The sequence below is a fragment of the Haloarcula sp. Atlit-7R genome, assembly GCF_003666065.1.
In the GTDB taxonomy this organism is placed as follows: domain Archaea; phylum Halobacteriota; class Halobacteria; order Halobacteriales; family Haloarculaceae; genus Haloarcula; species Haloarcula taiwanensis.
Window position 1 is genome coordinate 226170 of the sequence record NZ_QXIK01000004.1, and the last position, 56550, is coordinate 282719.

Sequence of the window (56550 nt, forward strand, 5' to 3'; positions counted from 1 at the left end):
ACGCCCAGCAGACCGTCGACAACGCCATCGCGCTCGGCGACCGACTCAAAGAGCACGGCCTCTCGCTGGTCTCGGGCGGCACGGACAACCATCTCGTACTCATTGACCTCCGACCGTCTCATCCCGACACCACTGGCAAGGAAGTCGAGGAAGCGCTGGAGGAAGCCGGCATTGTCCTCAACGCCAACACCGTTCCGGGCGAGACCCGCTCGGCGTTCAACCCCTCGGGCATCCGCGCCGGCACGCCCGGGCTCACCACCCGCGGCTTCGACGAGGACGCCTGCCGCGAAGTCGCGGACCTCATCTACAAGGTCGTCGACGCTCCCCACGACGACGATGTCGTCGCGGAAGTCAGCGACCGTGTGGACGAGATGACCGACGAGTACACGCTGTACGACTGAGCGGTCCCGACCGTCGTTTTACCGGCGGTACCGGCTTTCGTCACTGACGTCCCTGAACAGCATCGTGAGCGGGACCAGAACCGCCATCGCGACGGCGATAAGCGCGAGGATGGGTAGCGGCGGCAGGAACGCCAGTGCCATCCCGACCGCGTCCCCCTCCACGGCGTTGACGGCGGCGACCGCTCCGCTGTCGTAGAATATCGTGTAGAGAACGCCAAACAGGACCGTCATGAACACGATAGAGTAGAGCATCCGAAACGGACGGGTGACGATTTCGACGGCATTGTGCCGGATTCGTCCGATTTTTCGGCTCGATCCTCTGTTCGTTTCGCTGACGAGCAGGCCCAAGAGGCGTCGGACAACCATGAGACACAATGGATGGCTGACAGCATGAACGTATACCCTGATTACCGACGACGCGCTCGTCCGAGCACTCCGGCGTGCCCGCTGTTTTTTCACCACACTCACCGTTGCGTTCAGCGTGACCGAGACCGACAGGACGCGTCGCGCGGTCCTGACTGCGGGCGTGGCGGCAGTTACCGCGCTCGCCGGCTGTGACAGCGGCTCTGGCCCAGACTCGCAGCCGTCCGAAACCGGGACGACGCCGCCCACGGAACCGACGACGACCGCTCTGACCCCGACGGAGGGAACCGAGCATTCTGACCTAGACCTGCGTGAAGCGAACGTGACCGACGTGGCCGTGACGAACAGCGGGGGGCAGGACTATCGGTTCGACGTGACGCTGTATCACGACGACGACGGCGAGGACGGCTACGCGGACTGGTGGCAGGTCGAGACGCTGGCCGGAGACCGACTCGGCCGCCGGGACCTCCTGCACGCTCACTCGACGACTCCGTTCACCCGTTCGGAGACGATTGCGGTTCCCGGCGATGTCGCATGCGTGGTGGTCCGGGGCCACGACCAGACCCACGGGTACGGCGGGCAGGCGATGACGGTGGCTGTCCCGGACGGCGCGACACGGGCCATCCGGCAGGGGGCCGAGCGGAAGTCGGTCGCCGAGTCGGACTGTCCCTGAGCAGGGTCGCTGTGGCGGCTGGCCGAAATCCGGGACGTTCATACCGCCCCGTGCCGCCGTTGTACCTAATGACAGAGATTATCGACGGCAACGCCGTCGCACAGTCGATTCGGGACGACCTGGTCGCGTCCATCGACCGCCTCGCCGACGCCGGCCACCGTCCGTCGCTAGCGACGGTGCTGATGTCCGAGGACCCGGCCAGTGAGACGTACGTCTCGATGAAACAGGACGACTGCGAAGAGGTCGGTATCGAGGCCATCGACATTGACATCGACCCCGACGCGGACGCCGCCGAACTGTACGACACAATCGAGGACCTCAACGCCGACGACGATGTCAACGGCATTCTGGTCCAGATGCCCGTCCCCGACCACGTCGAGGATAGGGAGGTCCTCCGGGCTATCGACCCGATGAAAGACGTCGACGGCTTCCACCCGGAGAACGTTGGCCGACTTGTCGCCGGCGACGCCCGCTACAAGCCCTGCACGCCCCACGGCGTCCAGAAGCTCATCGAGAGCGCCGGCGTCGACACCGAGGGCAAGGACGCCGTCGTCGTCGGCCGGTCGGACATCGTCGGCAAGCCGATGGCGAACCTGTTCATCCAGAAAGCCCCGGGTGGCAACGCGACGACGACGGTGTGTCACTCCCGGACCGACGACCTCGCCGAGCGGACGCGAAACGCGGACATCCTCGTCGCCGCGGCCGGCGTCCCGGAGATGATAGACGGCGAGATGATTCAGGAGGGCGCGACGGTCATCGACGTGGGCATCAACCGCGTCGACGCCGACACAGAGAAGGGGTACGAACTCGTCGGCGATGTCGAGTACGAGAGCGCGAAGGAGGTCGCTGGCGCAATCACGCCGGTCCCCGGCGGCGTCGGCCCGATGACCCGCGCGATGTTGCTGTACAACACGGTCAAAGCGACGGGCCTGCAACACGACATCGACGTCGACCTCCCCTGAATGCCGGCGCTCGCGGCCTTCCGGAACCGTGACGTGCTCACCCGGCGTGTGACCCGCGAGACCGACGCGGCGGGCGTCGATGCGGTCCGGGCCCGCGCCGAGCGCGGCTGCCACTGGGCAGTGGGTGCGCTCGTCACCGACCCCGACGACCGCGTGCTGTTCGTCTACGAGGACGACACGTGGAAGCTCCCGGGCGGCGGCGTCGAGGCCGGCGAGACCCGCCGAGCGGCCGTGCGCCGCGAGGTGCGCGAGGAGACCGGGGTGGACATCGCCGTCGACGGACTGGCCGCCGTCACCGAGGTCACAGTAACCGACGGCGGGCGCGAGGCGACGTTCTTCTTCGGGACCTACCGCGGCACGCCCGCGTCGACGGCGCTCGCGTCGGACCCCGGCCTCGACGGCGAAGCGATAGAGACCGTCACGTGGCGGGACTCGGTTCCCGAAAACTGTCTGGACGAGTCGCTTGTACGGCGACTCCGGTGACGGTTACACCGTGTCGTCCTCGATTCCGGTGAGCCAGTTTTCAGCTCTGACGAAGGCGCTCTCGTCGCCGGTGATGTACGACCCCAGGTCCCGCGCTGCATGGACGAGGCGGTTCGCGTCCGCGGGGTCGACGTCGCCGTCCAGCGCCTCGACCCGCTTTCGATGGTCGCGGATCCGCCCGGAGAGCTGTCGCGCGGTTGGTTCCGGATCGGTGTCCAGATACGTCCGTACGTCCCGCTGATAGCTGTCGACAGCGGCCGCCATCGCTAAACCGTACGGCACGCGAAGCGCCGACGGGACGTCTTCGACGGACGGACGATTACCGTCGTCAGCCCCACCGAGCAGTTCGTAGAAGTACCGCTCGGCCGGGTCGCCGCTGCGCAACTCTCGGGTGAGGTGTGCGCCGACGTGCTGGAGTTCGACCGCGGCGACAAATGTCGGGTCGAGCGGGCGAAGCTCGCCCGCGTCGATGAACCCCCGCTTGCGCGTGTACTCTCGGCACCGCTCCGCTGCCGCATCAGCGAGTTCCCGCGTCGTCTCCGCGTCGATTCGGCTCCGTACCGGCGTCAGGTCGAGCGTGGTTGGTGTATCCGTGTGCTCGGTGTGCTCGTCGATCCCGACGCTGTGGATGCTACCACAGTCCGGACAGGCGATGCTTCCGGTCTCGTAGTACCGCCACCGCGTGCCACAGTCTTGACACTCGCGCTCCCCGCGGACTTTCATACGACATAGTGAGAGGGCAGCCCTCAAGATTGTTCCGTGCGGGCTGTCTACGCCCACGTATGCGCTCGGAAGACGAGATCCGCGAGCAGTACGAGTTCCTTGTTGAACAGCTAGACGACGAGGAGATGAACCACGAGCGGGTCCGGATGATGTTCACTCACTACAAGCGGGCACTCGGATGGGTGCTTGAGGAGGAACATATATAGATTAGTTACAACTTACATTCATATCTACTTCGATAACTAACATCTGCTGGACGGGGCCGGTACTTTTAAGTTATTCTGCCCCATTCGACCAAGTGACGCTTCGCTTGGAGGGCCGAAGCGTCAGCGGGGACCAATTCAGGGCGGCAAGCGGTCGCGTTTTTCGCGACCGCTTTCCACTTACTTCGCTGCTAACAGTCTAGTACAAGTGGTTTCTGTGTATCTGAAACGTAACTGCTCGGCGATACGACGCGCTCGATAGACAGTTGTGTGTCCGCCGCGTGTGCCGCGCCAGTTCAACCTCGATGCTGCCCTCGGCGACGCCGCCCTTGACCACCATGCGCGACTGTCACCCCAAGTTCACCGGTAATAGTGCCGCGAGGTGCTTCCCCTGCGCTGATGTGATCGTATTGTCAGAGGTCGGTCATCGTTCTGAGATGTGACACGGTGACGGTGGGTTGACTACTCCTTCCACTACAATCAGGCGTGTTTCTGCCAACTGTAACCTGCAGTGACAAATAATACGGCTGCCATCAGTTTCCGGAGAATGATGATATACTGACTGTATTTACCGTATGGGCAAAACGATGACTGAGGGCCTACATACAGAAAATTCGACACGTAGAGGTGCCGAAACTATATCAAATTCTCTGGGCCGATATATTTAACAGTATAGATACTAAATCGTTACATAGGAGAATCGATGCACGACTTGACAGGATTCCAGCGTGACCTGCTCTACGTGATCGCTGGCAGGGAAGAGCCCCACGGGTTAGCTATCAAGGAGGAACTCGAAGCGTACTACGAGAAGGAGATCCATCACGGTCGCCTGTATCCGAACCTCGACACGCTTGTCGACAAGGGACTCGTCGAGAAGGGCCAGCGCGACCGCCGGACCAACTTCTATACCCTCACGCGCCGCGGGCGTCGCGAAATCGACGCCCGCCGTGAGTGGGAAGACCAGTACGTCGACCTGTAACGAGGTCACACCGCCGCTGGTAAGGCTGTCGTTCCCGGGTAGCGACGAGACACATCGCTGGCTTGTACCGGTGGTCGACCGCTGACTGCCGAACGAGAAACACATGCCCGGAACCAACAACTGTTAACTTATGTCACACGTATGTGCTCTATGTCGATTCTTTTGCAGCTCTCTCCGGTCCCAATTCAGACGACAGTGTTTCGAATCCTGCTCGCGGGGGCGCTTGGGATGTTTCTGGGGCTCGAACGGGAGTGGTCACAGAAGTCGGCCGGTGTTCGGACGTTCGCGCTGATTAGCCTGCTCGCTGCGGTGTTCACGCTGGTCGAGAGCCAGGCGCTGCTCGTCGTCGGTGGCGTCCTGGTCATCGTGCAGGGGATCTTGCTCGCAGTGCAGGGGCTCCTCGGCAGTGCGGAAGAAGAGGGGCTATCGCTGACCACATCTGTCTCGATGCTCGTCGCATACGGCATTGGGGCACTGGTCGCACAGGGGTTCATTCTCGAAGGCGTTTCGGTCGCCGTCTTCTCGTCGTTGCTACTGGTGCTCAAGCGGGAACTCCACTCCCTTGCGTGGGGGCTCACTCGCGAGGAACTACGCTCAGCGACGGAGTTCGCCATCATCGCCTTCGTCATTTACCCGTTGCTTCCGTCCGAACCGGTCGAACTGCCTAGCGGACTGGTCGACGTGACCGTGGAACTGCGTGTCATCTGGCTGATGGTGGTGTTCGTCGCCGGCATCGGCATCGTCAACTACGCCATCGTCCAGACGTACGGCGGCCGCGGCATCGCCGTCACCGGCTTCTTCGGCGGTCTCGCGTCGTCGACGGCGGTGGTCGGCACGATGCTCGACCACGTTCGACAGCGGCCGGACGCAACCTCGTATGCCGTTGCCGCGATTCTGCTGGCCGACGCAGCGATGGCGCTCCGGAATCTCCTTATTACCGTGTTCTTCACCGTCGAGCGCGGCGTTTTAGTCGAGGCAGTTGTTCCGCTTGGGGCCGTCATTGTCGGCAGTGTCGTTGTCGCCGCATACACCGCAGATTGGTCCGAGACGGTCGAAATGGGGCTTGAAAGCCCGTTCTCTCTACGGAATGCGCTCGCTTTTGGCGGGGTATTCCTGCTGGTCGTAGTCGCTGGCGGGTTCGCAGAGACGCAGTTCGGAACAGCAGGTCTCTACGTCACGTCGGCCCTCAGCGGGCTGGTTTCCAGTGCCGGGGCGACGACCTCAGCCGTGTTGTTGTACCGCGGCGGCGCTATCGACGGACCGACGGCGATGGTCGCCATCCTGATCGCGACGGCCGCCAGTATCATGATCAAAGCAGCGCTGACCGCCCCGGGACCGAACCGCGCCTTCGCCACCCGTGTCGCATTCTGGAGTTCGGTCGTCCTCGGTGTCGCAACAGTGCTGGCGCTGGGACTCTTGATTTAAAACTGGTAGCGCCGGTCATCCTTGTCCTGTTGCTGGGGGAAGTCGTTCCCGGTCATCTGGTCGAAGGTCATCCCTGAGAGGTACTCGTCGTACGTGCAGTCGTAACTCGACCGGAGGTGGAAATCAAGTGTCCCACGGTCGACGGTCGACTGAAACAGCATATGAACCGCGCGCCTGACGAGTTCGTCCGGATCGTCTGGGTCGAGTGCGACTGACAGCATCGCGAGTTCGTTGCGTGTCTCACGGTCGATGGACAGCTCGAACTCGTCGTCGAAGTCGCCGTACGCCGCTTCGATATCATCCTGCAGATCTTCGAGGCTCATACGAAAGGAGACGTCGAGCGCGAGGAAACCCCTTACGACTCGTCTGAGGCCGCTCCGTCAAAACACGTGTCTACGCCAGTATATCATATGATAAATTATATCATGGGTTGAACATAACGATTGGTAGCGGTCGACCACTGAAGGGTTCAGATCAGTAATGACAGGTGGTGGGGACGAGACAGCAGGGTCCGGCCAGCACGACGGACTGCGAGAGCGGCTTCGCGCAGCACTTCCGGGCGTGTACGCGCGAAACTACGCGGCAAAATTCGCTGTCGCGCTGGCAGTAATCGTCGTCGTACTCGCAGCCGTCGGCTTCGGCAGCTACCTGCAGATACAGAAACGGGTTGTCAGCGACGCAGCGACGGACCTCGAAACGTCGGCCACGCATCGCGCCGACAGCATCGAGCAGTGGCGGACAACCACCGAGACGAATGTCATCGCTATCGCGGCTGCAGGGGTGTACGACACTGGAACGCCCGCAGATATCAGACAGTACCTCACCACAGCAGCCACGGCAGAGTCGTCACGGGTTCGGTCGCTTCACTACGTCTCCACCGTCGACGACTCGGAGGTCGTTGTTGCTAGCACTGACCAGAGCACAGACAGCCGGGCTCCGTGGGCGGTCAACCCCGCGTGGAAGTCCCCAGTACTGGCGACGTTGAACGATACGACCGGTACTGAGACAGTAGTGCAATCGACGGCATACGCGGACGGTAGCGGCCACTCGATAGCGTTTGTGACTCCCGTCTCCGATGGCGACGGGGCACTAATTCTGGTTGCGCGGGTCCCGGTGGGACAGTTCAACGACGGTCGCAGCGGGTTTGAAACGCGACTGCTCACCGGGGACGGAGACCCGCTTATCGACGGTCAGGACGGTTCCGCGCCGCTCAGTCAGGACGGTCTCCGGGCCGCAACAGCGGGCCGAACGACGACTATCGAAACTGAAGACCGTGTCACAGCGTACACGCCCGTCAACGGCACGTCGTGGGTGGTCGCGACGAGCGCCGAGCGCGAGTCGCTGTACGGGACCAGCCGACTTGTCCGCCAGGGATTTCTCGCTGTCATCGGGACGGCAGTCGTCACGCTGGGCGTCGCGGGGTATCTCTTCGGACGGCACACGGTTCGACCAGTGGTACAGCTCCGCGACCGAACGCACGCGATGAAAGAGGGTGACCTCGGCGTCGATATCTCGACCACTCGGCAGGACGAGATCGGGCGGCTGTACGACGCGTTCGAGAACATGCGGGATACGCTGCGGAGCCAGATCCGACAGGCGCAGGCGGCTCGTGAGGAAGCCGAACGGTCGAGCCGCGAACTCGAACGGCAGAACGAGCGGCTGGACGAGTTCGCGTCGACGCTGAGCCACGACCTCCGCAATCCGCTGACGGTCGCTCGGGGACATGTCGAACTGCTTGCGACACGGCTGTCGGATCCGGAGACGGATGCGGCCGACCTCCAGTCCCACATCGAGAAAATCGAAGACGCACACGACCGTATCGAGTCGATAATCGACGACGTGCTGACGCTGACGAGAAAGGGAGCAAGCGTCGAGGAGACCGCTCCGGTTCCGCTGGAGGCCGTCGTCACCGATGCGTGGGACAACATCGACAACAAAAGCGCTGGCATCGAAGTCACGGGGAGTCGAACCATCGACGCCGACCGGACGCGACTCTTACGCGCCTTCGAGAATCTGTTTCGCAACGCTATCGACCACGTCGGCCCGGACGTGACTGTCACGGTCGGACTGACGGAACACGGATTCTATGTGGCCGACGACGGGCCGGGAATCCCGACTGACGCGGTCGACAACATCTTCGAGTACGGCCACACGACGAGCGAGGACGGGACCGGGCTTGGCCTTTCTATCGTCAAGACAATCGCGGAGGCCCACGGCTGGCGGCTGTACATCGATACGACCTACCCCGACGGCGCGATGTTCGTGTTCGCGGACGTGTTCAGCGAGGACGAGCCGGACTGGTACGGAACCGAGTTCGAGTGGGGCCGACCCGAAGCCGACGACTGATATCACCGGCTATTGCAGGATTCCATTCTCTGTCGAGGGGATTCTCTCCAGACGCACGGTCAGACGAGCGGTACCGACCGCCACGCACAAATCAGGACAGAGCCAAGCGGGGGTATGACCGACCAGTCGACAGCGACGGACCGCCCGGGAGACGTGCCCACGGACCCGTCGGCTGTCCGGGACGCGCTCGTGGAGTGGTACGAGGCGGATCACCGCTCGTACCCGTGGCGGGAGACGACAGACCCCTACGAGATTCTCGTTTCTGAGGTGATGAGTCAGCAAACCCAGCTGGACAGGGTCGTCGACGCATGGGAAGACTTTCTTGACCGCTGGCCGACTGCGGCGGCGCTGGCAGCGGCCGACCGTTCTGCCGTGGTGGGTTTCTGGACCAGTCACTCGCTGGGGTACAACAACCGGGCGAAGTACCTCCACGAGGCCGCGGGGCAAATCGTCGAGGACTACGACGGCGAGTGGCCCCGGGACCCGGACGGCCTCAGCGACCTGATGGGGGTCGGCCCCTACACCGCCAACGCCGTCGCCTCCTTCGCGTTCAACAACGGGAACGCAGTCGTGGATACGAACGTCAAGCGCGTCCTGTACCGCGCCTTCGACGTGCCGGACGACGACTCGGCATTCGAGGCGACCGCGAGCGCGCTCATGCCGGAGGGACAGTCACGGGTCTGGAACAACGCCATCATGGAACTGGGCGGGGTCGCCTGCGAGAAGACGCCCGACTGCGACGGCGCGGAGTGCCCCTGGCGCGAGTGGTGCGGGGCGTACGAGACGGGCGATTTCACCGCGCCGGACGTGCCCACACAGCCCGAGTTCGAGGGGAGCCGCCGACAGATGCGGGGCCGGGTCATCTCGGCGCTGAAGGAGTACGACGAACTGCGGCTGGACGACCTCGGCCCCCGCGTGCGCGTCGACTACGCTCCCGACGGGGAGTACGGCCGGGAGTGGCTCCGCGGGCTGCTGTCGGACCTCGAAGACGACGGGCTGGTTGAGTGCGAGGGGGCCGGCGATGGAGTCGTCGCTCGCCTCAAACGCTGACCGCGAGTGGCATACATCTTGAACCCCTGTGGCTAATACGTTCCCAATGGTTGGCTTGCTCGGCTCGGTCGCCCTCATCGTCATCGCAACCGTGGTCATCTGGAAAGGCAGCGGGTACTTCGAGCAGGCCGCCGAACGACTGAGCAAGTACTACGGGCTGCCGGTAGCGGTCCACGGTGCTATCGTCGTCGCCGTCGGATCGAGCTTTCCGGAGATCAGTTCGGTCGTCATCAGCACTGTCATCCACGACGAGTTCTCGCTGGGCGTCGGGGCCATCGTCGGAAGCGCAATCTTCAATCTGCTCGTGATTCCAGCCCTCGCGGCGCTGTCGAGCGAGGAACTTCGGTCGACGCGCGACATCGTCCACAAGGACGCCCAGTTCTACGTTATCAGCGTCCTCATCCTCTTTATCGTGTTCGCGCTCGGGGCGACCTACGTCCCGGGCGGGACGAACCAGGCGGCCGTCCTGACCCCCGCACTCGCCGTCGTCCCGCTGGTGACCTACGGCATCTACGTCTTCCTGCACCAGCAGGACGCGAGCGACCACGTCGCAGACGAGACCCACAGCGTCCGTCCGGGCCGGGAGTGGGGCATGCTCGGGGTCGGCCTCGTCGTCATCACCGTCGGCGTCGAGGGGATGGTCCAGGGAGCGCTCTCGCTGGGTGTTATCTTCGACACGCCGCCGTTCCTCTGGGGATTGACTGTCATCGCCGCCGGCACGAGCCTTCCCGACGCCTTCGTCAGCGTCCGGGCGGCGAAAAACGACGACAGTGTCACGAGCCTGACGAACGTTCTGGGGAGCAACACGTTCAATCTCTTAGTGGCGATTCCAGTCGGCGTCCTGCTGGCCGGGCGGGCGACAATCGACTTCCTCGTGGCCATTCCGACGATGGGATTTCTGGGCTTTGCGACGCTCGTGTTCATCGTCTTCACGCGGACGGACCTCGAACTCACCGACCGCGAAGCGTACACGCTGCTCGGCCTGTACGTGGTGTTCGTCTGCTGGATGACCCTGGAATCCGTCGGCCTCATCGAGACAGTCCGCGGTATCTGAGCGGCGCTGGGTCGCTTTTGTCCGCCGTCGAGGCCCGCGATCCCCACAGCCGCGCGGGCTACTCGTCGGCGGGCGGTAGCTCGCGAGCGTAGACCGCTTCATCGTACGGGTCGCCGCCGATAGTGAGCGTGCGCGTCTCGACCCGCTCGAAGCCGAGGTTCTCGAAGAATTCCCGACTCCGGTCGTTCGAGGCCAGGTCAAGCGCGCGGAACTGCTCAACGCCGTGTTCCCGGAACATCGATTCGAGCCGGTCGTACAGCGCCGTCCCGATGCCCTCTCCGTGGTGGTCCGGGTGGACGTACAACCGCAGCATCGTCCCCATGGTGTGCATGGTGATGCCCTGTGTGAACCCGACGATGTCCCCGTCCTGCTCGGCGACCAGCAGCACCGCCTCGATATCGTCGAGGTCGTTGGCGGGGACGCCACCGGCCCACCCGTGCAGCGCGCTCCCCAGCGGGTCGGCGTACCAGTCGGCTATCGTCTCGTCGATGACTTCGGACTCCAGGGAGTCGTAGGCGTCGTGCCATGCCGCCCGCGCGACCCGGCGGATGCCGTCGGCGTCAGCGTCGAAGGCTCGGCGGATGGTCGTCATGCGTGGCCCAACGCTGGATAGACAGATTGTTCCGAGCAGGTGCCACGCTGAGTGGACTGATGCGACAGACGGTGCAGTCCCGGTGGCTCGGTCGACCGCTGAGGCGTGTCGCGTACCATATGCTGTGTCTATCGGTTCGTTTGGGCTATCATGGCTAATATCCTCCCCCAGCGTGTGTGAACTGTTCGCATAATCTATCATGGTTTATCATTAGGTTTATGTAGTTGACACCCATTGGTGGTCTTGTATGAGGACAGTCATCCTCGGTGTCATCGGCTCCGACGCGCACGTCGTTGGGATTACCATTCTGGAACGAGCGTTCGAAGCGGCAGGGTTCAACGTAGTCAACCTCGGTGTCCAGTCGTCCCAGTCGGAGTTCATCGACGCCGCGGATGAACACGACGCCGAGGCGATACTCGTGTCGTCGCTGTACGGCCACGCCGAGCAGGACTGTCAGGGGTTCCAGCAGCAGATCAATGAGGCAGGACTTGACGTGACGACGTACATCGGCGGCAACCTCGCTGTCGGACAGGATTCCTTCGAGGAGACGCGCGAGACGTTCAAAGCGCTCGGTTTCGACCGGGTCTTCGATTCGGAGACCGACCCGGAGGAGGCCATTGAGGCGCTGAAGGCCGACCTCGGCCACCGCTCCCGCGAAGAGGCCTCGTCGGAGAAAATTCAGCTCGGCTCCTGACCCACAGACTGCTGCTTCAGACGCTTGCGCCGGCGACCCCTGTGCAATCACTCTCGGCTACTGCTACTGTCGACCACGCACAGCCCGGGACGCTGTACGACCGGTACGGATGGGCCACATAGCACCGTATCTCAGCCGTCTCTACGTGTACCACGACAACTGACGTCGGCCAACGGACCGTAGCCGTGACACTCCGGCAACGGAACCGAGACCAGCGACACACTCTGTCACCCCCATTGATATACCGGGTCCACTCCATAGCCCTGTCATGGCCGAACCACACGTCGTCGGCGTCGTCGGTAGTCTCAGAGACCAGAGCTACACCAGAGTTGCTATCAAGCGCGCGCTCGCCACTGCCGAAGAGATGGGAGCGACGACGGAACTGCTGGACCTCCGGGAGTTCGACCTGCCGGTGTTCGATGCCGACCACCGCGAGGTAGGCGACGCCGTCGAATTCACTGACCGGGTCCACGCGGCTGATTCGATTTTGCTGGGGACGCCGGTGTATCACGGGTCATACTCCGGTGCGTTGAAGAACGCACTCGACTACTGCGGCTTCGACGAGTTCGAACACAAGACTGTGGGGCTGCTTGCGGTCGCTGGCGGGGGCTTTCCGATCACCGCGCTCGAACACCTCCGCTCGGTCTGCCGGGCACTGAATTGCTGGGTCATCCCGCATCAGGCCGCGGTTCCGAACGCAGGTGATTACGTCGCTGACGGCCGGATAACTGACGCAGACATCGAAGACCGGGTGACGACGCTCGGTGAGGAAGCAGTCCAGTACGCGAACATCGAACCAGACCCGGCGTGTTTCGAGAGCGCGGAGAACGTCGGCGCAGACGATTAGCGGCGAGGACCGTGCGCGCGTCCGAGCCGTGAGCGTGTGATCCGGGGGTGCAGACGATTAGCCGCACATACCGTCGTGCGTGTCCGGCCAACGGCAGGCTGCTGACCGAGAGAAGGAAACGGTCAAACCGCCTCGCGCCCAAGTTTGCGGCGTGACTCAGTGGGTCGAGAATCCGACCGGCGGCCGGGACCGGGGGCCGACCGCGCTACTGCGCGCGTGGGTCGAGATACTCAGTCGTCCGCGGCGGTTCTTTCGCGCCGGCGTCGCACCGGGCGACCAGGCACCGGGACTGGTGTTCGCCGCGACGGTGGTCCTCTTCGAGGAGGTGAGCCGGTACGCCGTCGTCAAACTGGCCCAGCGGGGCCTCCTGTCTACGGGGCCGTTTGAGTACCCCGCTATCGGCGGCTTCTCGCCCGGCGTCGCGGTGCTGGCGCTGTTTGCTATCCTTGTGTTCGTCACGCCGGCGACGGTGCATCTGACGGCAGCGTTGCAGACCCTGCTGTTGCTCCCCGTCGCGTCGGACCGCGGTGGCGTGAGCGAAACTGTACAGGTGATGTGCTACGCGATGGCCCCCTGCCTGCTGGCTGGACTGCCCAGCGCCGAGGTCCGGGTTCTCGTCACCGCCTGGGGTGCGGGGTTATATCTGCTGGGCACTGCTGTAGTCCACAACGTCAGGCTCCCGGTGGCGGCGATCGTCGGGGCCATCCCCGCCGCCATTATTTTCGGCTACGGCTTCCGCGGCTTCCACGCCCTCTCGGTGCTGGTCGCCGACTACGGGTTTTAGGGGCTGCCCGCGTGCATCTCTCCACGATGCTCAGTATCGACATCGACCAGTTTATGCTGGAACTCAAAGATGGCGCGTTCAAGAGCGTTGGCCCGTCGAACAAAGAAGCGACGATCAAGATGTACGACGTGGAAGGCGTCGACGTTCGAGAGTACGGCGACAAGCGCGTCAAAATTGCCTTCGAAGACGAACAGGGGAGCGAAATTGAAGTCGCTCTGTTCCCGGAGCAGGCGAAAGCCGTCGCTACAGGGCTTGAGATGCTCGAAGAAGAGAGCGAGATGTTCGAATAGCGGCCCCGTTCCGTTCGTCCGGAATTCGACAACCGTTTTAGGCCCGACATGCTTGCACCGTGTAATGGGTTCGTGTATCATCTGCGGCAAATCTGTCGAAGGACGCATCTGTGACCTCCACGAGGAGGACGCCCTGTTCGAGTTCCGTGGCTCGCGTGCCGACCAGCTATCGGTCGACCGCTACTACCGCGGCAGTGTCGACGGCTTCGCCGAGTTCGGCGTGTTCGTCGACATCGGCGACAGCGTAACGGGGCTGCTCCACCGGAGCGAACTGGACCAGCGGCTCGATTCCCTCGACTGGGAGTCGGGCGACACCGTCTACGTCCAGGTCAAGAACGTACGTGACAACGGCAACGTCGACCTCGGCTGGTCGATCCGCCAGTCCGAACGCGAGTTCCGCGGCGTCCTCGTCGACGACCCGGAAATCGGTCACTCCGTCCTGCTTGAGAGCGAAGACGACGAAGACGAAGCACAGTCCGACGACGGCTCCGACGAGGTCGAGTCCGAATCGACAGCCGACGAGTCACCAAGCCAGAGCGACGACGAATCGAGTTCGGACGACGACGCCGGCACGAGCCAGTCTGAATCCGAGAGTACCGCAAGCGCCGGTGCTGTCAGCCGGGCCAACGACGCCGACCGCGTCGAGGGCACTGCGGCTGTCGGTGGCAACGACGGCGGGTCGAACACCGCTGCCGTCACCGAGTCCGGCGACGAAGCCGTCGCGGAGAGTGAGGAGCAGACGGACGGGGCGACTACCGCCGAACCGGTCGCCGCGGATATCGGCGACCTCGACGACCACGTCGGCGCGGACGTTCGACTGGAAGGTGAAGTCGTCGGTATCCGGCAGACCTCCGGGCCAACGGTATTCGAACTACAGGACGAGACCGGTACCGTCGACTGTGCGGCTTTCGTCGAGGCCGGCGTCCGTGCCTACCCCGAGGTCGAGGAAGACGACTACATCCGACTGTCAGGCGAAGTCCGCGAACGTCGCGGTGAACTGCAGGTCGAGACCGAGGAGCTCGATGTCCTCGAAGCCGAGGAGCGCGAGGAAGTCGAACAGCGACTTGCCGACGCCCTTGACGACGAAGCCCGACCTGACACGGCCGAGCCGCTCGCCGGCGATACGGCGGTCGCGAACCTCTCAGAGGAACTAGTCGAAGCGGCGACCCAGATCCGGAAAGCCGTGCTGACCGACCGACCGGTCATCGTCCGCCACGCCAACACTGCGGACGGCTATCTCGCCGGCACCGCGCTCGAACGCGCGGCACTCCCGCTGGTCACCGAGCAGCACCGCCGCGCCGACGCGAAGTATCACTACTTCGACCGGCGACCTATCGAGGGCGGCGTCTACGACATGGACGACGCGACGAAAGACACGACGACGATGCTGGACAACCGGGAGCGCCACGAGGAGAAGCTCCCGCTGTTCGTCTTCGTCGCCGCCGGTGGCACGCGTGAGAGTCTCGACGGCTTCGACCTGCTGAACGTCTACGGCGCGCCGAGCGTCGTCATCGACGACATCGACGTCGACGGCGCGGTCGTCGACACGGTCGATGCTGTCGTTTCGCCGTCCGCTGACACCGTTTCCGAGACCACGTCGACAGCGCTCGCAGCCAACGTCGCTGCACACGTCAACGAGAACGTTCGCGACGACCTGCAATACCTTCCGGCTGTGAGCTTCTGGGAGGATATCCCCGAGCCGTACGTCGACGCCGCCAGCGAGGCGGGGTACGACGAGACCGCGGTGTCGGAGCTCCGCGAAGCCGTCGCGCTGGAGGCCCACTACCAGTCCTACGAGGACAAGCGCGAACTCATCACCGACCTCGTGTTCGGTGACGACGAGGAGGATGTGGGCGGCTTGGCCGGCCACATTGCCGAGCAGTTCCGCGAGAAGGTCGACGAAGAGGTGTCCACCGCCCGTGCCAACCTCGATCACCGGACCGTCGGCGATGTCGACATCGCCGTCCTCGATACGGACGCGTTCACCCACCAGTACGAGTTCCCGCCGGAGTCGCTCCTGCTCGATGAACTCCACCGGGATGTCCGCGACGAGAGCGACGCCGTGCTCGGCATCTCGACGGACACGATGTATATCCGTGCCAACGGCGAGCTGGACCTGCACGAGCTAGTCAACGAGGTCCGCGAGCGAGTTCCCGAAGGCGGCGTCGCGACGCGGAGCGTCCGCGAGGGGACCATTCGCTATCTGGCCGGCGAACGCCCGGCCGTCCTCGACGCCACGCTGGACGTACTGGCCGACGAACTGTAGCGCAAGAGGCTTTTTCTCTCTGCTGGCAGTCTGACCGGGCATGAGCGACGGCCCCGTCAACGAAGCTGACCTCGGCTGGACCGACCACGACCACGGCGACCGGACGTTCAAGCGCAAGCAGATCGGTGACGCCGCCGGCGGTGAGCAACTCGGTGCGAGCCTCTACGCCGTGCCGCCGGGCAAGCGGCTCTGGGTGCGCCACTACCACGAGGGCAACGAGGAAGCGATATTCGTCCGTGGCGGAACGGGCACACTCCGGCTCGGTCCTGAGGCCGAAGAACACACGCTAGAACGGGGCGATTACGTTGCGCTCCCGGCTGGCGAGGAGAGTACACACGAAATCGAAGCCGGCGAGTCTGAACTCCGACTGCTGATGGTTTCGACAATGGAGGAGCCGGACATCACCGTCTACCCCGACCGGGAGATGGTCGGGCTGTACGCAGGGTCGCCCCCTGGCGGCGAGAAAGCAGACCGGACGCTGTCGACGTATCTCGATATAAACGCCAAAAAGGAGTACTGGGACGAGTGAATCTTAGCGGCTGCCGACTTCGAACTCGGACAGCATCGTCTGGAGCCGCTCGGACTGCTCTGCCAGCGATTCGATGCTGGCGCTGACCTGCGACATGGACGCGGCCTGTTCCTGTGCGGTCGCGGAGGCGGTTTCGGTCTCCGCGGCGGTCGCCTCGCTGATGTCTACGGCTTCCTCGACCATCGACACCGCTTCCTCAGTCGTGGCGGCCTGGTCGTCCGTCGTGTCGCTGATTTCCTGAATCCCGTTGTCGGTCGCCTCTGCGTTCTCGGCGACTTGCGTGAACGTATCGACGACCTCCTTGACGGCTTCCGTACTCTCCTGCATATCCTCCTTGGCACCCCGTGCCTCCGTGACCGTGGTTTCGGTCTGCGCCTGGGTCTCGGCAATGAGCTGTTCGATTTCGGTCGCCGAGGCTTGCGTCTCCTCGGCGAGCTGTTTGACCTCGTCCGCGACGACGGCGAACCCGTCGCCGCCCGACCCGTTCCCGGCCCGTGCAGCCTCGATGTTGGCGTTCAGGGCCAGCATGTTCGTCTGCTCGGCAATGTCGCCGATGAGATCGACGATCTCGCCGATTTCGGCCATCTTCTCGTCCAGCCGCTCCACGTTTTCGACGGTCGAATCGATGGCGGTCTGGACCTCCCGGGACCCCGCAATCGCCTCCTGTGCCGTCTCCTCGCCGGTGTCCGCTATTTCGGCCGTCTCGCGGGACCGCTCCGCGACGGTCTCGGCGGACGCGGCGACCTCTTCGACGGTCGCCGACAGGTCAGTCATCTCGCTGGAAACGGTTTCGAGCATCTCACGCTGGTCGACCGCCCCGCTGGCGATGCCCTGAATCGACTCGCTCATGTCCTCGCTGGCCTCCGTTGCCTCGTTGGCACCGGCCGTGGCCTGATCGCTCGTGGACGCAACCTCCTCTGAGAACGCCTGTATCTCTTCCATCGCAGACTCCGTCTCCGTCATCATCTGATTGAACGACTCAGCGATCTGTGCCATCGCTTCGTTGTCGGCCACGTCGGGGTCGACGCGAACCGTCAGGTCACCGTCGGCAGCGGCCGCCATCGCCTCGCTGAATCTGCTGGCTGTCTCCTGGAGTTCCGTGTTTTGCCGCTCGGCAGCCTGCATTTTCTCCTCCGCCTTCTCGCGGGCCTTCTTGGCTTCGGCGCGTTGCCGCTCTATCTCTTCTTGTTTGGCCTGGAGATCGTCAATCTCCGAGGCGCGCTGTTCGGCCTGTTCGAAACGCGCTCGCGATTTCTCGCGTGACCGCTCAGTCGACACCCAGTTGTTCACAAGGGCGACACACAGCATCAGGACGAACCCTCCGTGGATAAGCCCCCACACCCAGGGGTTGTTAATCGCTGCCGTGTGGTTGTAAACGCGACTCGGGTCGATCGTTCCGAAGTAGCCGTGGGTGAGAACCACGTACGCCAGTCCCCATAAGAACGGGACCCAGTCCTCGTACACGGCGACCATCGCCATCCCGACGAAGAAGTGAAAGTGGGCTTCAATATAGCCGCCGGAGAACTGGACGAGAGCGAGCGACGAAACGAACACACCCGTGACCGAGAGAATCGTCCTGACACGCCGCCTGAATCGTTTGATGAGGCTCCCCGCCGACAGGGCGAACACAACCCCACAAAGCAGGAGGACCCGAGGCAGCGCGGTAGCGGGGATCTGCGCTTCAGCTATCGGAGTCGACCCGCTGTAGACTCCGAGCCCGAACAGAAACGGTATGTGCAGCAACGTCACAAGCACCACGCTCCGGTGTCGGTTACGCCACTGTTTGTCCGGGATTGTCGACCCGTCTGGGATATAGGATACGAAGCTTTCTAGCCGCTCGACTGGGCCTGGATTGCCGTCTGTTGGCTGCCCAATATCTCCCGTTGGCTGTGCCATATGTACACATGGTACGACTATCACAAATTAACCCTTTCGCGCAGATTATCAGTCCCTGAACTGGCGAATAACCACGGAACAGACATATTGAAGAGCTTATAGCCGCCCCTGAAGTCGGCACCGTCTGCTGTTTACGTTTACAGGCGGGCGTGGTGTTCAGACCACTCACAACCTACGGATTACCGATAGCGGTTTCAGCTCGGTAAGACCGTGTATGTGCACTCACTCGGGGCACTCAAACACAGAAGGCTCGTCCAGAAGTATCAACTGAAATAATAGGAGGGGGCTCTCTGCGGTCAGGAACTGACGTTTTAGCGGCTGTCTCAAATGCTTACTTGCTGCCGGCTACCTCGGGGCCCGCTACGTATCGGTCCCCGAGACAGACCTGACTGCCTTCTTCGCACCGTAGTATGCCCACTCCGCACTGTAACAGAACACGCACCCGCGGAAGGCCGGCCGGTCAAGGCTCCCGGTGTCGTCCGTTTCGCTGCTCATACGTCTACTTGGTGTGACAGCACAATGAACCCCACGGCCACCCCCGTCGCTGACGATACCCGAGCGACACGCTTATTCGGCCGAGGAGCCGATTTCGCACAACGCCGATGAGCACGGAGACGCCGGACCCAGACGAGACAGAGACCTTCCAGCAGGTGTGTGCGGAGCTGGTCGACCGGATTCTCGCAGGCGAGGTCGAACGCGACGACGTCGAATCAGCCAAGATTGATGTCTGCCGGGAGTACTCCGCGCCGAAAGTGCCAAAAAACTCCGAACTACTCGATTACGCGCCACAGGAGCACCGCGAGGTGCTGGAGGAGGTGCTCCAGCGCAAGCCGGTTCGGACCGCCTCAGGCGTCTCCCCTATCGCCATCATGACCTCGCCCGAGCGGTGTCCCCACGGGAAGTGCCTGTACTGTCCCGGCGGCCCCGACTCGGAGTTCTCCTCCGCGCAGTCATACACTGGGCACGAACCCGCGGCCGCACGCGGGGAACAGAACGATTATGACCCGTACGGTCAGGTCACCCTTCGGCTCAACCAACTGCGGGAGATCGGCCACCCCGTCGACAAGGCCGAACTCATCGTGATGGGCGGGACGATGACGGCCCGGAGCCACGACTATCAGGAGTGGTTCGTCAAGCGGGCCTTGGAGGCGATGAACGATTTCGACGTGGACGCGGAGCCGACGCCCGCAGAGGACGTGAGCTTCGCCGAGGACGACTACGAGTTCCGCTATCTGGAGGACGTCATCGCCGAGAACGAGGCCGCCGACGTCCGAAACGTCGCCACGACCTTCGAGACAAAGCCCGACTGGTGTGACCCTGAACAGATCGACCGGATGCTGGACCTCGGGGGCACGAAAGTCGAGGTGGGCGTCCAGACGACCTTCGAGCGCATCAACCGCGAGATGCACCGCGGCCACGGCGTTCAGGCCTCCATCGACGCGAACCGCCGGCTACGTGATTCGGGGTTCAAAGTCGGTTTCCACATGATGCCGGGCCAGCCCGGGATGTCCAGGGAGATGTGTCTGGAAGACTTCCGGCGCATCTTCGAGCAGACCGACTGGCGGCCGGACTACCTCAAGATATACCCGACGCTGATCGTCGAGGGAACCGTCACCTACGACTGGTGGCGCAAGGACGAGTTCGACCCGCTTTCCAACGACGAGGCCGCTGAGCTGGTCGCCGAAATCAAAGACATGATCCCCCGCTACACTCGCCTCCAGCGCGTCCAGCGGGACATCCCGGCGGACTTCATCGAGGGCGGCGTCTGGAAGTCCAACCTCCGCCAGCTCGCCTGGCAGCGGATGGAAGAACACGACTGGACGTGTGACTGCATCCGCTGTCGCGAGGCCGGACACAGCGACGAGGCCGCCGAGAACATCGAACTCGGCGTGATGACCTACGAGGCCTGTGGCGGCACGGAACACTTCATCTCTTTCGAGGACTTCGACAACGACGTACTCGTCGGCTTCTGCCGGCTTCGGTTCCCGAACGACCCGGTCCGCCGGGAGCTACAGGACGCCGCAATCGTGCGTGAACTCCACGTTTACGGCAACGCTGTCGGCGTCGGGCAGGAAGGTGACGATGACGACCACCAGCACAAGGGGTACGGCAAGAAACTGCTGGAAAAAGCCGAGGCACTGGCCCGAGACGCCGGCTTCCCGAAGCTGGCCGTCATTTCCGGTATCGGCGTCCGGCAGTACTACCGGGAGAAACTCGGGTACAAGCAGGACGGGCCGTACGTGAGCAAGCGTCTCTGATGGCTTTCTGATCCGCTGCCCGGGCATGTGACCGAGCGTCCTGTCGACAGAGTGTGGCTGTGGAACCATGCTGTTGTGTGTTTGGCCAGCAGGAGTTGCTGCATCGCGCGGCAGGAGCCAGGCGATGAGCGAAAGAACGGCCGGCGTTTGAGGGACTATATGTATACCGACGCGCCAGCCCTGTGGGCCGGGCGCGGCGAACGGGCCATTACCTATAATGCCGGGTCTCGGCCCTTATTAGACCAGAACCGGCGGTAGCGGACAGTATACGCGATAATAGTACCTTACTCCGCGATTCGTTCCCGCTAACTAATTACCATACTGTCATCGCCCCTCCCATGGGTAAGAGTACGGGCCTGTGGCTAGCAGCGATGACGCTACTGGCTGTGGTTGCGGTGTCGACGGCCCCGATGTTTGGACCGGGTGTCGCAACGGCAGCCAATCACGAGACAGCGACTATCGAAGTGACCGACGCGTCAGCGACAAAAACCAACAGTTCTGGGACGTACGACACGCCGTTCTCAGTCGTTTCTGGCGTAGGGTTTCAAGTGGCGTTCACGGCTGAAAACTCCGGGGGCGTCAACGGCACGAAACAGGTAACGGTCACGGCAGACGACGAGGAACTTAAGCAAGTCGACGTTGCCGTCGACGGCGGCCGGCAGAAGACGGAGAGCGTCCCAATCACGCTTGATGACACGGGCGAATACGACCTCGCCGTCGACGGTGTCTCAGCCGGGACGGTGACCGTCGTCGAACCGCCGAGTATCACGGTCATTGAGACGGCCGTCAACCGAACTACGGTCACGCGAGGTGAACACATCGAAGTAACGCACACGCTGGAAAACACCGGCGGGAAAACCGGCGCGCTGACCATCACACCGACGCTGAAGAACACGGACACCGGAGAGTCTCAGATGGTCAACGAACTCGATGTCGAGGTCGGTGGCGGCGACACGGAAACGGCTTCGTGGACGCTGGACACCGGGACCTTCGACGATCTGTCTGCCGGGGAATACGAACTGCAAGCTGGTGGGGATTCGAACCCGACGATCACCATTGAGGAGTCCACTCGGTTCACCGTCGAGTACTCGCAGCTAAGCGACGAATCGACAGTAACGGATGAGCCAGTCGAACTCACCGCTCGGATGGCAAACCCCAGAGACGGAGACGGCTCGGCGACAGAGACGGTCGTGCTGCAGGCTGACGGCATCGAAATCGCCACCCGGACCGTTGAAATCGAGAACGGCGAGACGGAGACGCTGACGTTCTCGCCGACCTTCGACACCGAAGGGACGTATGCCCTGAGAGTAAACGGCGAGTCGGTCGGGTCTGTCGAAGTTGCGGACGAGGCCTCGATTCAGGTTCGGGACGCCGGGCTCATCGACACCCAGGTCAATACTGACACGGACACGGGCGGCATCGGGACCCGTGAGCCGGAGCTGTGGGTTACGGTGGAGAACACTGGTGGACAGGCCGGAACGATAACGCTGCCAATCGACGTCGGCGGCACGCAGGTCGGACAGGAGTCGACGACGGTTCCGGCCGGAGAGACAGTCAACGAGACACTACTCTATCGACTCGACGGTGCTGTTGACGAGGGTGACCACGAAGTCACGGTCGGAGATGTCACCGCCGGCACCCTGACCGTCGGCCAGCCCGATATGCAGGTCACTGATGCGAGCTGGAACCGAACGACGGTCACCCGGGGCAACGCGGCAGAGCTGACAGTAACGGCCAGGAACGACGGGGCCGTGACCGCAGAGCAGGAGTTCTGGATCGAAACGGAGACCGAAGTCGTCGACACCGTCTCGTTCGACCTTGCCCCGGGCGACTCCGGGACGGAAACGTACGTGCGAACGTTCGATGAGCCCGGGACGTACCAGTTCACGGTCGGGAGCGAGACGCAGACGGTCACAGTGGAGCAGCCAGCGACGTTCGAGGTATCTGATAGGGCGCTGAACACGACGAGTGTGAGCGAGGGCGAGAGCGTCGCGGTGACTGCAACGGTCACAAACACCGGCGACCAGGCCGGTAGCTATGAGGTCCCGCTTACCGTCGCTGACGAACGGAAAAATGCCGCGGAACTGCAACTAGAACCTGGAGAATCGACGACCGTCTCGTTCACGGAGCCGTTCACTGCCGTCGGCGCATACCCTATCGACCTTGACGACGGGCGGGTCGGGACGGTCCGCGTGTCTGAGGCGGCAACGTTCGAAACCACCGCTGTCGACTTGAACCGAACGGATGTCATCACCGGAGAGTCGATAGCGGTCACCGCGACCGTCCGGAACGAGGGCGACCAGCCCGGGACGGCCGATGTGCGGTTGCAGGAAGATGGTACCACGATAGATACGCAATCGGTGACACTCGACGGCGGCGAGGAAACGACCGTCACGTTCGTCCAGTCGTTCAGCGATGCGGGGACGCGAGCCATCGCCGTCGACAACCAGTTCGGGGCCCGTGTGACCGTCACTGAGCCGGCGACGTTCGAAATCAGCAACGCGGCGGTCAGTAGCGAATCCGTGACCCAGGGTGGCGCTGTCGAACTCAGCGCGACTGTAACGAACACCGGTGGGCGGACGGGGAACGTCACGGGCACCTTTTCAGTCGCAAATTCCGTCGTTGAGAGCCGGGAAGTGACCGTAGCCGGCGGCGAGGCGACGGAAATCACGTACGAACACGTCTTCAACAACAGCGGGAACTACGTGGTTGTTATCAATGGCGAGCGGGCGGGCACGGTCACGGTCAAGGAGCCGGCGGCGTTCGACACGGCCGCCGTCGAACTGAACCGAACGACCGCCCGGACAGGCGAACCCGTGGCGGTGACTGCCACAGTCGTCAACAACGGTGACGAGACGGGAACCTCCCCGGTTCGCCTCCAGACCAACGCTGATATCGCGGACACGACGAACGCCACGCTCTCGGGCGGACAACAGACCGAGGTTACCTTCGTCTACGTCTTCGAGAGTGGCGGCGAGTACAACGTGGCGGTCAACGGTGACTCTGGCGGAACTATCTCAGTGACACAACCCGCGACGTTCGAGGTCCGCGACGCAAAACTGAGCAATCAGTCCGTCGACACCGGTGAGTCAGTGGACGTGACAGCGACTGTCGCAAATGTCGGCACGGAGAGTGGGAATTACACCGCGGCGCTCGCAGCGAGCAATCAGACACTCAAGTCCAAAACCATCGGTCCGATTGTCGGCGGAGAAACTGCAACTGTGTCATTCAGCATCTCCTTCGACAATGAGGGCAACCGGTCGCTCTCTATTGGCAACACCCCTACCGAAACGCTCGCCGTCGAAGCTGAAGCCAGTAGTGACGGTGGCGGCGGAGGCGGTGGTGGCGGAGGCGGCGGTGGTGGTGGCGGTGGTGGCGGGTTCGATTTCGATGATGACTCGGACGAGACCGACACTGGCGGCGGCGCAGAGGCACCCGCTATCTCCCAGTCCAAGATCGATAACGGGGTCACCGTCCGGGTGTCCGCCGACGCTGCGAACTCGACGGTCTCCCAGTCGCTGAACCGCTCCGGGCCGTCCGAGACCGCGCCGGTGATCACTCTCTCGGCGCTCTCGCTCAACGTGACTAATGACAGTGCTGGGTTCAACACGACACTGCTTGGTCCACACGCCACGCCGAACGACATGGCCGCGGTTCAGGAAGACGGTGTGCGCGGGTACGTGACTGTCACCTCCGGCGCGAATGCGTCTGCCGTCAGCCGGGCGACGTACACGCTGCAGCTCAACGAATCGGCGCTTCCGGACAACGGGTCGATGGACGCGGTCCGGGTGTATCAGTACCACAACGAGTCCTGGAGTCAGCTACCGAGTACGGTAAACGGAACGAACAGGTCTATTCGGGCGACATCGCCAAACCTGGCAACCCTTGCTATCGTTTCCCCGGTCGCTAATGGGTCCACCCAGACGACAGTGGCGCCCTCGACGAATGCATCGGCGCCGACGCCCGCCGAACTCACCGTTGCTGATGCGTCCCTGATGGCTGATTGGGTCCGGGCTGGCTTCAACACGTCAGTGCGAGCGACAGTCGAGAATCCGAGCGACGAAACCGTCGAGCAGGCACTGACAGTCACCGTCGGCGGCGATTCGGTCGCTTCTCGGACCGTTCGACTCAACGCCGGCGAACAAACTACTGTGACGATAGAGTTCGAGGCTGTCGACGGCCCAGTCGCAGTCAACGGCGTCAGTGCCGGTGACCTCCGCGTCGGCTCAGATGCTGCCCAGAGCACGGGCGGATCCGGGGCTGACGAGACTGGTGAAAGCGGTGGTGGCGCAGAGCCAGCCGCCGAAACGGTCGCAGCGTCCGGCCCGGGATTTACTGTTCAGCTAGTCGCAATCGTGTTGGCGCTGATCACCGGTTTCGCCCGCCTCCGTCGACGAGTGTGAGGCCCCAGCCGACAGAGACGTTCTATCGCTCCTGTTTCAGTGTCGGACGGACGACCTTACCGGCGGTTTGGCTGCTGCGTAACTAATCCTTTACTCACGTACACCACTGTATGAGCGGGGCCAGAACACTCTGTACTGCCGTCGCCGTCGTTTTTGCCATCGCTGTGTTCGCATCTGTCTTCGCCGTCGGCGGCGTGGTCGCTTCTGACGCCAGTCCACAGAGCGGGACTGACGGTACAGCAAGCACACCCGGGACCGCCGTTTCGTCTGTTCTCGACCGCCACACAGGGACACTACTCGGGCAGGTCAACGGGACAGACACACCGGATGACGGTGAGCAGACTGACGAAGAGACCGAGGAGCCGACTGAAACTGAAGAACCCACAGAAACTGAGAGGACAGAGAAGCCGACCGAGACAGAGGGGCCGACTGAAACCGAGGAACCTACAGAAACTACGGAGACAGAGGAACCGACCGAGAACGGAAGCCGGGAGGAGACAAACGGCGACGACGGCGCTGACCGAGGCGATTCTGACGACGATGACGGGAACTCCGATGATTCGGACAGTTCAGGCGATAGCTCGAATGGTTCAGACGACGGGGAGAACACGACTACACAGAACACGGCGGGCGGCGGCGCGCCTGCTGACAACACGGCCGGTAGCGAGAACGGAACCGTCGGGTTCGGGATGGAAACTGAAGCGGACACCGACGGGGCACCCACGCCGACCGGGCAGGGCAGCGCCGATGTCCGGATTTCGGATGCGTCACTGTCGGCTGACTGGGTCCGGGCCGGGTTCAATACGACTGTGCGAACAACAGTAACGAACACTCGCTCGCGGCCGGTCAACGAGACACTGATTGTGACAGTCGACAGCGAACCCGTGGCACGGGACCGAGTGGCGCTCAACCCCGGCGAAGAGACCGTCGTCGAGACCGAGTTCGAGGCGGTCAACGGAACCGTTCGGGTCAACGGCAAGGCCGCTGGCCCGCTCACCGTCGAAAACCAGTCCCTTTCCGGAGCTGCTAGTGACGACCGGGCAACGACCGCGGCCCAAGGCCCCGGGTTCTCACTCGCGCAGGCGGGCGTCGCTATCACGATACTCACGGTCATCTGCTGGACGCGTCAGGGCTTCCGGCGCGGCCGGGGCCGCTGAATCGGACCACTGGCGGGCGGTCCGAACTGCTTGTGTGGTGGATTTTTACTCGTACCGTCCGACTGGTCAATATGGCTCGTGACCTCGCCGTCGTCGGTGCCGGCGCTGCCGGTGCGGCGGCAACGTACGCGCTCCACGACGCGGAAGTCGACGTAACAGTGTTCGAGAAGAGCCGCGGCGTCTGCGGGCGCGCTGCGACCCGGCGACAGGGCGACTGCACGTACGAGTACGGGGCGAACTATCTCAAGGCAGACGACGGCCGCGTGACGGAACTGGTCACGGAGACGCTCCCGACCGAGGGACTCGTTGATATCGAGGAACCGGTGTATGCGTTCGACAGGACCGGCGACATCGATGTCGGCCGGGACGCCGACGAACACAAGTGGACGTACGAGGCAGGCATTACACAGATTGCAAAACGGCTGTTCAACGAGACCGACGCCGAGATAGAGAACGGCGTTCGGGTCGAGCGTCTGGAGCGACAACGCGACGGCTGGCAGCTTGAGGACGACGACGGAGCGGACCTGGGGCATTTCGACGCCGCGCTGCTGACACCGCCAGCCCCACAGACGGCTGACCTGCTGGGGCAGTCGCGGTGGGACCACGACGACTGCCGGGAACTTCGGCAGGAGATCGCGTCGGTCCCCTACCGAACGGTCATCGCTGGGGTGTTGCACTATCCATTCGAACTCGACGTGCCGTGGTACGCCGCGGTCAACAGCGATAAGGACCACGACATCGGCTGGATCGGCCGCGAAGAGTGCAAGGACGGCCACGTCCCAGACGGCGAGTCTCTGCTGCTGGTCCAGATGAACGAGCCGTGGTCGATTGCGAACTACGACGAACACCCCGACTCGCTCGTCGACGACATCGCCGCGCGGACGGCGCGATTGCTCGGCGACGACCGGCTGGCCGACCCCGACTGGGCCGACCACCAGCACTGGCGTTACTCCCAGCCCGAGGGCGAAGTCGACCACGACCTGCTGTCGTGTGCCGCCGAGCACGACCTGCACTTTGCCGGGGACTGGGTGGCCGGCGAGGGTCGGCTCCACGCGGCCCTGCGGAACGGACTGGAGACGGGCGAGGCAATCGCCGACGGTGGGTAACGGAACGCCTTTGGGTGCCCGCCGACAGCCACCGACATGGACCACAAGCGGGAACTGACGAGCGTCGACCTCGCCGCCCTGGAGGGTGAACTCGCCGGCTACGAGGGCGCGAAGCTCGACAAGGCGTACCTCTACCCCGAGGACGACCTCGTCAGACTGAAGCTCCGGGACTTCGACCGCGGGCGCGTCGAGTTCCTCATCGAGGTCGGTGACGTCAAGCGCGCTCACGTTGCCGACCAGAGCCACGTCCCCGACGCGCCGGGTCGGCCACCGGACTTCGCCATGATGCTTCGGAACCGGCTTTCGGGGGCCGACCTCGTCCGCGTCGAGCAGTTCGAGTTCGACCGCATCATCGAACTGGAGTTCGACCGAGAGGACGCGTCGACGACCATCGTTGCAGAACTGTTCGGCGACGGGAACGTCGCCGTGCTGGACGAACACGGCGAGGTCATCGACTGTCTGGAGACGGTGCGGCTCAAGTCCCGAACCGTCGCGCCGGGGACGCCCTACGAGTTCCCGTCGGCGCGATTCAATCCGATGACCGTCGATTACGACGGCTTCGTCGCCCGTATCACGGAATCCGACGCCGACCTCGTCCGGACGCTGGCGACGCAACTGAACTTCGGCGGCCTCTACGGTGAGGAGCTGTGTACCCGCGCCGGCATCGACTACAACGTCGCCGTTGACGAACTCACCGAGTCCGACTTCCAGCGGCTGTACGAACTCGTCGACGAGATGGGGACGCGCCTGCGCGAGGGCAACGTCGACCCGCGGGTGTACTACGAGACGCTCGACGACGGTGCAGACAACGGAGGGTCCGGCGATGACCTGGACCGCAGGCGCGTCGACGTGACCCCGATTCCGCTGTCGGAGTACGAGGAACTGTACAGCGAATCCTTCACGGAGTTCAATCCCGCGCTGGACGACTACTTCTTCAATTTCCAGCGGGAGGAGGAAGTCGAGGGCGGCGAGACACAGCGTCCGGACTTCGAGGCCGAAATCGAGAAACAGAAGCGCATCATCCAGCAGCAGGAACAGGCCATCGAGGACTTCGAGGCCGACGCCGAGGCCGAACGGGAGAAGGCCGAACTGCTGTACGCCAACTACGACCTCGTCGACGACGTGCTCTCGACGGTCCGGGCCGCCCGCGAGGACGACGTGGCCTGGGACGACATCGAAGCGAAGTTCGACGAAGGGGCCGACCGCGGCATCGCGGCCGCGGAGGCGGTCGTCTCGCTGGACGGCAGCGAGGGGACGGTGACGCTCGACATCGACGGGACGCGGGTCACGGTCGACGCGTTCACTGGCGTCGAGAAGAACGCCGACGAACTGTACAAGGAGGCAAAACGCATCGAGGAGAAAAAGGAGGGTGCGCTCACCGCCATCGAGAACACGCGCGAAGACCTCGAAGCGGTCAAGAAGCGCCGCGACGAGTGGGAGGCCGACGACGGCGAGGACGAGGCCGAGGAAGACGATAGTGAGGACGAATCGACTGACTGGCTCTCGATGCAGTCCATCCCCACTCGGTCGACCGAGCGCTGGTACGAGCAGTTCCGCTGGTTCCATACCTCGGACGGCTTCCTCGTCATCGGCGGCCGCGACGCGGACGACAACGAGGAACTCGTCCAGAAGTATCTGGAGGGCGGTGACAAGTTCTTCCACGCGCAGGCTCATGGCGGCCCGGTCACGGTTCTCAAGGCCACCGGCCCCAGCGAGCCGTCCAAGGAGGTGGATTTCCCGCAGTCGTCGCTGGACCAGGCCGCGCAGTTCGCCGTCTCTTATTCTTCGGTCTGGAAAGACGGGAAGTTCGCCGGCGACGTGTACATGGTCGACCCTGACCAGGTTTCGAAGACGCCCGAGAGCGGCGAGTACCTGGAGAAGGGCGGCTTCGCCGTCCGCGGCGACCGGACGTACTTCGAGTCCACGCCGGCCGGCATCGCTGTCGGCATCACCTGCGACGACGAGACGCGGGTCATCGGCGGCCCACCGGCGGCCATCGAGGGACAGGCTGCAACGAGTATCACCGTCGAGCCGGGTCAGTACGCCCAGAACGACATCGCCAAGCGACTCTATCGGGAGTTCAAGGACCGCTTCGCCGATGAGACGTTCGTCCGGAAGGTGGCCAGCCCGGACCAGATACAGGAGTTCCTGCCGCCCGGGGGCAGCCGAATGACTGAGGACTGACGATGTCGGAGCAGAGAGTACACCGCGTCGGAGGTGACTACCTGCATGAGTGACCTCGGGAAAATCGACCGCGAACTGTTCGATACCGTCATCTACCCGGAACTGGGCGCGGACCGAGAGGATGTGACGCTGGGGCCGACTCACGGCATTGACTTCGGCGTCATCGACGTTGACGGGAAGGCGCTGGTCACAGCTACCGACCCGCTCTCTGTCCTCCCCGGCTTGGGGTTCGAGCGGGCCGGTCGGTTCGCACTCGACGTGGTGCTGGCCGACGTGGCCGTCTCGGGCGTCCCGCCGTCACACCTCTCCGTGACGTTCACGCTCCCGCCCGAGATGACCGATGACGAACTGGCGGCGATGTGGCACGGCTTCGCCGGCCGGGCCGAGGAAGTCGGCGTAAGCGTCGTCGCCGGCCACACCGCCCGGTATTCGGGCGTCGACTACTCCTGGGTCGGCGGCGCGACGGTACTCGGGGTGGGGTCCCACGACGACGTCGTCCGGCCCGACGGCGCGCGACCGGGCGACAAACTGGTCGTCGGCACCGGCCCCGCCGCGGAGGTCACGGGCCTGTTCGCCCGCCTCTTCCCGGCGCAGATCGGACTGTCGCCCGACCGAATCGCCACCGCACAGGAACGTCTGGCTGACACCGCACTCGTTGAGGACGCGATGGCCGCGGCCAGCGCCGGCAATGTGACGGCGATGCACGACGCCACTGAGGGCGGCATCGTCGGTGCGTTCATCGAGATGGCCGACGGTGCGGGCGTCCGCTTTGACGTGGACAGCGACGCGATGCCGGTCGCCGACGGCGTCGATGCCCTCTGTGACGCCCTCGACATCGACCCCTGGCACGTCAGCAGTTGCGGGACGCTGCTGGCCGCCGTCGACCCTGCGGACGCCGACAACGTTGTCAGCGCGCTCCGGGACCGGGGGACACCGGCCGCCGTCGTCGGCGAGGTGAGCGAGGGGACGGGGCTGTACGTCGACGGTACCCAGCGGTCCCATCCCGGAGCCGACCCCTCGTGGGAGGCGTTCGCGCGGCTGCAGGCGGCCGCGGACGGGGACCCCAACAGCCGCTGACTCTACCGCCGCGTTTACGAGTGTTAGCACTGCACACGTACTGGTATATATAGTTGTAAGTTGTATTATAATTTGATGTGACACCTCGTCGCGACTGACGTGGCACCGGCCACGCCGGCCAGGCTGATGTCACGGAGTACCATCATGTTCCAAGAAGCACTCTCGTATCCACGAGACAGTGACAGCGCAGTGAAAACCATCGCCATCGGGGGCGTGCTGCTGCTCCTGAGTTTCCTCGTCGTACCGGTGTTCTTCGTTCTCGGCTACATCACCCGGACGCTCCGGGCGGTGTTGAACGGCGAAACCGAGCCACCGGTGTTCGACGACTGGGGCGACCTCGGCATGGACGGCCTGAAGGTGTTCGTCATCGGATTCGCCTACTCACTCATCCCGGCGGCCATCGCTCTCGTGGCGGTGTTCACAAGCGGCGCGACGCTGGGGCTGGGCGGCAACGGGACCGGAAGCGGACTGGCCGTCGCCATCATCGTCCTCGTCGCAACGCTCGCGATGACTGTGCTATCGCTCGTTATCGCGTACGTACTCCCGGCCGCAATCGTTGCGTACGTCCGGACGGACGCCATTGCGGCGGCGTTCGCACCGGATGAAATCCGCCGGCTCGCGTTCAGTCGGACCTACGCTACCGGCTGGCTGGTCGCGTTCGGTATCAGCCTGCTCGCCGGTGTCATCATCGGCGCGCTGAACGCCGTCGTCATCGGCGCAGTGCTGGCTCCCTTCGTGACGTTCTACGCGAACGTGGCGGGGACCTACGCAGTCGGGACCGCCGTGCGAGACATGCCCGCCGTCGACGCTGGCGATGAGACGCCTGACGCACAGCCTGCGGCCTGACCCGGACCGTCGGCGCATCGAATGGCAGAACACTTGTGTCCCTGAAGCGGACGCTTCAGTATGCAAATACCGAGCCAGGAGACCACCGCGGAAGGGGCAGAACGCATCGAGGTGGTCCCAGAGACGCTGGATGATCTCTGGCATCTCTCGTATGTCATCGAGCCCGGGGATCTCGTATCCGGCGACACGACGCGGCGCATTCAGCGCAACGACGACAACCTCCGGGACAAGGGCGGCGAGCGCGAACCGATGTGGATTCAGATCGAGGTCACCGACGTGGAGTTCGCGAAGTTTGCCAACCGGCTCCGCGTGGGCGGCGAAATCGTCGACTGCTCCCGCGAGGACCAGCTCGGTTTCCACCACACGCTCAACGTCGAGGAACACACCGAACTCACCGTCGAGAAACACCTCAAGCCCGACCAGGCCGACCGACTGGAGGAGGCCGTCGAAGCGACGGAGAATCCTGACGTTGCGATTGCAACTGTAGAGGAGGGCGAAGCACACGTCCACACCGTCGCCCAGTACGGCACCGAGGAGCGGGCGACCATCACCTCGACGACCGGAAAGGGGGAGTACGCCCGTCCACGGAAGGAACTGTTCGACGAGCTGGCGTCAGTCCTCAAACGGCAGGACGTGGACGCCTACATCCTTGCGGGTCCCGGCTTCACCAAACAGGACGCCCTGGACCACTTTCAGGACGAGATTCCCGATATCGCCGAACAGATTACCGTCGTAGACACGTCGGCCGTCGGCGACCGTGGTGTCCACGAGGTGCTCAAACGCGGTGCCGTTGAGGATGTCCAACAGCAGACCCGCATCGCCGAGGAGGCGGACTACATCGACGAACTGATGGAGCGCATCGGGTCGGGTTCGGAGGTGGCCTACGGCCCGGAGGAAGTCGCCAAGGCGGCCGACTACGGCGCTATCGAGACGCTGCTCGTGCTCGACGAGCGGCTCCGACTGGAGCGGGCCGGCGAGGGCGACTGGGACATCGACGTCGACCAGATCATCGAGACGACAGAGCAGAAAGGCGGCGACGTGACCGTCTTCTCCGCGGAGTTCGCGCCCGGCCAGCAGCTCTCGAACCTCGGTGGCATCGCCGCGCTACTTCGGTACCGACTCGATTGAGACCGCGTACCCACGATACCTGTATGTTATTTTTCATCTCGCCGGTGGTTCCCCCGAAACAGCTCTATTGAAATCCTAATGATTCGACATTATCGCTACCGAAACAATCGATAGGTGGGTGTGTATTGACCGGAACGGGATCAGAATTTCTCATCTGGTGACTATTTAAACAAGACCAGCAAAGTGTGTGAGATATTTTGGTTATCACGAGAGGAGTCAGTGCCCGACACAAAGAATCGTTCCTCACGCCGTCAGTTGGGCGTGTGAGCGTCTGGTACACGATCATGAAGTTCTTCGGGGCGAGACCTTGTCGGGGAGTTTCCTTAGCGCGGCGTGGCGGTCGCCTTGATTTCGTCGTACCTCTCCGCTGCCCACCGTCGGAGCTCCGATTGCGACGGTGCTGCTATTACCGAGTGGGTTCGCATTCGTTCGTCGAACGCTCCGAGTAGCACCGTCTCGTCGATAATCCCAAGTGCGTACTCCGGGACCGAACCCGACTCGTAGAGTGTGATGTTTTCAGACGCCCCAATTGCGTCGAGCGTCTCGTCGTAGTCAGGGCTCGCAGATTCGTACCCTGATGGAGGTGCGACGACCTCAAGTGTCAGATCCTCGTCGATACACTCCTGGAGTGTGTCGATGTAGAGCGGATTGATGGTCGGCACGAATCCCTTGACGCAGGCCGCACCCATCACGTTCCGGCGGACGTGGTAGAGCGGCTCGAACGGAGTATCGGTCGTCGATATTGTAATGTCGCATGACATGAGCGTGTCCGGACCGATTGGGAGTTCGGCCGGGAACCGCTCGAAGAAGGGGCCGACCGAGGCTCCAAGTTCGACCGTCGAAAGCGCGTTTCTGACCGCTTTGCACGCGATCTCTCCCGCTACGGTGACCTCGTATCGATTCTCCGTAACGACTTGGGAGATGTACCCCTGGTTCTCAAGGGCAGTAAGATTCCGCCGAAGCGTTGACCGTGGGAGGTCAAGTTCCTCTCCGAGTGTGTCAGACGACGCCGCACCCTCCGAAAGCGACCGCAGTAGTCGGTACCGATTCGGAGACGCGATCAAGAATTCAAGTCGTTCCAGCGCGGTCTCGCCAGAACGATTCATAGTCTATCACTACCGGTATGACACTTCTGCGTTTCGGTACGTCGTGTTCACCCCATGAGCAGTACTCACCCTCTGAACGTATCCCACCAGATAGCGTTATACATTTGATGTATCATATACTATTTAAGATGAGCTACGACGCGGTACTGTTCGACTGTGATGGTGTCATCGTAGAGATGCCCGACAGGACGGTTATGACGGAGGCGATGCGCCGTGTTCAGCGGCGGTTTGAACTGTCCGACCCGCCCGAACAGATGGTCGCCGACTTCTTCCGGGGCAATCTTTCGTCTATCACCGAGCGCTGCCGGTCGGCTGGAATCGAGCGCGATACCTTCTGCGCCGAGGCCGCCCGCGAAGGAGTTCGGGCGCAACTAACCGAGATCCGGTCGGGGCTCCGCTCAGTATATGATGACGTCGCCGCCGTTAAGAAGTTGAACTACCCGATGGGTGTAGTTAGCGACAACCACCCGCACGTACTCTCGTTCCTCCTGGGGCGGTTTGACCTGACCAGCTACTTCGAGACGGTGAGAGGCTGTCGGTTCACGCCGTCGGGGCTGGAACGTCAGAAGCCCAACCCGCATAACGTCCAGGCTGCGCTGGAAACGTTGGGTGCTGAGAGCGCTTTGTACGTCGGTGATCAGCAGATCGATGTCAAGGCGGCTGATAACGCCGGCATCGACTCTGTACTGCTACGACGTGAACGTCCGACTGAGAGTGGGATTGACGTTGCACCGACATACGAGGTGTCCTCACTCTGGCAACTCCACAACATCTTATCCCAGCGCGACTGATGCCGCTGGTCGGCTCCAACAGTCGTTCTATTGGCTGGTAACTACTCAACCAATCTTGACCATTCAGAGTGATCGATTAATGTTAGCTCTGTACTGAGCGATTGAGCACGCAAAACTATCAACTGCTGAGGGTTTCAACAGAGCCCCCGAAACCGTTTTTTGCCCCGCTCACTATTGCTACGTAGTTCCAATGTCTGCGAGGAGTGGGTGATATGTCGTTCGAAGAACAACAGGACTTTGCCAGACAGGTCGCCGACCTGAACAAGTACGGGCAGGCGCTCAATCGGTGTGAGTCCGTCGACGAGGTCGTTTCCCTCACGCTCGAAGCGATGTCGCTGCTGTTCGAGTTCTCCTACTCTACGTTCGTCGAGGTTCGTGACGACGACCTCCGGGTCGTCCACAGCACGAACCCGAATCTCGTTCAGGGCGAGCCACCCAGTGACCTGGCTCGACGGGCGCAGGAGGCCGGCGAGACGCTCGTCGAACAGGGCGCTGACGCCGCTGTCACGGCCGACTCGGACGTGACGGGTGCGCTGGCTGTCCCGGCCCGGATGGGTGACGAGGTGACAGCGGTGTTGGTCACACGGTCACAAACCGTCGAGGAGTTCGGGGACGAGTACGTCAGACCGATGGAGATTCTCGCGACCCACGCCGCGACGGCCATCTCCAACATCCGCTCCCGCGAACGGTTAGAACGGGCACACCGTGATTTAGAGCGGCGAAAAGAGATGATCGAGATGTACGACCGGCTTCTCCGCCACGACCTGGGCAACGACCTTCAGGTCATCGCCGGGTTCGCCGATGTCGTCGCGGGACAGGTCGACGGCCAGACCGAGGAGTACGCCGGCAAGATACAGCGCGCGGCCGAGAGCGCCGCCGACCTCATCCACCGCGTCGGCGATCTCGTTTCGACGCTCGAAGCACAGGACAACCCGGAGCCACAGGACCTCGCGACGGTCCTCGGGGACACAGTCCGGGATGTCAGAGCCAACTACGGATCACTGACTATCGATTTCGAGCCGTCAGCGTTCGAGTATCAGGTGTACGGCGGCGATTTGCTCGACTCGGTGTTCACGAACATCATGTCCAACGCGGCGGTCCACAACGAGGGCGAGGTACACATGCGAGTGGCCCCGGTGGAAACCAGCTCCGACGAGATTACCGTCTGTTTCGAGGACGACGGGAACGGTATCTCGCCGGACCTGCGCGAGAATATTTTCGAAATGGGTGTGAAGGGGCAAGAGAGTTCGGGGACCGGCTTCGGCCTCGGGTTCGTTCGGGCGCTGACCGAGTCCTACGGTGGCAGGGTCAGCGTGGCCGAAAGCGACGCGGGCGGGGCCGAGTTCCGCGTCACGCTCGAACGCGTCTAGCTGACTGTTATCGTCAGACCGTCCTCGGCGAACTGCACGTCGCCGTCGTAGCTGTCCGCTATCGACTCCAGCATCTCCTCGTGTCGTCCCTCCGTGTGTGGATACAGGTGGGTGAGGTACACACGCCCGACCTCGGCGTCGGCATCGCGGAGCGTCGCTCCGAGCGTCGTCGGCGTCGGGTGGTTCGATACGTCCACGTCGTCCGGGAACGAGCAGTCGTGGACGAGCACGGCCGAGCCATCGGCGAACTTGATGAGGTCCGTGAACGCCTCGGAGTCAGCGCCGAGCGTTATTGCCGGTCCGTCATCGACAGAGAGCCGGTAGGCGAAACACTGCATCGAGTGGCGCGTCTCGCAGGTGTCGCCGCTGAACCCCGCCAGTTCGAAAGGTCCGCCGTCGAGGTCCCTGAGCGTCAGGTCCAGCCGGTCCTGCATGTAGTCGTGTGTGTCGAGGAGGTCACGAACTAGGTCGCTTGTCCCCGGCGGCCCTGCGATAGTGAGGTCCGTCTCACCGGCCAGCCAGCGGGCCTTCATCAGCACGTCGAGGTCGGAAACGTGGTCCAGATGGTGATGTGTCAGCAAGACGGTGTCGACGCCTTCGTACCCCGCATCTGTTCGGGCCAGTGAGTGCAACACGCCGCTACCACAGTCGACGAGCAGCCGGTGTCCGCCGCGTTCCAGTAGATAGCCGGACTGCATTCGAGAGCCAGTTGGCATGGCGCTTCCGGTGCCGAGAAACGTGAGACGCATACCGGACGACAGCGAGCGAACAGACAAAGGGTTGGTGTCTGGGGGCACACGTCGGCAGGGGAACCACCAGGGAGCGTCAGCGGAGTGAGGGCGGTGGCCGTCGGCGGGGACGGGGTCAGGGCGGCCGTGTGGGAAGGTCACCCGTCGACGGCGCAGTTCATGCTTCGGACGGGGATAGCAAAAGTTCACCCGTGGCTCAAAAACCATTTTAACCGAACCGCGCTTGCGGCAAACCCACGAAACGGAGCGGGAGACACTTGTGCGAGTACGCCGAGACGCGAGTATGAAGAAATCACTCGACGAACACGCCGAACGGTTCTCCGAACACGCCGACGCCTACGACGAGAACCAGGATTCAGCGGCGTATCGCGCCTGTGTCGACTTCGTTGTCGAGCACGCAGCCCCCGAAACTGACGACGTGGTGCTCGACCTCGGCACTGGCACCGGAGCCATCGCGTTCGCGCTCGCGCCCGACGCACGGGAGGTTATCGGCCGCGATATCAGCGACGGGATGCTGGACAAAGCGCGGGAGAAAGCTGAGGAGCGCGGCGTCGGGAACGTTTCCTTCGATGACGGTCGCTTCCGCGCGCCGAACGTCGACCGTTCAGTGGACGTCGTTACGTCGAACTTCGCGATGCACCACCTAGGCGACGACGAAAAACGCGAGGCTATCGACACCATCGCCGATTTGGGGCCACGGCGAATCGTCCTCGGGGACGTGATGCTGTTCGGCGACGACGACCCCGACGCCCCGTTCTACAGCCCCGAGGTTGACGACCCGGCGACGGTCGGCGTCCTCGCCGACGCCTTCACCGATGCTGGCTACGCGCTGACGGCCGTCGAGATGGTCACCGAGCAGGCTGGCGTGCTGGTCGCCGACCGACTCGATTCTGACTGAAGCGACTGGACCGCCAAACCGGCTCAGCGGTAGTTTCTGTACGCCCAGAACGAGACGTACAGCGTCAGGACCAGCAGCCCGCCGAGGAAGAAGGCCACGCCGGGCTCGATGTGGAAGCCGCCGCTACCGCTCGCGGCCTCGGTCGTCAGTTGTCGCGCCTCCTCGGTCATCGCTTGGACCGGGGTATCGGCTTCCGGGGCCGGAGTGCCCTCGGGGGCCGGCGTGGCTTCTGGTGTCTCCGTCGCTTCGGCTATCTGGAACCCACCGTCGTCCGACGCTGTCGGGGTCGGCGTAGATTCGGCCGACGCGGCTGTCCGGTTCGCCGCTTCGAGACTCTCAGCGTCCCCGCTACCTTGGGCACCGTCACCGCCGGCTCCCGCGTCCCCGCCGCCAGCCCCTGCACTCCCGAACTGAATCGGGAACTGTCCGAGCAGGAGTTGCAGCATGACGCTGGCCGCGGTGAGGATACCGATAACAGGGAGGACGCGGCGGACGAGCGACCGGAGGGACTGCTTGCGCTCCTGCGTGCCGACGAACAACACCAGCGGGTCCTCCGGCGGCTCGTACACCTTCATCTCCTGGCCCTTCTCTGAGTACTGGACCCCAGCGACGGCGATGAGTTCCTCGTCTTCCAGTTTCTCCAGATGATAGGAGACCTTCTGTATCGACATATCGAGCCGGTCTGCCAGTTCGGAGGGCGTGCCCGGCTCCTCGTAGACCGTGTTGAGTATCTCTCTGGCCGTTTCCGAAGAAAGGGCGTCGAGGACCGCCGAAACGTCTTCGTCGACCCCGACGACCTGAAGCTCCCCGCCCTGTGAGGTGCTCGTGTCGGGACCGCGGGAGGGCAGCAACGACATATATTCCGTTCACTGCCGCCCAGCGTAATGAATCTCGTGGAACCTCACAGACTTGTTTGAGTCTGGGGTCACTCCAGCCGCTCGGTCACCGGCGCGACCGCCTCCGGCGACAGTGAGTCCCGGGGCGGTCGCACCGTCGCGTGGTCGATGACGCCGCGGTCGGCGAGCAGGGCTTTCACCGTGGGCGCGAAGCCGAACTCGGCACACGCCTCCGAAAGCGGTGAGAGGACATCCCGCTGGACCGCTCTGGCCCGTTCGATACACCGCTAGCGACGGCAGTGCCCGCCCGCTCCAGATCGTCGAACAGCAGGTGCGAGAGCGCGCTGACGCCGCCGTCCCCGCCCACCACGAGCGACGGGACGAACAGACCGTCGTGGCCCTGGTAGACGGTGAACTCGTCGGGCGTCTGATTCATGACTGCGGTGACGTAGGAAAGGTCACCCGAGGAGTCTTTGAGTCCGGCGACGGCGTCCGACTCGGTGAGCGCGGCGACTGTCTCGACGGACAGTTTCTGCCCGACGGCCCCGGGGATGTTGTAGAGGTAGACCGGCAGGGGAGCGTCGGCAAGCACCGCGTCGAAAAAGGCCTCGTTGCCCGCTGCGCTGGCCTGGCCGCCGTAGTACGACGGCACGACCAGCGTGCTGTCCGCGCCCTGCTCGGCTGCGAACGCCATCCGCTCGTCGACGGTCGCAACGTCCGTCGCCGCCGTCCCGACCATGACGTGGCAGTCGTCGGGCGCTGTGTCAGCCGCGGTTCTGACGACGGTCCGGTACTCGCCGGGCGAGAGCGTCTCGAACTCGCCGGTCGTCCCGCAGGGGACGATACCGTCGACGCCGGCCGCTGAGACGTGCCGGACCAGCGACTCCAGGCCCGCGATATCGAGGTCACCGTCGGCGTCGAATGGTGTCACCAGCGGCGTCAGTACGTCGAAGGATTCAGCCATGCCCTTGGTCAGACACGGTGGTCGCTTAGGCGTTTTCCCCGCCGATATGGCGGAACCGACTTGACGTGGCAGTCCTACTGACCGGTAAGAGCCGACAATGGGAGGACGCGAGCGTCTCGCAGCGACGGACCCGGACTTCGATCCGGACGCGGTCGACATCGACGACGCGGCGGTACTCGACCGCCTCGCGCCCGTCGTCCAGGAGTGGTGGGTCGAGCAGTTCGGCGAGTTCGTCCCCGGCAACGGCGGCTTCTTCACGCCGCCACAGAAGGAGGCCATCCCGCTCATCCACGAGGGCGAGAACGCCCTCATCTGCGCCCCGACGGGGAGCGGGAAGACCCTCGCGTCGTTTACCGGCATCATCAACGAACTGTTCGGGAAGGCCCGTGAAAACGAGCTTGCGAACTCCGTCTACTGCCTCTATGTCTCCCCGCTGAAGTCGCTGGCCAACGACATCCACCGGAACCTCGAACAGCCCCTCGACGGCATCACGGCCAAGCTCGACGACCGCGGCGAGGACGTCGAAATCCGCCACGCCATCCGCCACGGTGACACTAGCGATAGTGAACGGCAGGCGATGCTCGAAACGACGCCCCATATCCTCAACACGACGCCGGAGACGCTGGCCATTCTGCTGAACTCCCCGAAGTTCAAACAGAAACTGGAGACTATCGAGTACGTCATCGTCGACGAGATTCACAGCCTCGCGGAGAACAAGCGCGGGACCCACCTCTCCGTCTCGCTGGAACGATTAGAGGAAATGGTCGAGGAACCGCCGACCCGAATCGGCTGTTCGGCCACCGTCGAGCCACTGGACACCGTCGCGGAGTTTCTGGTCGGCCGCGAGGAGCCCGGCGGCGACCCCCGCGACTACGAAATCGTCGACACACGCTTTTCCCGCGATTTCGACATGGAGCTGTCCTGTCCGGCCGACGACCTCATCAACACACCGCGGGACATCGTCACCGAGCGGTTCTACACGCAACTGCACGAGCACGTCCAGTCCCATACCAACACGCTCGTGTTCACGAACACCCGGTCGGGGGCCGAGCGCGTCCTGCACAACCTCCGCGAGAAGTTCGACGACTACGACGAATCGAACTCCGGGTGTCACCACGGCTCGCTCTCGAAGGAGAAGCGACGCGACATCGAGGAGTCGCTGAAAGCCGGGACGCTGGACGTGGTGACGACCTCGACCAGCCTGGAACTGGGCATCGACATGCCCCACATCGACCTCGTCGTGCAGGTCGGCTCCCCCAAATCTGTCGCCGCGCTCCTCCAGCGCATCGGCCGCGCCGGTCACCAACTCGGCGAGACCGTCGAGGGACGGGTCATCGCCTTGGACCGCGACGAACTCGTAGAGTGTGCGGTGATGCTTGAAAAGGCCGAGCGGGGCTTCGTCGACCGGGTGTTCATCCCCGAGAACGCACAGGACGTGGCGACACAGCACGTCTACGGCATGGCAATCAACGACGTTCGCCCCGAGGCGACGTTCAAGAGCGTCCTCCGGCGGGCCTACCCCTACCGGAACTACGGTGACGGTGACTGGGAGCAGTTGATGCGGTACATGACCGCCGACTATCCCGGGATGGAGGACAAGAACGTCTACGCCAAAATCTGGCGGGACACGAACGACCCGCCCGACGGGGAACACCACTACGAGGACTACAACGTGGGCGAGCACCTCATCGGCAAGCGCGGCCGGCTCGCGCGGGTCATCTACATGACCAACATCGGGACGATTCCGGACTCCTTTACCTGTGACGTGGTCACCCGGAGCGACGACAGCTGGGTCGGCCAACTCGACGAGTCGTACTTGGATACCTTAGAGAAAGGCGACGTGTTCGTGCTGGGCGGGGACAACTTCGAGTACCGGTATCGCCGCGGGTCGAAGGTGTACGTCGACCGGACCGCTGCGCGGCCGACGGTCCCGTCGTGGTTCTCCGAGCGGCTCCCCCTCTCGTATGACCTCGGCCGCGAGATACTCGACTTCCAGGGCCAACTGCTGGACCGGCTGGCAGACGGCGGCATGTCGGAAGTCCGTAACTGGCTCCGGGAATTCCCTATCGACGAGAATAGCGTGCGGGCTATCTCGCGGATGTTCCGCGAGCAGGTCGCCTACGCCGGTCCAGAGAGCGTCGCCACGTCGGACCGGCTGGTAGTCGAGGAGACGCTGGACCACGACGAGTACGAACGACACTACCACGTCCACTCGAACTACGGTCGTCGGTTCAACGACGGTTTCTCGCGGCTGCTGGCGTATCACATCGCCCGGGAAGCAAGCGCGAACGTGCAGGTCGCCGTCGCCGACAACGGCTTCACGCTCTCGATGCCGCTGAACCGCAAGGTCGACATCTCGCGCATCGTCCGGGACCTGGACCCGGAGACGGCACGGGAGGACCTGCGGGCCAGCCTCGACGGGACCGACCTCCTCCAGCGGTACTTCCGCATCAACGCCACGCGGTCGCTGATGATACTCAAACGCTACAAGGGCTACGAGAAGTCCGCAAGCGAACAGCAGGTCTCCTCGGAGATGCTGCTTGGGTTCGCCGAGGACCTGGGCGAGTTCGCCGTCGTCGAGGAGACCTACCGCGAGATTCTGGAGGACAAACTGAACATCGACGGCATCGAGTCCGTCCTCCGTGCGATACGGGCCGGCGACGTGGACGTGGTCCGGACCCGCGTCGACTCGCCGTCGCCGCGTGCCTTCGGCCTGGCGACGCTGATGGCAAGCGACGTGGTCCTCGCGGAGGACGAGTCGGCCGTCCTCCAGGAGTTCCACCAGCGAGTCCTGAACGAAATCGAGAACGGGGATGCCGACGACAGCGCGGTCGCCACTGATGACTGAACGGCTGGCACCGTTCGACTGTGTGCTTTCTGTCCGCTGGCCTGTTGTCGAGCAAGCAGTAAAGTCCACGGGGCACAAAGGCGTGTTCTGCAATGCCACACCACACACACGGGAGCGACGGCGCACACGAGCACGACGAGCCGGAAGCCGGCCACGTCCACGAATCGGTCGACGAGGGTGTCGACGCACGGGACGACTGGGCGCGGCGGCGTCGGAAGGGGATTCCGACAGACAAGCAGTTGCTCGTCGTCGCCTGCATGGACGAGCGCATCCCCGTCGAGGACGCGCTCGGCCTCTCGCTGGGCGACGCACAGATTTACCGCAACGCCGGCGGCAAGGTCACAGACGACGTGATCCGCTCGGCCGCGCTGACGACACAGTACTTCGATACGACCGAAATCATCGTCGTCAACCACACCGACTGTGGGATGATGAGCGCGTCCGACGAGGACGTGATCGAAGGGTTCGAGGCCGCGGTCGACGGCGACCTCGACCCGGCGCTGCCGGAGTTGAATATCGGCGACGCGTCACTCGCGGAGTGGGTCCGGATGACCGACGACATCGACGCGGCGTGTGCGGCACAGGTCGAATACCTCGAAAACCACGACTTGATTCCCGACGACGTGAGCGTGACCGGGTACGTCTACGAGGTCGAGAGCGGGCACCTCCGGCGGCCCGGCGAGCGGGTCGCGGAGCAGGTCAACGAGCGCGTGTAGCCGACCGGCGTCGTCGCCGAGTGACTGTGCGGCCGCCACCTCCGCCCCGGAGCCAAACCGTTAATCCGCGGCCGGGCCCTCGGATGAGACATGGAGTCGATTCATCCGCGGGTGAGACTGCTGTGGATTCTATCGACGGTTATTCAGGCGTCGGTGCTCGGCGTCATCGCATATCTCGTCGACCGGTTTGCTGTCCCACTGCCACAGACGGTCATCGTCGGCGGCTGGGTCGTGCTCGTGGTTCTGGGTGTCGTCCACGCCGTCGCTGCCCACCGAATCTGGCGATTTGACCTGCAAGACGACGCACTGTTTCTCCTTCGCGGTGTCGTCACCCGGACCGACACGTCAGTCCCGTACGTCCGTGTTCAGCACGTCGATACCACGCGCGGTCCGGTCGAACGCGCTATCGGGCTAGCGAGTGTCGTCGTCTACACCGCCGGGACCCGCGGCGCGGACATCACTATTCCCGGGCTGCGGCCGGAACGGGCGACCGAACTCCGTGAACAGCTCCGTGACCTCGCGAACGAGAGCGAGGCGACGGACGCGGTATGAACCGGCTCCACCCGCGAAGTGCGGTCCTGCGCGTCGCCCGAGCGGCGCTGCAGGGCGGCTTCTTCGGCTTTTTCGGTGGGTCACTTGGGACCGGGATGCTCGGACTGCCGGCGTTTGCGGTTCCGCTGCTTGGCCTGTTCGGCGCGCTGGCATTCAGCGGCTACGCACTGGCGCGCTACCTCCGCTTTCGCTACGAACTTGACGGGGACACGCTCACCGTCGAATCCGGTGTCTTCGCCAGACAGTCCCGGCAGATTCCGCTCGGCCGCGTCCAGAACCTCGATGTCGAGCAGAACATCCTCAATCGCCTGCTCGGCCTCGCTATCGTCCGCTTCGAGACAGCCGGTGGCAGCGCGACGGAGGCCACCCTCGATGCAGTCGACGAGGCCGAAGTCAGACGCCTGCGGAACTACGTGCGGACCCACGACCGGGACGACGAAACTGCGGCGGCCACCTCCGATGCGGTGTCTAAGACTGCGACAGCTGTCCGGTCGGCTCACGCGGACCTCCCCGGCGTGACCGGCCCCACTCCGGCACGCGCGGGCGACGCCCAGACCGCGAATGAGCACGGGGACCCGGTTTCGACGTCGGAGGTGGAGGACCGCGACCAGCCGGACGGGTCGCTGTTGTTCGCCTTCGACCAGCGCGAACTCCTGACGTACGCCCTCGTCTCTGTTCGACCGGCCGCGCCGGTCCTCACGCTGGCGTCGCTCCCGCTGGGGATGGACATTGTCTGGGCCGTGCTGCGGTTCAATGCGACCCTCGTTGGAGCGTCGCTGAATGGGCCTGTCGTCCGCTGGCTAGCCGGCTCACCAGAAACAACGCGAGTTGGCATTTTCGCTGCGATTTCGCTCGCTCAGTTCCTCCTGCTCGCACTGGTCGTCAGCGTGGCGCTAACCGTCATCGAATACTACGGCTTCCAGCTCACGCAGGCTGACGGCGACCTCCGGTACGAGCGCGGACTCCTGCGCCGCTACAGCGGCAACATCCCACTGGAGAAGGTGCAGACGGTAACTATCCGCGAAAACGTCCTGATGCGGCGGTTCGGCTACGCGACGCTTGCCGTCGAGACGGCCGGCTACAGCGGCGGGAACCAGCAGTCGACGCAGGGTGTCGCCGTCCCGCTTGCACCACGCGAGGAGGTGTACGAACTGGCCCGTGACATCGAACCGTTCGGCGACCTTGACTTCGAGCGGTCGCCCAAACGCGCCCGACGGCGCTATCTCGCGCGCTTCTCGCTGGCCGCAGCCGGGCTCACCGCGGTCGCCTACGCCGTGGACGCGCTGGTGCTTGAAACGGGCTACTGGTGGCTCACAGCCCTCCTTTTCCTCACCGTTGTGCCGGCGGCCCACCTTCGCTGGCGACACCGCGGGTACGACCTGAGCGAGTCCGTGCTTGCGACTCGAAGCGGCTTCTGGCGGCGCACAACGCGTATCGTCCCGTACTACCGGCTCCAGACGGTGTTCGTCACGCGGTCGCCGTTCCAGCGTCGTCGCGACCTGGCGACTGTGGGGGCTGACACGGCGAGTTCGTCGAGCCTTCTCGGCGGCATCGCCCGCGTGTACGATATCGACGAGGACACTGCAACAGCGCTCAGAGAGACATTGCGAGAACGCCTCACCGCACACCTCGCGGGACTGCGGCTGGGCGATAGGGCCGGCGACACGGACGGGTAGTCAGCCCCGCGCCCATTCGACCATCCGACCGTACACCTCGTCGGTCGCCAGCGCGTCGCCGTCGCCGACGAGCACGAGCGCCTTCTTTGCCCGCGTGAGCGCGACGTTGATACGCCGGTAATCCTCGAAGACGGGGCTGTCGAGCGCTCCGGTGGCGACGAACGAGATGATGATGACTTCTTTGCTCGACCCCTGGAACCGGTCGACCGTGTCGACGGTCACGTCGGGTAGACGCTTCGATATCTCCGCGACCTGCGCGCGGTACGGGGCGATGACGCCGATATCGTCGGCTGCTACCCCAGCCGACCGGTACGACGCGACGATGTCGGCGATCCGGTCGGCCTCGGCGGGGTTGGTGTTGCCGACTTGGCTGCCGTCGGGGTCGACAAACGCCACGCGGTCCCGGAGCCGCTCGGGCAGGCTCGTGGTCGAGACGCCGTCGAGGTCATCGAGCCGCTGGGCCGCTACCTCGCCGGTCGCGGGCCGCAACTGCCCGTCGTAGAACTCTCGTGAGGCGAAGGCCTGAATGTGCTGGGCCATCCGGTACTGGCGGTCCAGCATGATGCCGGCCTCGGGGCGGGCCTCCATCAGGCGCTCGAACAGCGAGGTCGACAGCGTCTCGTCTTCCGACTGGACCACGGGCGGGAGCTGCTGGTGGTCGCCGACGAGCACGAACCGGCCGGCGAGCGTCGTCGCCGCGAGCGTCCCCGGCTCGGTCAGCTGGCCGGCTTCGTCGACGACGGCCACGTCGAACTCCTGGGTCTGGAGCGTGCTCCCGCCGCAGGTGGCCGTCGTCGCCGCGACGACCTGTGCGGTCTGGAGCCGGCTCGCACACGCACCGGGGTCGCCGCTGGTCTCCAGCCGGTACTTCTGCATGTCCTCGCGGACACCGCTTTCCGTGCCGACGCGGACGATATCGGTGTACCCCTGGTCTTCTAGCGCCTCCAGCAGATTGTCCACGGCGCGATTGGTAAAGGCAGAGAGCAGCACTCGGTCGCCGCGAGCAACCAGAGCCCGCACCATTCGGGCTAGCGTATAGGTCTTGCCTGTCCCGGGCGGGCCGTGAACGAGCGCGAAGTCCTCCGCGCCGACCGCTAACTGGACGGCCTCGTTCTGGGCGTCGTTGTTGTCGATGAACGTCTCCTCGACGGTATTGAAGTCCGGCTCGCGCCGCCCGAACAGCACGTCCTTCTGCTCGGGCGACTGGAGGAGCACGGCGTCGTGGAGCGCGTTCTGGAGCCGGTCGGTCGTCAGCTCGGAGGGGTACACGTCCAGCCGCCGGAGGTCCAGTGGCTCGTCAGCCGTGACGACGATTTCTTCGCCGAGACGTTCTACGCGGGCCAGTTCAGCGTTGCCGGTCACCGGGTCGCCGTCGCTGGCGAGCACGAGATTTCCTTCGCGGATTTTCGAGACGGCCCCGGTCCCGGTCGCGCGGAGTTCCCACCGGCCGCCGTCGAGTTCCCGGCGGCCGGTCGGTTCGAGGTCGATGAGCGCGCGGTCGTTGTCGGCGCGCTCCTCGGGCGTCTGTTCCCAGAGCTTCGCGTACTCCCGATGGACGGACCGGCGCTCGGCCTCGATTGCCGCGTAGAACTGCTCGAAGTAGTCCAGTTCCTCGTCGGGCACCGCTCGGCCGACCTGTCCAGCCTTGGATTCCTGGTCGAGGCGGCCGGAGACGGCCATACAGGTGTCCTGCTCGAAGCAGTACTCGCATTTCGCGTTGGCCTCGTAGCCGGTCGGCACGCTACAGTCGTACTCCATCGCCGCAATCGCATTGCGCGTCCGGACGACGTAGTTCAGCAGCCCGCTCCCGATAGAGAACTCCTTGGCCGGTGAGAGGTCGCCGCTTTCTTCGGCGCGGTCCACGGCGGCGTTTTTGGTGTACAGGAGCGTGCCCGTATCCGGCGCGGCCTCGACGGCGCTGTCCGCGCCGGCCGTGCGCTCGCCGAGCATCAGCGCGTACGCGGTCGCCTGAATCTTGTCCTGGAATCGGGGCTCTCGCTTGGTGTTCTTGCCGGTCTTGAGTTCGACGGGCATCCCGCGCCGGACGGCATCGGCCCGCCCCTTCATGCCGAACCGCTCGGAGATGAGCGTCATCTCGGAGCGCCACTGGTCTGTTTCAGTTAGCGTCCCCTGCTGGAGCCAGCCCTGAATAGCTGCGGCGTGGTCACGCACGTCGCCGGCCACCTCGTCGGACTCTCGGCCCAGCAATCCGATATCCAGTCCGGCGGCGTCCACCTGCTCCTCGATAGCAGTGTCGAGGTCCCGGCCACGGAGCAGGTCGCCGAACACCTCGTGGACGACGGTCCCCTTCACCAGCGGATAGGCGTGGTCCGCGCCGTCGAGTTTCCGGAGGTAGTACATCCGCGGGCACTGCACCCACGCCCGGATGTCGGTCACGTCGACGAGGAAATCCGGCTGGACGACGAGGGTGGCGTCGCCGCCGACGGAGTACTGCTGCTCGCCCTGGTACTCCCGCTCGTCGGGGTTGTAGACGGCGATCTCCATGCCTGTCTCGATGACGGCGGCGTTCTCAGTCCACTTCCCCCAGAGTGTCACTGTCGTCGGTTCGCCGGCTCCGCGTTCAGGGCGGATGGTCACCTCACAGAGGTCGCTTTCCCCGTACTGGGTGGTCACCGTCTTCGGCTCCTCGATGTCGACGACGACGCCGCGAACGCGATCCGCGCTCACTGGCTGGCCCTCCCCTGTTGCACGGCCCAAGCGAGGGGGCGGACCCTCAAAAGTCGTTCGCGCCGCGGGTCATTCGCTGGTCGCATCGGCTTCGGACTCCGTGTCGGCGGCGTACTCCTGCAGCGTCTCCAGCGATACGTCTTCGAGTACGTCTTCGCTCGTCGCGTCGAGGTTCACCGGCGGTGCACGCCCGGCCTCGTGAGCCTCTATCCAGCGCGGGACACAGACACACCAGTGGTCGCCGGGGTCGAGGCCCGGGAAGTTCAGGTCCGGCCGCGGCGTCACGAGGTCGTTGCCCTGCGCCTTGCTGTACTCTAGAAACTCCGCGGTCATCACGGCACAGATCTCGTGCCGACCGGGGTCACGCTGGAGCGGGTAGCAGTATCCGTCGCGCATGAAGCCCGTCTTCGGGTCCATCGAGCAGGGGGCCAGTTCCCCGCCGAGGACGTTGCGTTCGCTTTCCATACCACGTCTGGCTGTTCCGGGGAGTAAAGCCGTTCGGCTACGCCACTGATAGGCTGGCTGTCACCCGGATGCTTCGCTCCCGCGCAGCGACGACCGGTCACTGTGCCATTCAGGACCGATGGGTTCATTCTGACCCAGTTCAAACAGGAAACTGACAATGCGCGTTCGCGACTGGCAGGACATTCTCGAAGACGTGATGGAGAGCAATGCCAATCCGGGGGACTGGCGTGCCGTCGGGGGCGACCGCGCGAACGGAATCGGCGAGGATATCTACTTCGGACACCCCGATGCCGGCGTCTACCAGCTCAAGACGTACGCGAAGAACCCTTTCGAGGTACAGGGCGTCGGGTCGCAGGTGGCCCGCCGAATCGACGACGACATCGACCCGCTGTTCCCGACCGATGGCTCGGGCATCTTCGGCGTCCAGCAGGGGCCCGAAGACGAGGACGACGCCAAGGAGAAGGCGAAGAACCTCGAAACGGTGCTCGAAACGCACGCTGACGCACCCACATCGCCGCAAGCGCTGCTGGAAGATATGATGGACGCGATGGACTCCCCGGCCTACGGGCCGATGGAGTTCGACCACCACGACCGGCCCGACCAGATGACCGAACTCACCGAGACGTTCGAGGAAGCGGAGGAACTACTCGACGCAGAGTTCGAAGACGTCATCGAGGAAGACGTAGAGCGGGGCTTTTACTGATGGCCGAACGGACAGACGCCGACTGTTACGGGGGCTCCTGATGGTCGGCCCTTCGATGACGGACGCCGACCGGAAACGCTTTCTCAGATACACGCAAGTCGGGTTTGCGCTCCTTATCGGCGGGTCGATGGGGCTTGTGACGATGTATGGCGGTGCCGAGCTGCTGATTGTCGTTGGCGTGTTCGTTGGTGGCACCGCTGTCGGTGGCGCTCTCGCGTGGTATCTCATCCCGGAGAGCATCGCAGAAACCCCGTACGAGTCGGTCGACAGCGGTCCGAAACCCGGCGCAAAGATGAAGCAACGTCGGCAGGAGAACGACGGCTCCAGACAGCAGGCAGCTGAGGACGACGGCCGGCTCTCACAGAACCGCGACTAGAGGAAGTCGTCCTGCATCGCGGGGTCCTGCTGTTCGGAGGCCGTCTGGTCGAAAATCTCTTGGTCGAGCGTTTCGGTCTCTTCGGTCGTAGTATTATAGGCCGAAATCCCCCGCTTCAGGAGATCTTCGACTGCTTGGTCGCGGTTGAGGAACTCGCCCTGTTCGACGAGTCGCTGGATGTCCGAGTCCACCTGGTCCGGGAGTGACACCTTGATCTTGCTCACACTTGCCGCCTATACTGTTCGGACATAAAAACCCACCCCTGCTTTTGAGAGGGGTCAAGAAGGCGCACACGTGAATGCGCGAAACCGTCACACACTTGCCGGCGGCCGACACGAACCACAGTGTGAACGCGAACGACCGAGCGATCACTGCACTGGTCATGCTCGCACACGGGCTGGTCCACACCTACGAGATGGCGGTCCCGATATTCGTCGTCATCTGGCTCACCGAGTTCGACCTCATTAACCTCGGTATCGCTCAGTTCGACGTGACAACGGCGACCGTCGGCGTCATCGTAACAGTAGGCTATGGCCTGTTCGGGGCCGGCGCGCTCCCGGGCGGCATCATCGTCGACCGAATCGGTTCCCGCCGGCTCATCACCGGCTGTCTGCTCGGCATGGGTGGGTCGTACATCCTGCTGGGACTGGCTCCGAGTATGGTCGTTATCGCGCTCGCGCTCATCCTCTGGGGAATCTCTGCCAGCGTGTACCATCCGGCGGGGCTCTCGCTTATCAGCAAAGGTGTCGAACAGCGCGGGACCGGACTCGCCTATCACGGCGTCGCTGGCAACCTCGGTATCGGTCTCGGTCCGCTCGTCGCCGCGATTCTCCTGTTGGTCGCCGAGTGGCGGACCGTTGCACTCGTTCTCGGGGTTCCGGCGCTGCTCGCCGCCGTCTACGCCTCGCAGGCGAGTTTCGACGAAACGGCGGCGGTGACGACGGCGACTGACGGCGGGTCGAAGGCCAACAGCGGCATCGACTCCCTCGGAGAGTTCCTCTCGGAGAGCAAGCACTTGCTGGCCGGGAGTTTCCTCTTCGTGTTCGTCGTCGTCATGTGCTCGGGGCTGTACTACCGCGGTGTCCTCACGTTCCTCCCGGAACTCCTGCGAGACTTGCCGGGCTTCGAGCCAATCCCGGTGGAGACGTTACTGCCACCCACCGTGCTCTCAGCGCTTGGCATCGAAACCGGAACGGGGCAGGCCTTCAAGCCACAGGACTATTTTTACGCCGGCCTGTTGCTCATCGGCGTCCTCGGCCAGTACGCCGGGGGGAAACTCAGCGACCGGATTCCCGTCGAGTACGGCATCGCCGGGTCGTTCCTCGTGCTTGCCGTCCTTGCAGTGCTGTTCGTTCCGGTGTCGGCGATAGGCTTCGGGCCGCTGGCGGTGCTCGGTGCGCTTCTGGGCGTCGCGCTGTTCGTCGTCCAGCCGATGTATCAGGCCGCCGTCGCGGAGCACACGCCCACTGGCACGCGCGGACTGTCGTACGGCTACACGTATCTGGGTGTGTTCGGGGTCGGCGCGCTCGGTGGCGGGCTGGCGGGGTCGATTCTGGCTTTCGCGAACGTGACGGCGCTGTTCGGGACGCTCGCCGGAATCGCACTCGTCGCTGTCCTCGCGGGAACCACCCTCGCTCGTCGTTCGTGACTCCCTGAGTGAGAGGCAGGCCGTCGCATCGCTTGCTATTTCTGTCTGTACAATCTACCTGCCGCTCAGATGGACGCCGCAGTTATCGTCCCGGCCTACAACGAGGCGGAGTCGCTGGCCCGCTGTCTGGCTCCCTTCGAGTCACAGCCCGTCGAACTGGTCGTCGTGGTCGGCGGCGACGACGGGACGGAACAGGTAGCCCGCGACGCCCCCTTCGTCGACACCGTCGTCCGGTGCGACGAGGGCGGAGCGGGAATCGCCAGGAACCGCGGAGCAGAAGCCGCGACAGCGCCGATACTGCTGTTTACCGATGCCGATACGGTCGTCCCCGAGGACTGGGTCCGCCTGCATCTCAGGCACTACACCGACGACGATGTGGTGGGGGTCGGCGGCCCCGCACGCCCGCTCGAAGACAGCCTCAAACACCGCGTGCTGTTCAAACTGCTGTCGGACTACTGGTATCGGGTCTCGTGGCCGCTGGGCTTCGTCCAGCAACCGGGCTTCAACTGTAGCTTCCGGGCCGACGCCTTCGAGGCCGCGGGCGGCTTCGACGAAGACATTCCGTTCATGGAGGACACCGAACTCTCCCTGCGGATGAAAGACCACGGCCGAATCGTCTACGATGCCGACTCCTGTGTCGCTACGTCGGCCCGCAGAGAAGCCGACGAGGGATATCTCTCGCTGTTTGCGAAGTACATTCGCGGGTACGCAAACCACTACATCCTCCGCCGGGAGTTCGATGCCGACTACTTCTGAGAAGGGCAACCTTTTCAACGCACACACCGGAGCACTGACACGATGAGTGGCTGGCGGTCACTGCCCCGACGTGCTGTCGAACAGGGACGGTCGGACCTCCGGGACGACCCCTATCTCCGCTATATTCTCCTCCTGTCGACTGTGCTGGTCGGATTCTGGTTCTGGCACCGCATCCCGAACTTCGCGACCCGGGACGAGTACAGCCGCCTGCTCGACGCGATGGTCGTCTACGGCTCAGTCCTCGAAGAACCGACCTTCGAGGGTCTCAAGGCCGGTGTCGAGTGGGGCCGGGCCCCGTTCGGCGCGACGCTGTACCTCTACGTACTCGCCATCCTCCCCGTCGTCCTTGTCGCAGCACTGACCGGCGACCTGGGCGCGTTCACGGCCATCGCCTTCCCAAGCTGGGAGTTCGGCCACTACGAGGCCTGGGCCGCCACGCCCGAGTGGATATGGACCGGGAGCCTCGTCTTCATCCGGCTAACCAACGTCGTTGCTGCACTCTGTGCCGTCTACCTCACCTACCGCCTGGGCGTCGCAATCGAGGGGCGCAACGCCGGCCGGCTGTCGGCGGTCGTGCTCTCGCTGACCTTCGGCTTCCTCACCATCTCGAAGGAAGCCGGCGAGGATATGCCGGCGCTGGTATTTGTCCTCCTCGCGCTGTACCTGCTGGTCAGGTACGTTCAGACCGACGACGGAACGCTGTTTCTGGCGGCGAGCGCCGCTGGCGGGGTCGCCATCGCGTTCAAACTGACGGCCGCGCCGGTTATCCTGCTTATCGGCGTCGCCTTCCTGCTGCGGGCCCGTGCCGCTGACGCGCCGCTAACGGAGACGCTGTACCGGCCGAAGCTCCTCCTGAGCGGCGCTTTGCTTGGGTTCGTCATGATCGTGCTTGGATTCCCGACCGCGCTCGTGGCGGGTCCCGAGCCGTTCATCGAGCGGGTGTTCGGCGGCTCGACCTCGCGGATGAGTCACCCGACCGGTCCCGACGCCCCGATGTGGTGGTGGTTCCTGCGGGGGTACTTCAGCGCGCTTGGACTGCCGCTTGTTGCCGCGGCCGCAGCCAGCATCGTGGCGACCGTTGCGACGTTGCGTGACCGCGGTACCGCCGTCCACGGCACTGTCCTCGTCCTGACGGGACTGATAGCCTACATCGCCATGTTCTCTCAGTGGCACGACTTCCGGGTCCACCACCTCTTGCCGACGTTCCCGCTGCTCGCCTTACTCGTCGGGGGACGACTGGTGGACCTCCGCGAGCGCTCGTCGTCTCTGGCGCGACCGGTGATGGCCGTTCTGTTGGTAACAACGGCCGTCTACGCCGGTATCGGGGCAGCCCAGTTCGCGTCGATGCCCCGGGACGAGGCGACAGCGTGGCTCGAAGACAACAGCGACGAGGGGGACGTGGTGGAGTCGTATCGCGTCCACATCCAAGACACTGCTATCCCGCACTCGCTGACCGCCCGCCACGTCGCCGGCCAGGACTCGGAAGCGGAGGAAGCGATGGCGTGTCCGCGATACATTCAGGTCGGGTACCGTGACCTGCTCTACCTCAAAGAAGACACCTACTACCGGAACGGTGACGCACAGGCCGTCTACCTCCGGAAGCTCCTGAACGAGGAGTATAACTACCGAATCGTCGCGGAGTTCGGGGAGCGGCCGTCGAACTTCGTGCCCCAGCGGCCGACGCCCGGTTCCTTTACCGACTTGCTCCGACTCGGCGTTGTCCCGCACACGGACCAGTTCGCCGACGAGCAGGAACTCGCGGCGAACCAGTACACGCTGATTTTGGAGCGTGACGGCCAGTGCGACACGAGCCGGCATCCGCCCTTCTGAGTCCCTCTTTGCGTAGCTCTTTCCGGCTACTCTGTCGTCAGTGACGTAACGTCGAGTCGAACAGAGGGATACCAGCCCGCAAGCGACGGCAGGTAGATACTGAGGAACCGGTCGACGAAGATGATCGGGATGATAACTGCTGCCGGGATGCCCAGCGCGACGAACACCGCCGTCGCCGTCGCTTCGGTGATTCCGATGCCGCCGGGCGTCAGCGGCAGGAGTGTCACAGTGTATGCGACCAGCAGGTACAGCGGCAACGCGACCAGCGGTTCGAACCCGACGCCGAAACTCCCCAACAGCAAGCCGACGCGGACGCCGGGCGCAAGGACGAGATCGACGGCCCAGCCGATTGCGTAGCGCAGCCACACTGCCGGCTCGCTCGCCAGCGTCCGGAACGTCGTGGTTGAGCTGTCCGTGAATTCGAGCAGGCCGTCGAGTCGGGCCGCGAGCCTTTCGCCGACGTGTGGGACCCGGACTGCGACCCCGGACAGCCAGCCGATAAGGCGGTCCAGATAGGTGAGCTTGAGTCCTCCGAACAGTATGGCGAGACCGGCTACGAAGTAGAGGCTCGTCGCGAGCGCCAGCACCACGAGGAGTTCGGGCCGGAGCAGTGGAATCGCCAAGACGAGTCCCGCGGTCGCCGCGACGCCGTAGTATAGCGCGAAGACAGCGGTGTGAAGCGCTGAGGCGGCTGCGGCGTCGCTATAGCCCATCCCGGTCTGGCTCTGGAGGACAAATGGTGCGGCTAGCCGTCCGGAGAGCCGCGAGGGGAGCAACTGGTTGACGAAGTTCACGATGAGGGTCGTTCCAGCGGCGGTCCGAAACCGGACAGGGGACAGCGGGGAGATTACCGCGTGCCACGTGTAGGCTCGGCCACAGATGCCGAGGGCGCTGACGGCGACGATCGCGAGCGCTGTCTCGCTCTCGACGCCGGCGAGCAGGTCGATTGCGCTCCCGATGTCGAACTGCGTGAGCAGCCACGAAAGCGCACCGACGGCGATACCGTACTGGGCAACCGTGATGCCCAGGTCACGAGCCCGACTCGTCACGGCGTCTCGCCCCTGTGTAGCTGTGACGCGGCCGCCTCACCGTCAGCTAAAACGGCCCGTGCGGTCGTGAACTCGAAGTCCTGTTGCAGAATCCGTTCGACGGCCCGGCGCATCCAGTCACCAGTTCTGACGTACACCCGCGTCGGCACTCCCTCAACGGCTGGCAGGTCGACCAGTTCCCACGGATGGATGTACAGCATTGGCGTGATACCACGCCGGGCTAGTAATTTCATGCCCAGAATCGTGTATCGCGGGCCGAAAAACCGGAGCCAGGTCCCGGTGAGAGGTAACTGCAGGCCGGGCATGACGCTCGCCGGGAACTCCGTAACGCTGTCCGGCGCGTCTGGACGCACGGCCGTCGCCGGCACCGGCTCGTGAATGTCGTACTCGCCGCCGTACCACCCCGGTATTGACCGACTGGAGACGACGCTAGAGTCGTACGTGTACCCGGTATCGGCAAGCAGATCGAAGTGGTCGTCGGTGATGTCGAAGGCAGGCGCGCGGAACCCGGAGACGCGTTTGCCGGTAACTCGCTCCAGCACGGCCTTCGACTGGGACAACTCCGCTCGTCGCTCCTCGCTGTCGAGAGCAGAGAGCAACTGGTGTGTCTGCGTGTGCGAGCCGATTTCGATACCCGCATCAGACAGCGCTCGCACGGCGTCGGGATGGGTCTGAGCGACTGATGAGACCACGAATGCGGTCGAAGTCGCATCGTACTTTGCGAGCGTGTCCCTGAAAAATCGACCGCCGTCGAGGCCGACACCGTCGCGGTCGGTCGTCCCCGATGCGCTCCGGTAGGCCGGCGTCTGGGTGAACAGCTCGAAATCTATCGACAACACCGCCCGGTCAGTCATCCTGCTCGTCCTCGGTCCGTAGCTGGTGTTCCTCCAGTTCGCTCCGGAGGAGGCTCAGCTCCTCGTTCAGCCGCGACAGCCGGTCGTACATATGCCCGATTCGGTTGAGCAGGTACGTCACCGCGACGAACAGCGTCAGGTTCGAGATGACGAGGATGGCACGCGCCTTCCATTCGAGGCCCAGCAGCCGCGCCACGACCTCGAACACGTTGGGAACGACGGCGACGACGATGAGCCCTGCGCCGAGCAGCAGCGACATCACAAACAGCTCTAGTGACTCGCGTTCGCTTCTGACGATGATGTACCCGTTCGCGAGGAAGGCCAGGCCGACGACCAGCGACAGGAGGTTGACCAGTGAGTAATCGAATCCAAAGACCATACTTAGCGAAAGAGGAGGACGCGAAACACCGTGTCAGTCATCCGAAGCGGGTAGAGCACGAGCGTGTCGAGGCTGAACTGCGACTCGCCCTCGTCCCGGATCGGCATCTCTATCGATACTTCTTCGATGCGGTGGCCGCGCTGGGCCGCATCGAGCGTCTGTTCGACCGCCCAGTGGTTGTCCGAGCGGTGGAGGATGTCCTCTAAGGCCGACACGCGGTAGACGCGAAAGCCGCTGGTCACGTCGGTGATGTCGATGCCGCCGAGTTTGCGGACGACGGTCGTAAAGAAGGTGATCCCCAGCCGCCTGACCAGCGGGTAATCCTCGATGCTCTCGTTCAGGTAGCGGCTGCCGATGACCATGTCCGCGTCCTCCGCGTGGTCCAGCAGGGTCGGAATCTTCGCCGGGTCGTGTTGGCCGTCGGCATCGACCTGCACGACGAAGTCGTAGTCGTGCCGAATCGCGTACTGATAGCCCGTCCTGACGGCCCCACCGACACCGGTGTTGAACACATGCGTGACGACGTGTGCACCGTGCTTCCGGGCGACGGCTGCGGTGTCGTCAGACGAGCCGTCGT

52 protein-coding genes and 1 pseudogene (2 of these 53 running past the window's edge) are annotated in these 56550 nt (G+C 63.9%); 36 read left to right on the top strand and 17 right to left on the bottom strand.

From position 1 onward, the window contains the following. Positions 1-401 carry the 3' end of a serine hydroxymethyltransferase gene (gene glyA / locus D3D01_RS11210; RefSeq protein ID WP_101350147.1) on the top strand. The gene continues 847 nt to the left of window position 1, outside the view, so only the last 401 of its 1248 coding nucleotides appear in the window; its start codon lies off the left edge, out of view; the stop codon is at positions 399-401. 18 nt (positions 402-419) lie between these two features. On the opposite strand, the gene D3D01_RS11215 is transcribed toward glyA, so the two are convergent. Continuing rightward, on the bottom strand, positions 420-767 hold the full coding sequence (locus D3D01_RS11215; RefSeq protein ID WP_121512250.1) for a hypothetical protein: 348 nt from the start codon (positions 765-767) through the stop codon (positions 420-422). A gap of 115 nt (positions 768-882) precedes the next feature. Between D3D01_RS11215 and D3D01_RS11220 the strand changes: the two genes are divergently transcribed. The 3 genes from D3D01_RS11220 (at position 883) to D3D01_RS11230 (ending at position 2882) form a co-directional block, all read left to right on the top strand. After that, on the top strand, positions 883-1437 hold the full coding sequence (locus D3D01_RS11220; RefSeq protein ID WP_121512251.1) for a hypothetical protein: 555 nt from the start codon (positions 883-885) through the stop codon (positions 1435-1437). Between the two features lie 68 nt (positions 1438-1505). Next, positions 1506-2399, top strand: coding sequence for a bifunctional methylenetetrahydrofolate dehydrogenase/methenyltetrahydrofolate cyclohydrolase (locus tag D3D01_RS11225; protein WP_121512252.1), 894 nt, complete (start codon positions 1506-1508; stop codon positions 2397-2399). Beyond that, on the top strand, positions 2400-2882 hold the full coding sequence (locus D3D01_RS11230; protein WP_121512253.1) for an NUDIX domain-containing protein: 483 nt from the start codon (positions 2400-2402) through the stop codon (positions 2880-2882). Positions 2883-2885: 3 nt separating this feature from the next. Here D3D01_RS11230 and D3D01_RS11235 read toward each other — a convergent pair whose 3' ends face one another. Continuing rightward, the gene (locus tag D3D01_RS11235; RefSeq protein ID WP_121512254.1) at positions 2886-3605 is read right to left on the bottom strand and encodes a TFIIB-type zinc ribbon-containing protein; all 720 of its coding nucleotides are present in this window, start codon (positions 3603-3605) and stop codon (positions 2886-2888) included. Positions 3606-3664: 59 nt separating this feature from the next. Here D3D01_RS11235 and D3D01_RS24080 point away from each other — a divergent pair, with 59 nt between their 5' ends. The 3 genes from D3D01_RS24080 (at position 3665) to D3D01_RS11245 (ending at position 6212) form a co-directional block, all read left to right on the top strand. Next, positions 3665-3811, top strand: coding sequence for a hypothetical protein (locus D3D01_RS24080; protein ID WP_004518083.1), 147 nt, complete (start codon positions 3665-3667; stop codon positions 3809-3811). Positions 3812-4511: 700 nt separating this feature from the next. Continuing rightward, positions 4512-4787: a PadR family transcriptional regulator gene (locus tag D3D01_RS11240; RefSeq protein WP_004518082.1), complete on the top strand. Its 276-nt coding sequence runs from the start codon at positions 4512-4514 to the stop codon at positions 4785-4787. Between the two features lie 141 nt (positions 4788-4928). Then, on the top strand, positions 4929-6212 hold the full coding sequence (locus D3D01_RS11245; protein WP_121512255.1) for an MgtC/SapB family protein: 1284 nt from the start codon (positions 4929-4931) through the stop codon (positions 6210-6212). Here D3D01_RS11245 and D3D01_RS11250 read toward each other — a convergent pair. Continuing rightward, positions 6209-6535 (bottom strand): hypothetical protein, encoded by a 327-nt coding sequence (locus D3D01_RS11250; RefSeq protein ID WP_101350140.1) that lies wholly within the window; start codon positions 6533-6535, stop codon positions 6209-6211. The genes D3D01_RS11245 and D3D01_RS11250 overlap by 4 nt on opposite strands. Before the next feature lie 157 nt (positions 6536-6692). On the opposite strand from D3D01_RS11250, the gene D3D01_RS11255 reads away from it, so the two are divergent. From D3D01_RS11255 to D3D01_RS11265, 3 genes are all read left to right on the top strand, one after another. Next, positions 6693-8558 (top strand): sensor histidine kinase, encoded by a 1866-nt coding sequence (locus tag D3D01_RS11255; protein WP_121512256.1) that lies wholly within the window; start codon positions 6693-6695, stop codon positions 8556-8558. A gap of 114 nt (positions 8559-8672) precedes the next feature. Then, positions 8673-9608, top strand: a complete 936-nt coding sequence (locus tag D3D01_RS11260; RefSeq protein ID WP_101350138.1) for an A/G-specific adenine glycosylase — start codon at positions 8673-8675, stop codon at positions 9606-9608. A gap of 46 nt (positions 9609-9654) precedes the next feature. Next, complete coding sequence (locus tag D3D01_RS11265; protein ID WP_101350137.1) at positions 9655-10662, top strand: sodium:calcium antiporter; 1008 nt, start codon at positions 9655-9657, stop codon at positions 10660-10662. Between the two features lie 58 nt (positions 10663-10720). Here the strand turns inward: D3D01_RS11265 and D3D01_RS11270 are convergent, their stop codons facing one another. After that, positions 10721-11254 carry a GNAT family N-acetyltransferase gene (locus D3D01_RS11270; RefSeq protein ID WP_101350136.1) on the bottom strand — a complete coding sequence of 178 codons (534 nt, stop codon included), beginning with the start codon at positions 11252-11254 and terminating at the stop codon, positions 10721-10723. Between the two features lie 247 nt (positions 11255-11501). Between D3D01_RS11270 and glmS the strand changes: the two genes are divergently transcribed. From glmS to D3D01_RS11300, 6 genes are all read left to right on the top strand, one after another. Beyond that, complete coding sequence (gene glmS, locus D3D01_RS11275) at positions 11502-11948, top strand: methylaspartate mutase subunit S (RefSeq protein WP_101350135.1); 447 nt, start codon at positions 11502-11504, stop codon at positions 11946-11948. Positions 11949-12216: 268 nt separating this feature from the next. Next, complete coding sequence (locus D3D01_RS11280) at positions 12217-12795, top strand: NADPH-dependent FMN reductase (RefSeq protein ID WP_121512257.1); 579 nt, start codon at positions 12217-12219, stop codon at positions 12793-12795. 151 nt (positions 12796-12946) lie between these two features. Continuing rightward, complete coding sequence (locus D3D01_RS11285; RefSeq protein ID WP_101350133.1) at positions 12947-13579, top strand: YIP1 family protein; 633 nt, start codon at positions 12947-12949, stop codon at positions 13577-13579. 26 nt (positions 13580-13605) lie between these two features. Beyond that, a complete protein-coding gene (locus tag D3D01_RS11290; RefSeq protein ID WP_101350132.1) occupies positions 13606-13869 on the top strand; it encodes a hypothetical protein in 264 nt (87 codons plus the stop codon). Positions 13870-13933: 64 nt separating this feature from the next. After that, positions 13934-16135 carry a DHH family phosphoesterase gene (locus D3D01_RS11295; protein WP_121512258.1) on the top strand — a complete coding sequence of 734 codons (2202 nt, stop codon included), beginning with the start codon at positions 13934-13936 and terminating at the stop codon, positions 16133-16135. A 40-nt stretch (positions 16136-16175) separates the two neighbouring features. Next, positions 16176-16664, top strand: a complete 489-nt coding sequence (locus tag D3D01_RS11300; RefSeq protein WP_121512259.1) for a cupin domain-containing protein — start codon at positions 16176-16178, stop codon at positions 16662-16664. A gap of 3 nt (positions 16665-16667) precedes the next feature. Here the strand turns inward: D3D01_RS11300 and D3D01_RS11305 are convergent, their stop codons facing one another. Continuing rightward, complete coding sequence (locus D3D01_RS11305) at positions 16668-18560, bottom strand: methyl-accepting chemotaxis protein (protein ID WP_101350129.1); 1893 nt, start codon at positions 18558-18560, stop codon at positions 16668-16670. A gap of 360 nt (positions 18561-18920) precedes the next feature. Beyond that, a complete protein-coding gene (locus D3D01_RS24830) occupies positions 18921-19055 on the bottom strand; it encodes a hypothetical protein (protein ID WP_255410433.1) in 135 nt (44 codons plus the stop codon). 107 nt (positions 19056-19162) lie between these two features. Between D3D01_RS24830 and D3D01_RS11310 the strand changes: the two genes are divergently transcribed. The 8 genes from D3D01_RS11310 to D3D01_RS11345 all read left to right on the top strand — a co-directional run bounded on the left by D3D01_RS11310 (position 19163) and on the right by D3D01_RS11345 (position 32719). Next, the gene (locus D3D01_RS11310; protein WP_121512260.1) at positions 19163-20818 is read left to right on the top strand and encodes a tRNA uridine(34) 5-carboxymethylaminomethyl modification radical SAM/GNAT enzyme Elp3; all 1656 of its coding nucleotides are present in this window, start codon (positions 19163-19165) and stop codon (positions 20816-20818) included. Between the two features lie 338 nt (positions 20819-21156). Continuing rightward, positions 21157-25221, top strand: a complete 4065-nt coding sequence (locus D3D01_RS11315) for a CARDB domain-containing protein (protein WP_233563326.1) — start codon at positions 21157-21159, stop codon at positions 25219-25221. Positions 25222-25331: 110 nt separating this feature from the next. Next, positions 25332-26378, top strand: a complete 1047-nt coding sequence (locus D3D01_RS11320; protein ID WP_121512261.1) for a hypothetical protein — start codon at positions 25332-25334, stop codon at positions 26376-26378. A 71-nt stretch (positions 26379-26449) separates the two neighbouring features. Continuing rightward, complete coding sequence (locus tag D3D01_RS11325; protein WP_121512262.1) at positions 26450-27484, top strand: NAD(P)/FAD-dependent oxidoreductase; 1035 nt, start codon at positions 26450-26452, stop codon at positions 27482-27484. A gap of 36 nt (positions 27485-27520) precedes the next feature. Next, positions 27521-29668, top strand: coding sequence for a ribosome rescue protein RqcH (gene rqcH, locus D3D01_RS11330; RefSeq protein ID WP_121512263.1), 2148 nt, complete (start codon positions 27521-27523; stop codon positions 29666-29668). Between the two features lie 45 nt (positions 29669-29713). Beyond that, on the top strand, positions 29714-30745 hold the full coding sequence (locus D3D01_RS11335) for an AIR synthase family protein (RefSeq protein WP_121512264.1): 1032 nt from the start codon (positions 29714-29716) through the stop codon (positions 30743-30745). A 144-nt stretch (positions 30746-30889) separates the two neighbouring features. Next, entirely contained in the window at positions 30890-31591 is a 702-nt protein-coding gene (locus D3D01_RS11340; protein WP_121512318.1) for a DUF4013 domain-containing protein, read from the top strand. 60 nt (positions 31592-31651) lie between these two features. Next, positions 31652-32719, top strand: coding sequence for an mRNA surveillance protein pelota (locus D3D01_RS11345; RefSeq protein WP_121512265.1), 1068 nt, complete (start codon positions 31652-31654; stop codon positions 32717-32719). Between the two features lie 323 nt (positions 32720-33042). Here the strand turns inward: D3D01_RS11345 and D3D01_RS11350 are convergent, their stop codons facing one another. Then, entirely contained in the window at positions 33043-33825 is a 783-nt protein-coding gene (locus D3D01_RS11350) for a winged helix-turn-helix domain-containing protein (protein WP_121512266.1), read from the bottom strand. 128 nt (positions 33826-33953) lie between these two features. Here D3D01_RS11350 and D3D01_RS11355 point away from each other — a divergent pair, with 128 nt between their 5' ends. Beyond that, entirely contained in the window at positions 33954-34616 is a 663-nt protein-coding gene (locus D3D01_RS11355; protein ID WP_014040419.1) for an HAD family hydrolase, read from the top strand. A gap of 212 nt (positions 34617-34828) precedes the next feature. Continuing rightward, positions 34829-35986, top strand: coding sequence for an ATP-binding protein (locus D3D01_RS11360; RefSeq protein WP_121512319.1), 1158 nt, complete (start codon positions 34829-34831; stop codon positions 35984-35986). Here the strand turns inward: D3D01_RS11360 and D3D01_RS11365 are convergent. Beyond that, positions 35983-36735 carry an MBL fold metallo-hydrolase gene (locus tag D3D01_RS11365; protein WP_121512267.1) on the bottom strand — a complete coding sequence of 251 codons (753 nt, stop codon included), beginning with the start codon at positions 36733-36735 and terminating at the stop codon, positions 35983-35985. The two genes, D3D01_RS11360 and D3D01_RS11365, sit on opposite strands and share 4 nt — an antisense overlap. Before the next feature lie 283 nt (positions 36736-37018). On the opposite strand from D3D01_RS11365, the gene D3D01_RS11370 reads away from it, so the two are divergent. Then, positions 37019-37633: a class I SAM-dependent methyltransferase gene (locus tag D3D01_RS11370; RefSeq protein ID WP_121512268.1), complete on the top strand. Its 615-nt coding sequence runs from the start codon at positions 37019-37021 to the stop codon at positions 37631-37633. Between the two features lie 23 nt (positions 37634-37656). On the opposite strand, the gene D3D01_RS11375 is transcribed toward D3D01_RS11370, so the two are convergent. Both D3D01_RS11375 and D3D01_RS11380 read right to left on the bottom strand, forming a co-directional pair. Continuing rightward, positions 37657-38490: a winged helix-turn-helix domain-containing protein gene (locus D3D01_RS11375; RefSeq protein ID WP_121512269.1), complete on the bottom strand. Its 834-nt coding sequence runs from the start codon at positions 38488-38490 to the stop codon at positions 37657-37659. A 68-nt stretch (positions 38491-38558) separates the two neighbouring features. After that, positions 38559-39433: pseudogene (locus tag D3D01_RS11380) on the bottom strand (dihydrodipicolinate synthase family protein). 97 nt (positions 39434-39530) lie between these two features. Between D3D01_RS11380 and D3D01_RS11385 the strand changes: the two are divergent. The 4 genes from D3D01_RS11385 (at position 39531) to D3D01_RS11400 (ending at position 45225) form a co-directional block, all read left to right on the top strand. Next, a complete protein-coding gene (locus tag D3D01_RS11385) occupies positions 39531-42281 on the top strand; it encodes an ATP-dependent helicase (RefSeq protein ID WP_121512270.1) in 2751 nt (916 codons plus the stop codon). Between the two features lie 92 nt (positions 42282-42373). Next, positions 42374-42997 (top strand): carbonic anhydrase, encoded by a 624-nt coding sequence (locus D3D01_RS11390; RefSeq protein ID WP_121512271.1) that lies wholly within the window; start codon positions 42374-42376, stop codon positions 42995-42997. A gap of 90 nt (positions 42998-43087) precedes the next feature. After that, positions 43088-43549: a PH domain-containing protein gene (locus D3D01_RS11395; RefSeq protein ID WP_101350114.1), complete on the top strand. Its 462-nt coding sequence runs from the start codon at positions 43088-43090 to the stop codon at positions 43547-43549. Then, positions 43546-45225, top strand: a complete 1680-nt coding sequence (locus D3D01_RS11400; RefSeq protein WP_121512272.1) for a PH domain-containing protein — start codon at positions 43546-43548, stop codon at positions 45223-45225. The genes D3D01_RS11395 and D3D01_RS11400 overlap by 4 nt, the downstream gene beginning before the upstream one ends. Here the strand turns inward: D3D01_RS11400 and D3D01_RS11405 are convergent, their stop codons facing one another. Both D3D01_RS11405 and D3D01_RS11410 read right to left on the bottom strand, forming a co-directional pair. Then, on the bottom strand, positions 45226-47913 hold the full coding sequence (locus D3D01_RS11405) for an AAA domain-containing protein (RefSeq protein ID WP_121512320.1): 2688 nt from the start codon (positions 47911-47913) through the stop codon (positions 45226-45228). Between the two features lie 69 nt (positions 47914-47982). Beyond that, entirely contained in the window at positions 47983-48378 is a 396-nt protein-coding gene (locus D3D01_RS11410) for a DUF2237 family protein (RefSeq protein ID WP_101350112.1), read from the bottom strand. Between the two features lie 157 nt (positions 48379-48535). Here D3D01_RS11410 and D3D01_RS11415 point away from each other — a divergent pair, with 157 nt between their 5' ends. Further along, positions 48536-49081 carry a hypothetical protein gene (locus D3D01_RS11415; RefSeq protein ID WP_101350111.1) on the top strand — a complete coding sequence of 182 codons (546 nt, stop codon included), beginning with the start codon at positions 48536-48538 and terminating at the stop codon, positions 49079-49081. A 40-nt stretch (positions 49082-49121) separates the two neighbouring features. After that, entirely contained in the window at positions 49122-49457 is a 336-nt protein-coding gene (locus tag D3D01_RS11420) for a hypothetical protein (RefSeq protein ID WP_101350110.1), read from the top strand. Here D3D01_RS11420 and D3D01_RS11425 read toward each other — a convergent pair. Further along, positions 49454-49681 carry a ribbon-helix-helix domain-containing protein gene (locus D3D01_RS11425; protein WP_121512273.1) on the bottom strand — a complete coding sequence of 76 codons (228 nt, stop codon included), beginning with the start codon at positions 49679-49681 and terminating at the stop codon, positions 49454-49456. The genes D3D01_RS11420 and D3D01_RS11425 overlap by 4 nt on opposite strands. Positions 49682-49755: 74 nt before the next feature. Here D3D01_RS11425 and D3D01_RS11430 point away from each other — a divergent pair, with 74 nt between their 5' ends. The 3 genes from D3D01_RS11430 to D3D01_RS11440 all read left to right on the top strand — a co-directional run bounded on the left by D3D01_RS11430 (position 49756) and on the right by D3D01_RS11440 (position 53691). Then, positions 49756-51105 (top strand): MFS transporter, encoded by a 1350-nt coding sequence (locus D3D01_RS11430; RefSeq protein WP_101350109.1) that lies wholly within the window; start codon positions 49756-49758, stop codon positions 51103-51105. 69 nt (positions 51106-51174) lie between these two features. Next, a complete protein-coding gene (locus tag D3D01_RS11435; protein WP_121512274.1) occupies positions 51175-51861 on the top strand; it encodes a glycosyltransferase in 687 nt (228 codons plus the stop codon). Positions 51862-51903: 42 nt separating this feature from the next. Next, a complete protein-coding gene (locus tag D3D01_RS11440) occupies positions 51904-53691 on the top strand; it encodes a glycosyltransferase family 39 protein (RefSeq protein ID WP_121512275.1) in 1788 nt (595 codons plus the stop codon). A 26-nt stretch (positions 53692-53717) separates the two neighbouring features. On the opposite strand, the gene D3D01_RS11445 is transcribed toward D3D01_RS11440, so the two are convergent. The 4 genes in view from D3D01_RS11445 to D3D01_RS11460 are tightly spaced (at most 2 nt apart) and all read right to left on the bottom strand, a layout consistent with a single transcriptional unit that may run on beyond the window. Continuing rightward, positions 53718-54740: a lysylphosphatidylglycerol synthase transmembrane domain-containing protein gene (locus D3D01_RS11445; RefSeq protein WP_121512276.1), complete on the bottom strand. Its 1023-nt coding sequence runs from the start codon at positions 54738-54740 to the stop codon at positions 53718-53720. Further along, the gene (locus D3D01_RS11450) at positions 54737-55594 is read right to left on the bottom strand and encodes a polysaccharide deacetylase family protein (RefSeq protein ID WP_121512277.1); all 858 of its coding nucleotides are present in this window, start codon (positions 55592-55594) and stop codon (positions 54737-54739) included. The genes D3D01_RS11445 and D3D01_RS11450 overlap by 4 nt, the downstream gene beginning before the upstream one ends. After that, a complete protein-coding gene (locus D3D01_RS11455; RefSeq protein WP_101350104.1) occupies positions 55587-55973 on the bottom strand; it encodes a DUF2304 domain-containing protein in 387 nt (128 codons plus the stop codon). Before D3D01_RS11455 ends, D3D01_RS11450 begins: the two co-directional genes overlap by 8 nt. Positions 55974-55975: 2 nt before the next feature. Continuing rightward, positions 55976-56550 carry the 3' portion of a glycosyltransferase family 2 protein gene (locus D3D01_RS11460; protein ID WP_101350103.1) on the bottom strand. The gene runs 100 nt beyond the window's last position, so 575 of the gene's 675 nt are visible here — the last part of the coding sequence; the start codon falls outside the window, past its right edge; it ends in the stop codon at positions 55976-55978.

Excerpts from the sequence above, each read along its gene's own strand:
- D3D01_RS11440 (WP_121512275.1), top strand. The coding sequence starts at position 51,904 with ATGAGTGGCTGGCGGTCACTGCCCCGACGTGCTGTCGAACAGGGACGG.
- D3D01_RS11305 (WP_101350129.1), bottom strand. The coding sequence starts at position 18,560 with ATGGCACAGCCAACGGGAGATATTGGGCAGCCAACAGACGGCAATCCA.
- D3D01_RS11260 (WP_101350138.1), top strand. The coding sequence starts at position 8,673 with ATGACCGACCAGTCGACAGCGACGGACCGCCCGGGAGACGTGCCCACG.
- D3D01_RS11265 (WP_101350137.1), top strand. The coding sequence starts at position 9,655 with ATGGTTGGCTTGCTCGGCTCGGTCGCCCTCATCGTCATCGCAACCGTG.
- D3D01_RS11435 (WP_121512274.1), top strand. The coding sequence starts at position 51,175 with ATGGACGCCGCAGTTATCGTCCCGGCCTACAACGAGGCGGAGTCGCTG.
- D3D01_RS11310 (WP_121512260.1), top strand. The coding sequence starts at position 19,163 with ATGAGCACGGAGACGCCGGACCCAGACGAGACAGAGACCTTCCAGCAG.
- D3D01_RS11345 (WP_121512265.1), top strand. The coding sequence starts at position 31,652 with ATGCAAATACCGAGCCAGGAGACCACCGCGGAAGGGGCAGAACGCATC.
- D3D01_RS11325 (WP_121512262.1), top strand. The coding sequence starts at position 26,450 with ATGGCTCGTGACCTCGCCGTCGTCGGTGCCGGCGCTGCCGGTGCGGCG.
- D3D01_RS11215 (WP_121512250.1), bottom strand. The coding sequence starts at position 767 with ATGGTTGTCCGACGCCTCTTGGGCCTGCTCGTCAGCGAAACGAACAGA.
- D3D01_RS11280 (WP_121512257.1), top strand. The coding sequence starts at position 12,217 with ATGGCCGAACCACACGTCGTCGGCGTCGTCGGTAGTCTCAGAGACCAG.
- D3D01_RS11430 (WP_101350109.1), top strand. The coding sequence starts at position 49,756 with ATGCGCGAAACCGTCACACACTTGCCGGCGGCCGACACGAACCACAGT.
- D3D01_RS11395 (WP_101350114.1), top strand. The coding sequence starts at position 43,088 with ATGGAGTCGATTCATCCGCGGGTGAGACTGCTGTGGATTCTATCGACG.
- D3D01_RS11340 (WP_121512318.1), top strand. The coding sequence starts at position 30,890 with ATGTTCCAAGAAGCACTCTCGTATCCACGAGACAGTGACAGCGCAGTG.
- glmS (WP_101350135.1), top strand. The coding sequence starts at position 11,502 with ATGAGGACAGTCATCCTCGGTGTCATCGGCTCCGACGCGCACGTCGTT.
- D3D01_RS11225 (WP_121512252.1), top strand. The coding sequence starts at position 1,506 with ATGACAGAGATTATCGACGGCAACGCCGTCGCACAGTCGATTCGGGAC.
- D3D01_RS24080 (WP_004518083.1), top strand. The coding sequence starts at position 3,665 with ATGCGCTCGGAAGACGAGATCCGCGAGCAGTACGAGTTCCTTGTTGAA.
- D3D01_RS11245 (WP_121512255.1), top strand. The coding sequence starts at position 4,929 with ATGTGCTCTATGTCGATTCTTTTGCAGCTCTCTCCGGTCCCAATTCAG.
- D3D01_RS11400 (WP_121512272.1), top strand. The coding sequence starts at position 43,546 with ATGAACCGGCTCCACCCGCGAAGTGCGGTCCTGCGCGTCGCCCGAGCG.
- D3D01_RS11375 (WP_121512269.1), bottom strand. The coding sequence starts at position 38,490 with ATGTCGTTGCTGCCCTCCCGCGGTCCCGACACGAGCACCTCACAGGGC.
- D3D01_RS11385 (WP_121512270.1), top strand. The coding sequence starts at position 39,531 with ATGGGAGGACGCGAGCGTCTCGCAGCGACGGACCCGGACTTCGATCCG.
- D3D01_RS11360 (WP_121512319.1), top strand. The coding sequence starts at position 34,829 with ATGTCGTTCGAAGAACAACAGGACTTTGCCAGACAGGTCGCCGACCTG.
- D3D01_RS11230 (WP_121512253.1), top strand. The coding sequence starts at position 2,400 with ATGCCGGCGCTCGCGGCCTTCCGGAACCGTGACGTGCTCACCCGGCGT.
- D3D01_RS11420 (WP_101350110.1), top strand. The coding sequence starts at position 49,122 with ATGGTCGGCCCTTCGATGACGGACGCCGACCGGAAACGCTTTCTCAGA.
- rqcH (WP_121512263.1), top strand. The coding sequence starts at position 27,521 with ATGGACCACAAGCGGGAACTGACGAGCGTCGACCTCGCCGCCCTGGAG.
- D3D01_RS11270 (WP_101350136.1), bottom strand. The coding sequence starts at position 11,254 with ATGACGACCATCCGCCGAGCCTTCGACGCTGACGCCGACGGCATCCGC.
- D3D01_RS11450 (WP_121512277.1), bottom strand. The coding sequence starts at position 55,594 with ATGACTGACCGGGCGGTGTTGTCGATAGATTTCGAGCTGTTCACCCAG.
- D3D01_RS11290 (WP_101350132.1), top strand. The coding sequence starts at position 13,606 with ATGCTCAGTATCGACATCGACCAGTTTATGCTGGAACTCAAAGATGGC.
- D3D01_RS11240 (WP_004518082.1), top strand. The coding sequence starts at position 4,512 with ATGCACGACTTGACAGGATTCCAGCGTGACCTGCTCTACGTGATCGCT.
- D3D01_RS24830 (WP_255410433.1), bottom strand. The coding sequence starts at position 19,055 with ATGAGCAGCGAAACGGACGACACCGGGAGCCTTGACCGGCCGGCCTTC.
- D3D01_RS11235 (WP_121512254.1), bottom strand. The coding sequence starts at position 3,605 with ATGAAAGTCCGCGGGGAGCGCGAGTGTCAAGACTGTGGCACGCGGTGG.
- D3D01_RS11295 (WP_121512258.1), top strand. The coding sequence starts at position 13,934 with ATGGGTTCGTGTATCATCTGCGGCAAATCTGTCGAAGGACGCATCTGT.
- D3D01_RS11300 (WP_121512259.1), top strand. The coding sequence starts at position 16,176 with ATGAGCGACGGCCCCGTCAACGAAGCTGACCTCGGCTGGACCGACCAC.
- D3D01_RS11355 (WP_014040419.1), top strand. The coding sequence starts at position 33,954 with ATGAGCTACGACGCGGTACTGTTCGACTGTGATGGTGTCATCGTAGAG.
- D3D01_RS11250 (WP_101350140.1), bottom strand. The coding sequence starts at position 6,535 with ATGAGCCTCGAAGATCTGCAGGATGATATCGAAGCGGCGTACGGCGAC.
- D3D01_RS11390 (WP_121512271.1), top strand. The coding sequence starts at position 42,374 with ATGCCACACCACACACACGGGAGCGACGGCGCACACGAGCACGACGAG.
- D3D01_RS11335 (WP_121512264.1), top strand. The coding sequence starts at position 29,714 with ATGAGTGACCTCGGGAAAATCGACCGCGAACTGTTCGATACCGTCATC.
- D3D01_RS11350 (WP_121512266.1), bottom strand. The coding sequence starts at position 33,825 with ATGAATCGTTCTGGCGAGACCGCGCTGGAACGACTTGAATTCTTGATC.
- D3D01_RS11315 (WP_233563326.1), top strand. The coding sequence starts at position 21,157 with ATGGGTAAGAGTACGGGCCTGTGGCTAGCAGCGATGACGCTACTGGCT.
- D3D01_RS11255 (WP_121512256.1), top strand. The coding sequence starts at position 6,693 with ATGACAGGTGGTGGGGACGAGACAGCAGGGTCCGGCCAGCACGACGGA.
- D3D01_RS11320 (WP_121512261.1), top strand. The coding sequence starts at position 25,332 with ATGAGCGGGGCCAGAACACTCTGTACTGCCGTCGCCGTCGTTTTTGCC.
- D3D01_RS11415 (WP_101350111.1), top strand. The coding sequence starts at position 48,536 with ATGCGCGTTCGCGACTGGCAGGACATTCTCGAAGACGTGATGGAGAGC.
- D3D01_RS11365 (WP_121512267.1), bottom strand. The coding sequence starts at position 36,735 with ATGCGTCTCACGTTTCTCGGCACCGGAAGCGCCATGCCAACTGGCTCT.
- D3D01_RS11410 (WP_101350112.1), bottom strand. The coding sequence starts at position 48,378 with ATGGAAAGCGAACGCAACGTCCTCGGCGGGGAACTGGCCCCCTGCTCG.
- D3D01_RS11455 (WP_101350104.1), bottom strand. The coding sequence starts at position 55,973 with ATGGTCTTTGGATTCGATTACTCACTGGTCAACCTCCTGTCGCTGGTC.
- D3D01_RS11370 (WP_121512268.1), top strand. The coding sequence starts at position 37,019 with ATGAAGAAATCACTCGACGAACACGCCGAACGGTTCTCCGAACACGCC.